52 protein-coding genes and 1 pseudogene (1 of these 53 running past the window's edge) are annotated in these 57,671 nt (G+C 61.2%); 15 read left to right on the top strand and 38 right to left on the bottom strand.

Features of this window, described 5'->3' with window-relative positions:
• Positions 1-2,030 carry the 3' portion of an antiviral reverse transcriptase Drt3b gene (drt3b, locus tag SB749_RS16975; RefSeq protein ID WP_410711326.1) on the top strand. 19 nt of this gene lie to the left of the window's left edge, so 2,030 of the gene's 2,049 nt are visible here — the last part of the coding sequence; its start codon lies beyond the left edge, outside the window; the stop codon is at positions 2,028-2,030.
• A 552-nt stretch (positions 2,031-2,582) separates the two neighbouring features.
• On the opposite strand, the gene SB749_RS16970 is transcribed toward drt3b, so the two are convergent.
• Genes SB749_RS16970 through SB749_RS16955 form a run of 4 tightly spaced genes read right to left on the bottom strand, consistent with a single transcriptional unit; the run spans position 2,583 to position 6,669 of the window.
• Positions 2,583-3,887 (bottom strand): MFS transporter, encoded by a 1,305-nt coding sequence (locus SB749_RS16970; protein ID WP_410711325.1) that lies wholly within the window; start codon positions 3,885-3,887, stop codon positions 2,583-2,585.
• 10 nt (positions 3,888-3,897) lie between these two features.
• Positions 3,898-5,046 carry a galactonate dehydratase gene (gene dgoD / locus SB749_RS16965; protein ID WP_410711324.1) on the bottom strand — a complete coding sequence of 383 codons (1,149 nt, stop codon included), beginning with the start codon at positions 5,044-5,046 and terminating at the stop codon, positions 3,898-3,900.
• Positions 5,047-5,081: 35 nt separating this feature from the next.
• Positions 5,082-5,696 (bottom strand): 2-dehydro-3-deoxy-6-phosphogalactonate aldolase, encoded by a 615-nt coding sequence (locus SB749_RS16960; RefSeq protein ID WP_410711323.1) that lies wholly within the window; start codon positions 5,694-5,696, stop codon positions 5,082-5,084.
• Positions 5,689-6,669 (bottom strand): 2-dehydro-3-deoxygalactonokinase, encoded by a 981-nt coding sequence (locus SB749_RS16955; protein WP_410711322.1) that lies wholly within the window; start codon positions 6,667-6,669, stop codon positions 5,689-5,691. Before SB749_RS16955 ends, SB749_RS16960 begins: the two co-directional genes overlap by 8 nt.
• A 76-nt stretch (positions 6,670-6,745) precedes the next feature.
• On the opposite strand from SB749_RS16955, the gene SB749_RS16950 reads away from it, so the two are divergent.
• Positions 6,746-7,522, top strand: a complete 777-nt coding sequence (locus SB749_RS16950; RefSeq protein ID WP_410711321.1) for an IclR family transcriptional regulator — start codon at positions 6,746-6,748, stop codon at positions 7,520-7,522.
• Positions 7,523-7,586: 64 nt separating this feature from the next.
• Here SB749_RS16950 and SB749_RS16945 read toward each other — a convergent pair whose 3' ends face one another.
• The 7 genes from SB749_RS16945 to SB749_RS16915 form a co-directional block, all read right to left on the bottom strand.
• Positions 7,587-8,258: a GntR family transcriptional regulator gene (locus tag SB749_RS16945; RefSeq protein WP_410711320.1), complete on the bottom strand. Its 672-nt coding sequence runs from the start codon at positions 8,256-8,258 to the stop codon at positions 7,587-7,589.
• Positions 8,259-8,330: 72 nt separating this feature from the next.
• The gene (locus SB749_RS16940; protein WP_410711319.1) at positions 8,331-10,019 is read right to left on the bottom strand and encodes an ABC transporter ATP-binding protein; all 1,689 of its coding nucleotides are present in this window, start codon (positions 10,017-10,019) and stop codon (positions 8,331-8,333) included.
• Positions 10,012-10,809: a carbon-nitrogen hydrolase family protein gene (locus SB749_RS16935; RefSeq protein ID WP_410711318.1), complete on the bottom strand. Its 798-nt coding sequence runs from the start codon at positions 10,807-10,809 to the stop codon at positions 10,012-10,014. The genes SB749_RS16940 and SB749_RS16935 overlap by 8 nt, the downstream gene beginning before the upstream one ends.
• 12 nt (positions 10,810-10,821) lie before the next feature.
• Complete coding sequence (locus SB749_RS16930) at positions 10,822-11,628, bottom strand: creatininase family protein (protein ID WP_410711317.1); 807 nt, start codon at positions 11,626-11,628, stop codon at positions 10,822-10,824.
• 42 nt (positions 11,629-11,670) lie between these two features.
• A complete protein-coding gene (locus SB749_RS16925) occupies positions 11,671-12,552 on the bottom strand; it encodes an ABC transporter permease (protein ID WP_410711316.1) in 882 nt (293 codons plus the stop codon).
• 1 nt (position 12,553) lies between these two features.
• Complete coding sequence (locus SB749_RS16920; protein ID WP_410711315.1) at positions 12,554-13,498, bottom strand: ABC transporter permease; 945 nt, start codon at positions 13,496-13,498, stop codon at positions 12,554-12,556.
• The gene (locus SB749_RS16915) at positions 13,495-15,093 is read right to left on the bottom strand and encodes an ABC transporter substrate-binding protein (RefSeq protein WP_410711314.1); all 1,599 of its coding nucleotides are present in this window, start codon (positions 15,091-15,093) and stop codon (positions 13,495-13,497) included. Before SB749_RS16915 ends, SB749_RS16920 begins: the two co-directional genes overlap by 4 nt.
• Before the next feature lie 236 nt (positions 15,094-15,329).
• Here SB749_RS16915 and SB749_RS16910 point away from each other — a divergent pair, with 236 nt between their 5' ends.
• The 3 genes from SB749_RS16910 (at position 15,330) to SB749_RS16900 (ending at position 19,128) form a co-directional block, all read left to right on the top strand.
• The gene (locus SB749_RS16910) at positions 15,330-16,421 is read left to right on the top strand and encodes a LacI family DNA-binding transcriptional regulator (RefSeq protein ID WP_410711313.1); all 1,092 of its coding nucleotides are present in this window, start codon (positions 15,330-15,332) and stop codon (positions 16,419-16,421) included.
• A gap of 256 nt (positions 16,422-16,677) precedes the next feature.
• Entirely contained in the window at positions 16,678-18,066 is a 1,389-nt protein-coding gene (locus tag SB749_RS16905) for an MFS transporter (RefSeq protein ID WP_410711312.1), read from the top strand.
• Positions 18,067-18,141: 75 nt separating this feature from the next.
• Positions 18,142-19,128 (top strand): DUF2804 domain-containing protein, encoded by a 987-nt coding sequence (locus SB749_RS16900; protein ID WP_410711311.1) that lies wholly within the window; start codon positions 18,142-18,144, stop codon positions 19,126-19,128.
• Between the two features lie 11 nt (positions 19,129-19,139).
• Here the strand turns inward: SB749_RS16900 and SB749_RS16895 are convergent, their stop codons facing one another.
• The 7 genes from SB749_RS16895 to SB749_RS16865 all read right to left on the bottom strand — a co-directional run bounded on the left by SB749_RS16895 (position 19,140) and on the right by SB749_RS16865 (position 28,802).
• Positions 19,140-20,054, bottom strand: coding sequence for a patatin family protein (locus SB749_RS16895; RefSeq protein WP_410711310.1), 915 nt, complete (start codon positions 20,052-20,054; stop codon positions 19,140-19,142).
• 51 nt (positions 20,055-20,105) lie between these two features.
• Entirely contained in the window at positions 20,106-21,341 is a 1,236-nt protein-coding gene (locus SB749_RS16890; RefSeq protein WP_410711309.1) for a M20 metallopeptidase family protein, read from the bottom strand.
• On the bottom strand, positions 21,338-22,939 hold the full coding sequence (locus SB749_RS16885) for an amidase (protein WP_410711308.1): 1,602 nt from the start codon (positions 22,937-22,939) through the stop codon (positions 21,338-21,340). Before SB749_RS16885 ends, SB749_RS16890 begins: the two co-directional genes overlap by 4 nt.
• Positions 22,936-24,228 (bottom strand): amidohydrolase family protein, encoded by a 1,293-nt coding sequence (locus tag SB749_RS16880; RefSeq protein ID WP_410711307.1) that lies wholly within the window; start codon positions 24,226-24,228, stop codon positions 22,936-22,938. The genes SB749_RS16885 and SB749_RS16880 overlap by 4 nt, the downstream gene beginning before the upstream one ends.
• Before the next feature lie 44 nt (positions 24,229-24,272).
• Positions 24,273-25,805 carry an MFS transporter gene (locus tag SB749_RS16875; protein ID WP_410711306.1) on the bottom strand — a complete coding sequence of 511 codons (1,533 nt, stop codon included), beginning with the start codon at positions 25,803-25,805 and terminating at the stop codon, positions 24,273-24,275.
• Between the two features lie 74 nt (positions 25,806-25,879).
• Complete coding sequence (locus SB749_RS16870) at positions 25,880-26,473, bottom strand: TetR/AcrR family transcriptional regulator (RefSeq protein ID WP_410711305.1); 594 nt, start codon at positions 26,471-26,473, stop codon at positions 25,880-25,882.
• A gap of 313 nt (positions 26,474-26,786) precedes the next feature.
• Positions 26,787-28,802, bottom strand: coding sequence for an ABC1 kinase family protein (locus SB749_RS16865; protein WP_410711304.1), 2,016 nt, complete (start codon positions 28,800-28,802; stop codon positions 26,787-26,789).
• Between the two features lie 152 nt (positions 28,803-28,954).
• Here SB749_RS16865 and SB749_RS16860 point away from each other — a divergent pair, with 152 nt between their 5' ends.
• Positions 28,955-29,182, top strand: a complete 228-nt coding sequence (locus SB749_RS16860) for a FitA-like ribbon-helix-helix domain-containing protein (RefSeq protein ID WP_062244193.1) — start codon at positions 28,955-28,957, stop codon at positions 29,180-29,182.
• Positions 29,179-29,604: a type II toxin-antitoxin system VapC family toxin gene (locus tag SB749_RS16855; RefSeq protein ID WP_410711303.1), complete on the top strand. Its 426-nt coding sequence runs from the start codon at positions 29,179-29,181 to the stop codon at positions 29,602-29,604. Before SB749_RS16860 ends, SB749_RS16855 begins: the two co-directional genes overlap by 4 nt.
• 102 nt (positions 29,605-29,706) lie before the next feature.
• Here SB749_RS16855 and dctP read toward each other — a convergent pair whose 3' ends face one another.
• The 4 genes from dctP to SB749_RS16835 form a co-directional block, all read right to left on the bottom strand.
• Entirely contained in the window at positions 29,707-30,984 is a 1,278-nt protein-coding gene (gene dctP / locus SB749_RS16850; protein ID WP_410711302.1) for a TRAP transporter substrate-binding protein DctP, read from the bottom strand.
• Positions 30,985-31,124: 140 nt separating this feature from the next.
• Positions 31,125-32,729 (bottom strand): TRAP transporter large permease, encoded by a 1,605-nt coding sequence (locus SB749_RS16845; protein ID WP_410711301.1) that lies wholly within the window; start codon positions 32,727-32,729, stop codon positions 31,125-31,127.
• Positions 32,729-33,265, bottom strand: a complete 537-nt coding sequence (locus SB749_RS16840) for a TRAP transporter small permease (protein WP_410711300.1) — start codon at positions 33,263-33,265, stop codon at positions 32,729-32,731. Before SB749_RS16840 ends, SB749_RS16845 begins: the two co-directional genes overlap by 1 nt.
• A complete protein-coding gene (locus SB749_RS16835; RefSeq protein ID WP_410711299.1) occupies positions 33,265-34,227 on the bottom strand; it encodes a LysR family transcriptional regulator in 963 nt (320 codons plus the stop codon). Before SB749_RS16835 ends, SB749_RS16840 begins: the two co-directional genes overlap by 1 nt.
• Before the next feature lie 110 nt (positions 34,228-34,337).
• On the opposite strand from SB749_RS16835, the gene SB749_RS16830 reads away from it, so the two are divergent.
• Positions 34,338-35,051 carry an aspartate/glutamate racemase family protein gene (locus SB749_RS16830; RefSeq protein WP_410711298.1) on the top strand — a complete coding sequence of 238 codons (714 nt, stop codon included), beginning with the start codon at positions 34,338-34,340 and terminating at the stop codon, positions 35,049-35,051.
• Positions 35,052-35,416: 365 nt separating this feature from the next.
• On the opposite strand, the gene SB749_RS16825 is transcribed toward SB749_RS16830, so the two are convergent.
• Positions 35,417-36,358: a GlxA family transcriptional regulator gene (locus SB749_RS16825; protein WP_410711297.1), complete on the bottom strand. Its 942-nt coding sequence runs from the start codon at positions 36,356-36,358 to the stop codon at positions 35,417-35,419.
• Between the two features lie 107 nt (positions 36,359-36,465).
• Here SB749_RS16825 and SB749_RS16820 point away from each other — a divergent pair, with 107 nt between their 5' ends.
• Entirely contained in the window at positions 36,466-36,777 is a 312-nt protein-coding gene (locus tag SB749_RS16820; RefSeq protein ID WP_410711296.1) for a putative quinol monooxygenase, read from the top strand.
• 629 nt (positions 36,778-37,406) lie between these two features.
• Positions 37,407-37,700, top strand: a pseudogene (locus tag SB749_RS16815) (ISL3 family transposase); the annotation flags it as partial.
• Positions 37,701-37,760: 60 nt separating this feature from the next.
• On the opposite strand, the gene SB749_RS16810 reads toward SB749_RS16815, so the two are convergent.
• The 6 genes from SB749_RS16810 to pheS form a co-directional block, all read right to left on the bottom strand.
• Positions 37,761-38,540, bottom strand: a complete 780-nt coding sequence (locus SB749_RS16810) for an aminotransferase class IV (RefSeq protein WP_410711357.1) — start codon at positions 38,538-38,540, stop codon at positions 37,761-37,763.
• Positions 38,541-38,611: 71 nt separating this feature from the next.
• Positions 38,612-41,074 carry an aminodeoxychorismate synthase component I gene (gene pabB, locus SB749_RS16805; protein ID WP_410711295.1) on the bottom strand — a complete coding sequence of 821 codons (2,463 nt, stop codon included), beginning with the start codon at positions 41,072-41,074 and terminating at the stop codon, positions 38,612-38,614.
• A gap of 109 nt (positions 41,075-41,183) precedes the next feature.
• Positions 41,184-41,897 (bottom strand): hypothetical protein, encoded by a 714-nt coding sequence (locus SB749_RS16800; RefSeq protein WP_410711294.1) that lies wholly within the window; start codon positions 41,895-41,897, stop codon positions 41,184-41,186.
• 53 nt (positions 41,898-41,950) lie between these two features.
• Positions 41,951-42,799 (bottom strand): SDR family NAD(P)-dependent oxidoreductase, encoded by an 849-nt coding sequence (locus SB749_RS16795; protein ID WP_410711293.1) that lies wholly within the window; start codon positions 42,797-42,799, stop codon positions 41,951-41,953.
• Positions 42,800-42,893: 94 nt separating this feature from the next.
• Positions 42,894-45,479, bottom strand: coding sequence for a phenylalanine--tRNA ligase subunit beta (pheT, locus tag SB749_RS16790; RefSeq protein ID WP_410711292.1), 2,586 nt, complete (start codon positions 45,477-45,479; stop codon positions 42,894-42,896).
• Position 45,480: 1 nt separating this feature from the next.
• Complete coding sequence (gene pheS / locus SB749_RS16785) at positions 45,481-46,524, bottom strand: phenylalanine--tRNA ligase subunit alpha (RefSeq protein ID WP_410711291.1); 1,044 nt, start codon at positions 46,522-46,524, stop codon at positions 45,481-45,483.
• A gap of 180 nt (positions 46,525-46,704) precedes the next feature.
• Here pheS and SB749_RS16780 point away from each other — a divergent pair, with 180 nt between their 5' ends.
• Positions 46,705-48,336: an acetolactate synthase large subunit gene (locus SB749_RS16780; protein WP_410711290.1), complete on the top strand. Its 1,632-nt coding sequence runs from the start codon at positions 46,705-46,707 to the stop codon at positions 48,334-48,336.
• 195 nt (positions 48,337-48,531) lie between these two features.
• Here SB749_RS16780 and SB749_RS16775 read toward each other — a convergent pair whose 3' ends face one another.
• The 3 genes from SB749_RS16775 to SB749_RS16765 all read right to left on the bottom strand — a co-directional run bounded on the left by SB749_RS16775 (position 48,532) and on the right by SB749_RS16765 (position 51,083).
• Entirely contained in the window at positions 48,532-49,281 is a 750-nt protein-coding gene (locus SB749_RS16775; protein WP_410711289.1) for a DUF429 domain-containing protein, read from the bottom strand.
• Between the two features lie 88 nt (positions 49,282-49,369).
• Positions 49,370-50,272, bottom strand: coding sequence for a polysaccharide deacetylase family protein (locus SB749_RS16770; protein ID WP_410711288.1), 903 nt, complete (start codon positions 50,270-50,272; stop codon positions 49,370-49,372).
• Between the two features lie 151 nt (positions 50,273-50,423).
• Positions 50,424-51,083, bottom strand: a complete 660-nt coding sequence (locus SB749_RS16765; protein ID WP_410711287.1) for a pentapeptide repeat-containing protein — start codon at positions 51,081-51,083, stop codon at positions 50,424-50,426.
• A gap of 84 nt (positions 51,084-51,167) precedes the next feature.
• On the opposite strand from SB749_RS16765, the gene SB749_RS16760 reads away from it, so the two are divergent.
• The gene (locus SB749_RS16760) at positions 51,168-51,539 is read left to right on the top strand and encodes a hypothetical protein (RefSeq protein WP_410711286.1); all 372 of its coding nucleotides are present in this window, start codon (positions 51,168-51,170) and stop codon (positions 51,537-51,539) included.
• Between the two features lie 38 nt (positions 51,540-51,577).
• Positions 51,578-51,994 (top strand): VOC family protein, encoded by a 417-nt coding sequence (locus SB749_RS16755; RefSeq protein ID WP_410711285.1) that lies wholly within the window; start codon positions 51,578-51,580, stop codon positions 51,992-51,994.
• A gap of 70 nt (positions 51,995-52,064) precedes the next feature.
• Here the strand turns inward: SB749_RS16755 and SB749_RS16750 are convergent, their stop codons facing one another.
• The 5 genes from SB749_RS16750 to infC form a co-directional block, all read right to left on the bottom strand.
• The gene (locus SB749_RS16750; RefSeq protein ID WP_410711284.1) at positions 52,065-52,352 is read right to left on the bottom strand and encodes a hypothetical protein; all 288 of its coding nucleotides are present in this window, start codon (positions 52,350-52,352) and stop codon (positions 52,065-52,067) included.
• 148 nt (positions 52,353-52,500) lie between these two features.
• Positions 52,501-53,322 (bottom strand): TrmH family RNA methyltransferase, encoded by an 822-nt coding sequence (locus SB749_RS16745; RefSeq protein ID WP_410711283.1) that lies wholly within the window; start codon positions 53,320-53,322, stop codon positions 52,501-52,503.
• Positions 53,323-53,513: 191 nt separating this feature from the next.
• The gene (gene rplT / locus SB749_RS16740; RefSeq protein WP_039206669.1) at positions 53,514-53,903 is read right to left on the bottom strand and encodes a 50S ribosomal protein L20; all 390 of its coding nucleotides are present in this window, start codon (positions 53,901-53,903) and stop codon (positions 53,514-53,516) included.
• A 128-nt stretch (positions 53,904-54,031) separates the two neighbouring features.
• Entirely contained in the window at positions 54,032-54,238 is a 207-nt protein-coding gene (rpmI, locus tag SB749_RS16735) for a 50S ribosomal protein L35 (protein ID WP_039206667.1), read from the bottom strand.
• 100 nt (positions 54,239-54,338) lie between these two features.
• A complete protein-coding gene (gene infC, locus SB749_RS16730) occupies positions 54,339-54,989 on the bottom strand; it encodes a translation initiation factor IF-3 (protein ID WP_229664191.1) in 651 nt (216 codons plus the stop codon).
• 278 nt (positions 54,990-55,267) lie between these two features.
• On the opposite strand from infC, the gene SB749_RS16725 reads away from it, so the two are divergent.
• Positions 55,268-55,639 carry a DUF1844 domain-containing protein gene (locus tag SB749_RS16725; RefSeq protein ID WP_039206663.1) on the top strand — a complete coding sequence of 124 codons (372 nt, stop codon included), beginning with the start codon at positions 55,268-55,270 and terminating at the stop codon, positions 55,637-55,639.
• A gap of 110 nt (positions 55,640-55,749) precedes the next feature.
• Here SB749_RS16725 and SB749_RS16720 read toward each other — a convergent pair whose 3' ends face one another.
• On the bottom strand, positions 55,750-56,439 hold the full coding sequence (locus tag SB749_RS16720) for a TetR/AcrR family transcriptional regulator (RefSeq protein ID WP_410711282.1): 690 nt from the start codon (positions 56,437-56,439) through the stop codon (positions 55,750-55,752).
• A gap of 135 nt (positions 56,440-56,574) precedes the next feature.
• Between SB749_RS16720 and SB749_RS16715 the strand changes: the two genes are divergently transcribed.
• Positions 56,575-57,555 carry an NAD-dependent epimerase/dehydratase family protein gene (locus tag SB749_RS16715; protein WP_410711281.1) on the top strand — a complete coding sequence of 327 codons (981 nt, stop codon included), beginning with the start codon at positions 56,575-56,577 and terminating at the stop codon, positions 57,553-57,555.
• Positions 57,556-57,671 lie beyond the last annotated feature (116 nt).

The following is a 57,671-nucleotide window of genomic DNA, read 5'->3' as shown; positions in this document are numbered from 1 at the left end:
GGCGCGATCCACTTAGGGCTCTAACCTCAGAAATGCTACCCTATGAAGTGCCACTCCCTTTCAACACGTCTATGTTGTATGCATTTTTACGCAAGATCAAATTCGCCTGGCTCGACGAGCATAAGTTCAGAGTTTCCAAGAACCGATTCGGGAAGGCCGAAAAGTACTGGCTTGAGCTCGTGTTCGACGGCATGTCATTCGGAGGAGGAGCATGCCAGGGTGGCTATATTTTCTTCGACTTAAAATCACAAAAGGGAGCCGCGTATGACCTACGTCATCCATACAAATATCGTGCCAAGCGAAATAACGGAAAGAACCGCAATTTAGCTTTGCCCCACCCGCAGTCGATGCTTGCGATGGCGTATTTCATTAGCAAGTACCGCGACTCAATCCTTTATTACACAAATAGAAGTAGCTTCTCGATTCGTTACCCGCAGAGAGTCGCTCGCCTCTACACCAAGAGAGACACTGAGTTCGCTCATCGTAGGGACAATGAGGCATACGGATTTGAACAATACGACCTGGAATACGAGCATGTCACCTCGTTCTTCTCGTACCGACGCTACAACAACATTAACCGTTTTTACTCATCTCCTGAGTTTCGGGCGTGTGAACGAAAATATCCAAGACTGGTGCGAGCTGACGTGTCTAAATGCTTCGACAGCATCTATACACATACTGTTTCGTGGGTCACGAATGGCGTTCGGGCGAGCAAAGAATTCCACAGCGAGGGCAGAGTCGATGCAACTTTTGGCGCCAAGTTTGACCGATACATGCAGTATTTGAATTACGCGGAAACCAGTGGGATCATCATTGGTCCGGAGTTCTCGCGTATTTTTGCAGAGATCATCCTGCAGGAAGTTGACGTACGGGTCGAGCGGCTGCTGCTGGCTAAAGAAGGCATGAGGGCTGGCCGTGATTACGAGATAATGCGTTACGTTGACGACTATTTCATTTTCCTCTCGGATGCTAAGAATAGCCAGCGAGTCGAGGAACTGCTGGCGAGCCAGTTGAGCGAGTTTCGGTTGCACCTCAATGATCACAAACAGCGAGAATTTGACACTCCTCTCCACTCGCATGTCTCCGTCGCAAAACTCAGAATTCGAGAGAGCCTCGAGCGTCGCACAGATTGCACCATCAATCTTGAAGCCGAAAATCCGAATGCAAATCTTTATTTCTCGAGCAGTAAGGCGATTCTCGACTATAAAGCCACGTTGATTAACACAGAGCTCGAGCCCGGAGACATTGCTAACTCGTACTTATACGAGGTTGGAAGGAGAGTGTCTGCGACAACCAAGAAGTATCGGAAGTACATGGACTTAGTCCGCGCAGAAGGCGACGCGAAGAAGCTCGCTTCCGCTCAAACTGCGTTGGTCAGCTACCTCGTTTCAAACCTGGACACAGCTATGTTTATATACGCGGGAGCGCAGTCAGTCTCTCATAGCATTAAGGTCACTCGACTCATAGTCGGTGCCTTGAAGGAATTGGAAGACAATCACCTCGGTCCCCTTCAGATTCAATCATTTAAGGACAAGGCGTTGCGGGAAATAGAGGCCCAGTTGACTGCTGTCCGAGATGAAGCTGAGTTTGGTGTGCATACTTTACTGCTTGCTGACTGTTTGATCTACCTGAACCCGAACGTCGCCGAAAGCCAACTCTTAGAGATTCTGAGCCGAAGGGGCGTTGAACCTGATGAGCTAGACGCGTTCGGAGTACTCACATTCTTGCGGAGGTATGGCGAGAGGACTGAACGTAGCCCACTCAAGACAAGCTTGCTTAAACGAGCAAGAGCACTTGTTGATCTAGGAGCATCAGACCGTAAGTTCAATGCAGCCAGGGTCATTCTGCGAATGAGCCTGGCTGCAATGCCAGGGCTGTCTGAGACGGAAGTGAAGGAAGCCACTGGTCTTTCGGGGGGAAAGGTGAAGGCTCTGATGAAGAGCAAACTGCAGCCATCGCTGTTCGCTTGGAACGCTAGCGATGACTACCATCAGCGCCTGCAACTCAAAATTGCCCAAATGGTATACTAGTCGATGCAGCCACGACGCAATAGTCTTTAAGACTCACACACTGGCGCAGGGAGCCGGGCGTCTCGAAGCTCCAAGTGTCGACCAGGCTTTTGCCTGGTCGATGCGCGTATCGTAGGAGTTTCTCGCTTAGTGGCTTGGTTAGCTGGCAAGATGCCTTCGTGTGATCTTACGGTTTCGCCTTAACTCACTTTGTGATGGCGTTGAAGCCCGACTTCTCTGCCCACAGTTATTTCCACCTTGCGATCTCGTGATCGGTTGGAATGGGTACACTCGGACCCTCCCCGGGTGCCTCGTATCTGTAGGCATATGAGTCGTCTCGTCTGCGAAATGAGAGCCTCAGCCCGTCCTGTTGAGGATTCTGCTCGTCGGCGGATAAGTTGATTCTCGATCTTTTGTCTCGTGACCGAGCAAGCAGACTAGGTGCACATTACTAGTCATGAGACGCCCGTATCGCCCCTTTATAAAGTAGGATAGTTGGCCTCGTTGGGCGTCCTCGAAACTGCTCCAAAAGCGTCTTGAAGCTGTGTCCCTCCACGTAGACATGAGCTGGTCCTATTCCGACACCCGCTTTACCGTGCCGACGAGGAACACGTACGACAGCACGCCGACGATCGTGACTGCAGCCATGTAGACGAACGCAGGAGCGAAGTCGATGTCGGTGACGAGGAAGCCGATGACGATCGGTGTCGCGATTGACGAGAGGTTGCCGATGAAGTTGAACATTCCTCCGGTCAGGCCCAGCAGTCGTTCTGGTGCCAACGCAGACACCAGTGACCAAGTGATCGACGCGAAACCGTTGCCGAAGAACGCAATCGACATGAACATGATGACCCAAGCTGACGAATCCGTGTAGTTCGCACCGAGCATGAACACGGTCATTGCCATCCCGATGATGATCGGCAACTTCCGTGCCATACCCAGAGACAGGCCCTTCTTAACCATGAGGTCCGAAACCGTTCCGGAAAGAAGCACCCCAACTAGGGCGGCGATAAATGGCAACGAGGCCATGAAGCCCGACTCGATGTAGTCCATTCCTCGGTAGTCGACGAGGTAGGTCGGGAACCAAGTAAGGAAGAACCACAAGGTCGAGGTCAGACAGAACTGGCCGAGGTAGATGCCCCACAGTCTCCGACGAGTCAGTACGACCTTGACGTCGGACCATTTGAGCTTCGGCTTTGCCTCCTTCTTCACCCCGCTCTCGACATCGACGAGTCCCCCGCCTGAGGCGATGAGGTCGATCTCGGCCTGATTGACGCCGGCCTTGTCACGCGGCTCCCGGTAGACGAACCACCAGATCGCGGCCCAGATGATGCCGACGACACCGGTGAGGATGAACACCCAGTGCCAGGTGAGCACCGTCTGCAGCCAGGAGAGCATCGGAGTGAGCAGCGCTAAGCCAATGAACTGACCGGACGTGTAGAAGGCGATGACTCGACCACGCTCACGCTCCGGGAACCATGCGGTCGCGACTTTGTTGTTGATCGGGTACGCGGGTGCTTCAAAGCCGCCGACCATGAGCCGGAGGATGATGAGCGCGATGAAGCCGCCAGACATTCCCATGAATAGAGTTGCGAGCGACCACAGCACGAGGCACGACGCATAGAGCACTCGCGGTCGGACTCGATCGACGAGCCATCCACCAGGCAGCTGGATCGCAGCGTAGGTCCAACCGAACGCCGAGAGCAGCAGCCCCTGTTGCCCCGTGGTGAGATCGAATTCCTGAGAGAGCGCCGGCATCGCGATGGACAGGTTTGCCCGGTCCATGTAGTTGATGACGACGGTGATGAAAAGGAGAACCGCGATGATGTAGCGGATTCGGGTCGGCTTGGTGACTGTGAGGCTATCGAGCTTCGTCATTGGTCTCTCCTCACCATTCCGCGAAGGAGCCGTCGGCATGACGCCAGATCGGGTTGCGCCACCGGTGGCCCTCAGCCGAGCGCTCGATGACGTACTCCTCGTTGACCTCGACGCCCAGACCGGGCCCGGTCGGTATCGTGATCATGCCGTCGTCGTAGTCGAAGACCGACGCATCGGTGACGTAGTCGAGCAGATCGTTGCTCGTGTTGTAGTGGATACCCAGGCTCTGCTCCTGGATGAAAGCGTTGTAGCTGCCGGCGTCGACCTGGAGGCATGCGGCAAGCGCGATAGGACCCAGAGGGCAATGCAATGCGAGTGCCACGTCGTAGGCTTCGGCCATCATGGCGATCTTCCGCGTCTCGGTGATGCCACCAGCGTGGGAGACATCAGGCTGGATGATGTCCACGGCACCGGAAGCGATGACTTCACGGAAGTCCCACCGAGAGAACAGCCGCTCCCCCAGAGCGATCGGCGTTGGCGTGTTCGCCATGACTTCACGCAGTGAACCGAAGTGCTCGGACAACACAGGCTCTTCAATGAAGAGAAGCCGGTACGCTTCGAGCTCTTTGATGAGAACCTTGGCCATCGGCTTATGGACTCGTCCATGGAAGTCGATGCCGATGCCGAAGTCAGCACCCGTGGCGTCTCGGACCGCTTGCACGTTCTCGAGGACCTGATCGACCTTGGTGTAGGAGTCGATGAACTGCAGCTCCTCGGTGGCGTTCATCTTCACCGCTGTGAAGCCGCGGTTCTTCGTCTCCAGGGCAGCTGCCGCCGTATCGCTGGGACGGTCACCGCCGATCCAGGAGTACGTGCGGATGCGGTCGCGAACTTTCCCACCGAGCAGCTGATGAACCGGCTGATTGAGCGCCTTGCCTTTGATGTCCCACAGCGCCTGATCGATGCCGGAGATCGCGCTCATGAGAATCGGCCCGCCACGGTAGAAGCCACCGCGGTACATGATCGTCCACAGGTCCTCGATGTTCGCAGGATCCTTGCCGATGAGCAGGTCGGAGAGCTCATCGACGGCGGCAGCGACGGTGGCGGCCTTGCCCTCGATGATCGGCTCACCCCAACCGACGATCCCCTCGTCGGTTTCGATCTTGAGGAAGAGCCACCTCGGCGGCACGGTGTACGTCGTCATCGACGTGATCTTCATTGTTCTTGCCTTTCGTTCGGTGGTCGTCGTTGATGTCAGAAGGATTGAGCCCACGCCGAGGCGATCGCCTGGGCCCGGGTGCGCACGTCGTCGGGGCGGTCGCCTCGGCGATAAAGGGAGGAGCCGAGGCCGAGGCCGGCAGCACCTGCCTTTCGCCATTCGGCCGCGTTGTCGGCTCCGACTCCCCCGACAGGGAAGAGTTCGGTGCCGCTGGGAAGAACTTCGCGCCAGGCTTTCATTCCGCTGATCCCCACCGCCGAGGATGGGAAGAGCTTGACGTTGGTGGCGCCGGCTTTGACTGCGGCGAAAGCTTCGGTCGGGGTCGCTGCACCTGGGTATGGGGTGAGCCCAAGCTCGAGTGCGGTTGTGATGACGTCGCGGTCGGTGTCGGGGGCGACGATGATGCGGGCCCCGGCCTGTTGGCACTCGTTGACCTGGTCGGCGGTGAGCACCGTGCCGGCGCCGACTTCCACCTCGTGTCCGAATCTCTCGACCAGTTTTTCGATCGAGACCAGCGGGTCGGGCGAGTTGAGTGGCACCTCAATGGCGGAGAAGCCGGCGTCGACGATGCCTTCGGCGATATCGAGGATTTCTTCAGAATGAACCCCGCGGAGGATGGCGATGAGGCCGGCGGGAACAGAGTCAGGCATGGGCGTTCTCCTTAGTCGGCACGATGCCGGAGTGTTCAGCGATGCGGAAGAGTCCGGTGGCGGCCGCGCGTGGATCCGCGACGACAGTTTCCCGACCCAGTCGGTTGAGTGCGCGTGAGTAGCGTTGGGTGAGGCTTGTCGATCCGCAGATGATGACCGGTGCGGAAGATTCGGTGTTCAGTGTCAGCTGGCTGGCCACCTCGGCCCCGATGAGCATTCCTGACAGGTAGTCGTTGACCTCATCGCCGAGCAGGCGACCGTCGAGGGCCCAGGTGCGGGCGGAGAAGAGCGACGAGGTGAGGACAGCGGGGTCATCGGCTCCGATGCTTACTCCCCAGTTGAAGGCTTCGAGGTGGAAGTCTTCGGTGGGTTCGGCCAATCGGGCGAGGATCGACGAGGTGCTCAGCAGGCCGAAGATTTCGCCGCTCATCGAGGTGGAGAAGTCGGTGACGCGAGTTCCTTCACAGGTCACCCATTTCGTGTGGGTACCGGGAAGGACCACCGTGCGCTGTTCTGTGAGTTCGGGAGTGAGCAGTCCGAGCAGCTGGGTCTCTTCACCGCGGATGACGTCGGGGGCGTTAGTCTCGCTCGCGGTCTTCTGCAGGCCGGGAACGATGCGGAGGTCGAAGGTGTCGAGTTCAACTGTCGTGAGGTGCTTGCCGAGATCTCCCAGATCGGTCGGCAGATCGAGATAGCCCGCCTCGGCGATTCCTTGGGTTGAACCGATCATGCCGCTGGCCAGGACCGGAGGTTGGCCGAATTCTGTGAGCCAGTCACCGATAGTGGATTGCGCGATGCGGGAGAAGTCGGCGCGCGGGTCGGCGGAGTCCGCGCCTACAGCCATGATTCCGTCCGGTCCGTTGCGTTCGGCGAGGATCTGTCCGCCGTTGCCCATGAGGAACGCTCGCAATGAGCTAGTACCCCAGTCGAGGCCGATCATCTGCGGGGCCTCGGGTGGTGCCAGTTTTGCCATAGAAGTCACTATGGTCACTGTGTTCATCATGTGCCACCCGTGTCCCTATATGTGGGATCGATGACATACTGGTGGAATGACCGAGAACCTTGACAGACGTTCGAGTGAACCCATCCCCCAGGGCACACAGACCCTGGCAAGAGGACTGCAGATCATCAGCGCGGTGGCGCATGGCTCGACGACGTTGAAGGCCGTGGTCGACACTACGAATCTCGGCAGGTCGAGTGCGCACCGCATGATTCAGCTGTTGGTGCAGATGGGTTATCTGCGCCATGGGTCGCCTGGGGAGTTTCGGCTCGGGCCAACTCTCATCGAGTTTGGCTTCACCGCGCTCAACCAGGACCCACTGCCGGTGGTCGCCAGGGAGAATCTCGAGGCTCTGGCCGAACGGACGCAGGACACCATTCATCTCTCGGTCGAAGATGGGGAGTCGGTGCTCTACCTGCACAAGATTCCGGGCACGCGTGGGGCGGAGATGCGATCGCGCATCGGCCACCGGATGCCCTTGACTCGGACCGGCGTCGGGAAGGCATTGCTGCTGGGACAGGAGGATCGGTGGGAGAGGCTGTTTACTGCGGAGAACCCTGAGGCAGATTCGTCGGCTGTGGAGTCATTCGTCAAACGGATGAACGGCTACACGCGCGATGGGGCTACATTCGACCTGGAGGAGAATGAACCAGGCATCCGGTGCGTGGCTGCACCAATCAGGGACGGCAGCGGGGAAATCGTCGCCGGCATTTCGCTGTCAGCGACTCGTCCGTTCATGCCGAAGGACCGGATGCAGGCGTTGGTACCGGTGATGAAGGCTTCGGCGCGGGAGATTTCGGTGAAGTTGGGGTATCGGCAGGGCTAGATGATCGTTAAACAGAGTCCCAGCTGTAATGCGCGTTACACACCCGGCTCTCGAACTCGGTCGATCAGCCTTCATCCAACGAGGCGAGGATACGCTCAGCCGGTCGAAGATGTTCAGAGAGAATCCGTTTGAACTCACCTTCGTCGAAACTGCGCCACGCATCTATCATTGCGACGTGGTGCTCGTCGTACTTCCTTATGAGGTCTGGAAATCGCATCCCGGTCTCGATACTCACTCGTTGCTGCCTCGATCTGAGAAACTCATAAGTCTCAGACAGAACCGAGTTTCCTGCAGCGCTGACGATTGAATAGTGGAACATCCAATCTGTCTGAGAAGCAGCTACTCGCAGTTCTGGGTCGAGAGGCGACTCATGTTGGGCAGCAGTAGTTCGCAACCGGTCTTCCAACGCGGATAGGGCCTCGTCAGTCACCGAAATCTTAGTCTCGCAAAGTAATTCAATACTTCGCCCCTCGATCAGTCGGCGCACTTCATAGACCTCGAGAAGCTCTTGGGCCCCGATGCCTCTGACCTGTGCTCCATGGCGAGGGGTAAGAGTGATGTACTTCTCTGCCGCGAGTTGATTGAAAGCCTCTCGCACCGGAGTCCGAGAAACACCGACAGCTTCGCATACTGTCGATTCCTCGATGTAATCATGACCGTGGTACACACCCGAAACAATGGCATTTCGAACCCAGTCGAATGCAAGCGAACGCGCCAGCGGCCTCTTTGCCTCCACCTGGTTCTCCCTTCATTCCCATCATCTCGCAGCTAGTCTTGATAGATTCTAAGCCCTAGATTGAACTCGCTGTTATCGCGAGTTCACCTCAGCAAACGCTTGCCTCCTCTTCTTCTGCGCTGCAGGGTCCGGTACCGGCGCAGACAGCACGAGTCGACGGGTGTACTCGTGCTCGGAACGGTTAAGGACATCTGACGCCCTTCCGAATTCAACCAGACGACCGGCTCTGAGTACCGCGATGCGGTCGGCGAGTTCTTCCACCACGCCAAGATCATGAGTGATGAACAGACACGAGAACCCGAGTTCATTCTGCAGTTCTTTGAAGAGATCGAGAACCGTCGCCTGTACCGAAACATCGAGTGCTGAAGTCGGCTCGTCCGCAATGAGCAGACGTGGCGAGAGGATGAGAGCCCGGGCGATGCCGATGCGTTGGCGTTGCCCGCCCGACAGCTCGTGTGGGTACCGTTCCACCCATGAGCTGGGAACCCGGACTCTTTCAAGCATTTCCTCCACCCGTCGACGAACCTCCACTGAGCTCATTTGCATGTGTAGCTTCAACGGTTTCGCGACGATTTCTCCAAGAGTCTGTCTCGGGTTCAGCGACGAAGCAGGATCTTGGAAGACCATGCTGAACTCACGTCGTTTTGGCCTGAGCTTCCGTGAGGACAATGAGGTGATATCAGTTCCGCACACCGACACGCTCCCGGAACTTGGCTTCAGCAACCCCATGGCACAACGGCCGAGTGTGGACTTTCCGGAGCCTGATTCACCGACCAATCCGACGACTTCACCTTGCATCACATCGATCGAGACATCCTCGACAGCTTTGAAGTCTTCGGCTCCCGCTCTGCCAGGGTAGGTGATCTCGACTTTGTCGAAACGCAACACACTCGATTCTGGGGACGCTTCTGCGGAGCTGCTTACGTCTGCAGATGCCTTGTGTTGAGTCTTTCCTAGGTGAGGTACTGAGTTGAGGAGGTTCTGAGTGTATTCCGCTTTCGGAGCACCAAAGAGATCCCCCACCAACGCCTCCTCCACAATTCGTCCCTCGCGCATGACAATGACGCGATCCGCGAGGTCGGCGACCACACCCATATCGTGGGTAATGAACAGAACCGATGCGTTCAACCTTGCGCCGAGATCTCGGAGCAGTTCAAGGATTTCGGCCTGCACAGTGACATCAAGCGCAGTTGTCGGCTCGTCCGCGATGAGTAGATCCGGATCGCAACTGACTGCCATAGCAATGACTATTCGTTGCAACTGACCACCGGATAATTGGTGAGGATAGTGGTGGATCCGACGTTCGGGTTCGGGAAGCTGCACCAGATGAAGAAGTTCGAGCGCTCGGCGTTGCGCGTCGTTCTTGCTCATTCGACTGTGAGCGCGAATAGCCTCGACGATCTGTTCGCCGATCGTGTACACCGGGTCCAGCGCGGTCATCGGTTCCTGAAAGATCATCGCGATCTTCTGGCCCCGCAATTGTCGCAGTTGGTCGGAACTGAGTTCGAGAAGGTTCAGCCCGTTGAATTCTATCCTGCCGTGCACCCGAGCATTGGGAGGAAGCAGACCGAGAATAGCCATCGACGACACGGACTTGCCGGAACCGGATTCGCCGACAATTGCGAGTACCTCACCGCGATTAACGGTATAAGACACGTTATCGACTGCAGCCGCACCCTTACCCGACATTTCGAAGCTGACCGAGAGGTCGTCCACCTTCAGCAGAGTTTCACGTTCCAGACGATCGTTTTCCTCAGGCATGTTGTCTCCGTGGAATCACTTCGAACCTGCGATTGTGCAACCCAGGATTGAGCGACCGAGTACGGGAGACGAGATCAATATCGATGTCCACCGTCCCGAACGAGTTCCCCGTACCCAGGTCCGTCAATTGCAGGCCCATGGGGTCGAAAGCGGCGGAACGACCAATCGATCGTTCTCCGGATTCCCCACTTCCGACGATGAAGAAGCTGTTCTCAATGGCTCTCGCTCTCAGCAGGGTCAGCCAATGTTCTTCTTTGAGAGCACCTTTCACCCATGCAGTGGGAACCGTCACCAGTAGACTTCCCTTATCTGCCAGAACTCGGAAAATCTCAGGAAAACGCAGGTCATAGCAGGTTGCCAATCCGATCCGCACACCGTCGACATCGATAGTGACCGGTTCGGCAGGGCCGGCGATCACCTTGTCCGACTCCCTGTCGGAGAAGGCGTCATAAAGATGGATCTTGTCGTAAGTGGCGACGATTTCACCCCCGGACGCTACGAAGAGTGTGTTCTTCACCTTCGTCTCATCTCCTGGAGTAAACGCACCAGCGACGATTGTCACTCCGGTCTCCGATGACGCTTTCGCCAGCGCGCTTCCGAAACTTCCGTCTGGATCTTCGACTCGTCCAACCAATGATTCGTGTTTGTCTGGAAGCCGGATCATCGCCGCCTCGGGGCAGACCAGGAGCGTCGCTCCTTCGGCCGCTGCGCGGTGAGCATCGGCGACAATATGCGCGGTGTTCTCAGCAATCGTGGGACTGGCTGCAAATTGTGAAATTGCGACCTTCATGTCATATCTCCTTCAGTTCGTCGCCGTATTACGGTCATATTCCCGGACGTACTCGGCACAGAAGCCCATCACTCTGCGAATCCATTCAGCTCCGGTAGCCTTGTCGGCAACGCTGACATCTCCGGTGACTCCGTTCTTACTGACTTCAGAGAAGTCCCAGTAGACAGTGCCCGGTACGGTATAGTCTCCGATCTTCGCGTCGGCATAGCTCAACGGTGTCCAACCCGACTCGCTGTTCAAACCGCCGGATTCCGCCTTCGACATGTCGACCTGCTCGGGGAATATCGCAAGCATCGCGGACAGCTCAGGCTCAGCACCGTGCCCATAGACCGCAGCTGCATCGTCGTAGACGTCTCGCATCAAGCCGTAGCCCAATTGCCATGGGTAGACGTGACCGATGAGTACACCAAGGTCCCTCCGACAATCAACTGCCGCCCCCGAAACTGGGCCGACGTTTCCACCGTTGTTATCGACGAGAACGATTCGTTTGAAACCCGACTGCACAAGCGATTCGATGATGTCTCGGACTACCGCTTTCAGCGTCTCGGCGCTAAGGGAAAGATTTCCCGCGAACCCGCGAAACGTCGGTGAATGGCCGTAATGCAAGGCCGGCGCCACTAAGGTGTCGACTTGACCATCAGTGAGCTCCGCAATCTTGTAGGCGGCCCATTCTGCAACTATGGAGTCTTCGTGTACCGGAAGATGCGGCCCATGCTGTTCGATGGCTCCAATCGGTACTAGTACGACTGGATTGCGATCTGCAGCTTCTGCGACCTCGGTCCAGCTCAAGCGGCCCAAGCTCTTGGAGTTGTCAATCATATGAGTTCCTTTCAATTGGTTATCGTGAGTGAGTCTTGAAGGTCAGCGAGCGAAAGCGCGCCGAGGATCGAGAACGTCCCTGAGCCCGTCACCAAGAACATTGACTGCGAGGACGATTGCGATGAGCAGCAATGATGGATAGATCAGCATCGTGGGCTGTACTTCGAGGAAGTCTCGGCCGGAAGCAATCATCGTGCCCAAGGAAGCGAGAGGCGGTTGAGCCCCCAATCCAAGGAAGCTCAGTCCCGCTTCGACCTGAATTGCGAAGCTGAGGCTCAAACTCGCTTGGACAATCACGGTTGACATCACGTTCGGCAGGACCGTCCGGGTGATGATGCTTGCAGTCGTCGTGCCGTTGACGCGTTCCGCGTCGACGTACTGCGCGGATCTGATCGCTACGGATTGCGCATAGACGACCCGAGTGAATCGGGGAACATAGAGAACGCCGATGACGATGACAACGTTGATGAGATCCGGACCGAGGATGGCGACAGCTGCGATCGCCAAGATGACGGCCGGAAAGCTGAGAAGAATGTCCGACCCTCTCATAATGATCGTCGACGTCCATCCACCGAGGAATCCTGCCAACAGACCCAGTCCGACCCCCGCCACCAGGGCGATGACGACCGCTCCGACGGCGACAAGCATTGATGTGCGCGTTGCGATAATCAACCGCGCGAGAACGTCTCGTCCGAAGTCGTCAGTGCCGAGCAGGCCGTCCTGAGACAGAGGAATGCCGACCTGCTCCCGATAGGTGATCGGATAGATCAAAGGCCCGAGGAGAACGACGAGCACGACGAGGATGAAGAAGACTCCGCTGATGCATGTGCGGGGGTTCTTAATGAGCCGGCGGACGATTCCGCGGGAGACCGGGCCGGTCTTCTCCACAAACTCTGTTGAGGCGAGGGCGAGATTATCGGCCATTTCAGAAGCTCTCCGTTCTCGGATCGAGAAGACGAATGACAATGTCAGCGACCAGGTTGACCACGATGACGAAGACCGATGCGCTGAGTACGACAGCTTGTATGACCGGATAGTCGCGGTCGGTCACCGCCTGCATGAGCATGGAGCTCATCCCTGGCCAACCAAATATGGTTTCGATGAGAACCGTCGACCCGATAAGCGTTGCCAACTCGACGCTGGTGATCGACACGACAGGCACCAGCGCATTTCTCAAGGCGTGATTGGTGATGACTTTTCGTTCGATCACGCCTTTCGCTCTGACTGTGCGTACAAAGTCCGCGCTGAGGGTCTCCAGCATCGCCGATCGAGTCATGCGCATAATCACCGCCGTCGACGTCGCTGCGAGCGCAACGACAGGAAGGATGATGAGCTGGAGGTGACCAACTGGGTCCGCGAAAAAGCCCACATATCTCTGAGGGGGCAGAATCGGCAGCCACACCGAGAACACAAGCAGCAACAACGTACCGGTGACGAATACCGGCAGCGATATGCCGAGAACCGATCCGCCGGTGATGATGTGATCTAGTGCACGGTCATTGCGAATGGCCGCAATCCGGCCGAGAACCACTCCGACAATGATGGAAACAAGAATCGCGAGGACAATGATTTCAAGTGAGTTGCCGAATCGAACGATCAGGTCTGGGGCAACGGGCCGACCGCTGATCAGCGACACTCCTAAATCACCTGTCAGAAGATTCTTCCAGTAGTTGAGGAACTGAATAGGGAACGCTTCGTCCAGGCCCATGGTCGACCGCATGGCCGCTACTTGATCATCTGTGGCGTTCTCACCGAGCACAGCCCGAGCCGCGTCACCCGGAATCAGTCGAATGAGCAGGAACACGATCGTCGCGACGATCACGAGCTGGATTACGGCGAGCCCGATTCTTCTGACTACGAAATTGGTCATCGCTCTTCCTCCAGCCAAACTCCACGCAAGCTGACCTGTGTCCATGCCCCCTTGGGCGGATGAGAGAAGCCACGCACGTATTTGTGGGAAGCTTCGCCCTGGATCCGACGGAGCGTATACGTCAGAGGCATCTCATCGAGCACTCGTTTCTCGACCTCCATGAAGAGTTCATTGGAGAGGCTCGTGTTCTTGGAACGCCTTGCTTCAGCAAGTAGGTCGTCGGTGCGCTTGTCATTGAAGTCCATGAACTTCGCCCACCGGCTGCCTGAAGCTACAACCTCGCTCAATGCAGCGGGATGCCCGAATTTCAGCGAGGTTCCCCAGGCGAAACTCGGATACTTCTTCGCTTCCACCGTCTCTTGGAAGGAGAGCCATTCTTGGCGAGTCAGCCGAGGGTTGACCACAGATTCTTGGAGAGATGGCAGCATCGCTTCAGCCGGCCTCGAAATGACTGAGTAGCTGCTTGTAGTGATGATGCTCAGATCGAGGTCATCTCGACCAGCCTTTCGAAGGAGGTGTGAAGCACGTTCAGGGTCGTATTCGACCGCGCCTTCGAGCTGTGAGGCATATGGTGCAACTTCGTCAGGAACAAGGCCACCGGTGATCGGTCGACCGTGCCCTAAGAAAGCGGTTTCTAGCGCAGCGTCACGATCAATACTGCATGCGACTGCCTGCCGCACTCGTTTGTCGTCGAACGGTGGCCTTGACGTGACGAACCCGAGAACTCCAAAGCCGAAGACGCTATCCGAATAGACCTCGAGCTGTGAATTGTTCTCTATCACATCGACGTGAGTCGAGGGGATGTAGTCGATCATGTCTACAGTCGCGGTGCGCAGTGCAGTCACTCGCGCGTAGTCGTCTTCCATCGGCGTGAACTCGATAGCGTTGAGATAAGGCAACTCGGGGACGAAGTAGTCGTCGAATCGTTCAATGACGATGCTCACGCCAGGAACCCTCTCGACAAAGGTAAAGGGACCTGTCCCCATCACCTCCAGGAGTGGATCTGCGCCCGATTCGATCCATTGTTTGGAGATCACGTTGGCGCAGGGGTCAGCTAATGCGAACGGGAACGCCCTGTCAGGTTCTCTGAGAGTGAAGACGATCGTGTCCGAGCTCGATGCATCTACTCGTTCAACGGAGCGAAACAACGGTGCGGCAGTTGACGAGGTATCAGGATCGATGATTCTACGCATGGAGAAGACCACGTCGCTCGCCGTCATCTTCGATCCATCGTGAAATCGGACATCCGTCCGGATCTTCACTCGATATGCGGTGTCCCCTGCCCAGCCATGTTCAAGAGCGAGATCCGGAACGATCTCTCCATCAGGGTCGTATTGGAGCAGTCCGTTATAGAGCATCTGCCGAATCACATCGGAAGCCGCGCCCGAGCTTACGTGCGGCTCGAAGTTCACCGGTTCCGTTGATAGGCCGTAGTGGAGGACTCCGCCTCGATTTGGCTCACCGTTTCCGGTGGAGATGTCGTTCCACGAGTCTGGATAGTTGGCGACTGCGCCGCAACCGGCAAGGGCAAATCCCATACCCGCTGTTCCCGCTGCGGTGAGCACGCTTCTTCTTGTAAGGAATTCTCTGGTCATTGAGACTCCGTCGTATGCGTCGTTGCACTGCGAATACGTCGAGTATACATGGAGCATTCTTAGCGAAACAAGACTCCTCTGAGATCTTTTGTTCTGGCGACATCACATCAGCCCAGTCAGAGCACATTCCCGCGGGCCAGACGTTCACACCGCATTGACTCTGACACGTGGTTTTCCGAAAGTCTGGCTCTGTGAAACTATGAAGATCTGGAAAGCGGACACGGAGTAGTGGTTGTATGACAGACGGACCTGGGACTAAAAAGTCCAAAGCCCGCCCCAGCATCAAAGACGTTGCTGCGCTGGCCGGAGTGTCCTGGCGAACAGTTTCTAACGTCATCAATGGGCATCGCTATCTGAGGCCTGAGACCAAAGCCAAAGTTGAAGCCGCGATAGCCGAGCTGGGGTATAAACCTCAGACTGCGGCGCGGCAGTTGCGGACAGGGCGCAGCAACCTCATCACGCTCGCAATTCCATACATCGATCACCCTTACTTCGCCAGCCTGGCACACGCCGTTGTCGAAGCGGCCAAGTCGTATGACTACACCGTGCTGATAGACGAAACTCGCGGACTGCCGGAGAAGGAAGAACAGGTAGCGCAAGGGTATAAGAACAGCCACGCGGACGGCATCATCTTCAGCCCCCTGACCCTGCCGGTCGAATCGATTCTGACCGCCCGTGACAAAACACCGCTCGTCTTGCTCGGAGAGCACACACTCGACCCTCGAATCGACCATGTCACCGCGGACAACGTCGAATCGACCCGTGAAGCCACCGAACACCTCATCTCACTCGGTCATCGCCGAATCGCATTCCTCGGATACCTCACTGAAGGCACCCTCGGCACCGGCGATCTCCGCCTCGAAGGCTACCGTCGAGCCCTCGCAGCAGCCGAGATCGACGAAGACCCGGATCTCATCATCGGCGCTGCCCCACAGTCCGATTCCACCCAAATGGTCAGCGCGGAGCGCGACTACTCGCGTGAAGAGGGATTCGCCCGCGCACAGCAGATCCTTCTACTGCGAAAGACGACGCCGATCGATGCGGTGGTCTGCGCCAACGATCTACTGGCTATCGGCCTGCTCCGAGCGTTCAGGGAAGCCGGCGTGCAGGTGCCAAACGACATTGCTGTCACGGGATGGGACAACACCCCGGAAGGCGGATACTCGGCACCGAGACTCACAACAATTGCCCCCGATATGAATGCGATCGCACAGTTCGCTGTCGAGGCGGTACATCAACGCATCCTGGGCTCGACCGAAGCTCCTGCAGGGCGCGTAGCTCCACACCGCTTGATGATCCGCGAGTCAACAGTGGGCGACCGGCCCTAACCACCCCGACCGAGCTTCTGCTCATTGTCTCCAGTCTTCGTGGCTTCACTATTGCAACGTTGCAATACGCGCGACGATCTGCTTTGATCTCTATAACAGAGCACCTTCGAAAGTCCGCAATATCGTCGAATCTGCTCAGACTTGCCTACTTGTCGTCTCAACTGATTACGCCCTCAGAGGGACCGGCAAGCAGCACCACCGCCAAATAGGCCGTAAACAGTGAGAACTGAGACGCCTGGAATGATCAAGGAAGCTCATGCCTTTGAACACCACCGCAAATCCGGTCACCCACCGGGACCCTGAGAAGCCGGGTCGCATCGAAAAGCTCGGCTATGGAATGGCAGGCGGCGCCAATAACGTCGTCTGGACCGGGATATCGACCTTCCTCGTCTACTTCTACACCGACGTCGTCGGCATCGCGGCCGGCCTGATCGGCACGATCTTCCTCTTCTCCCGCATCGTCGACGGTGCCAGCGACGTGGTCATGGGTGTCGTCCTCGACAAGACTCGGACTCGATTCGGCAAGGCTCGGCCGTGGCTGCTCTGGTTGGCGCTGCCGTTCGCAGTGGTTGCCACCGCGCTCTTCGCGGTCCCCGATGCCAACAGCACCACTCAGGTCATTTACATCATCGTCACCTACAACATCGCACTGCTTGTCTATACCGCGGTCGAGATCCCGCACGGCACCCTCGGCGCGCTCATGACCTACGACCAGCACCAACGTTCAGTGCTCAACGTGGCGAAGATGATCGGGGCTTATGTCGCCATCATCGCCATCACGAACATCACCCTGCCGATCGTCGACTTCTTCGGCGGCGGCCAGTCCGGCTGGATCTACACTTTCGTAATCTTCGGCCTCGTCGCTGCTGCCATTTACTTCTTCACCTTCTGGTCAACGAAAGAGCGTACTGACCCTGTCGGGACAAAGCAGGACAAGGACCGTCCGAGCGTCAAGGCCAGTCTGATCTCGCTCGCGCGCAACAAGTACTGGTTCATCGCAACCCTGGTCCTGCTCCTCATGTACATCTACAACGCCATCACCGCCGGCGTCGCAATCTACTACTCCGAGTACGTGCTCGGCTCACCAGCCCTGGTCGGCGTGGTCGCGACGGCTCTCACACTCGCGACCTTGGGCGGGATGCTCCTCGTCGTGCCCATCACTCGACGCTTCGGAAAGCGCAACACAGCGATCGTCGGCTGCCTGATCGCGGTCGTCGGTTCACTCATCATCTTCGCTGCTCCCGACAGCACCGCAGTCGTGGTCATCGGACAGATCGTCCGCGGGATCGGCAAGGCCGCAATCATGGGAGTCGTCTTCGCCATGCTCGCCGACACCATGGAATACGGGGAATGGAAAACGGGCATCCGCATCGAAGGTCTCATCTACAGCGGCGCCAGCATGGGGATCAAAATCGGCACCGGACTCGGCAGCGCACTCATCGGTTGGGGCTTGGCGGCCAGCGGGTATCTCGGTGGTCAGGAGACACAGTCCGCAGAAGCCGTCTCCATGATCTCGAACCTCTTCATCTGGGTCCCGACGCTCGTCAGTGTCCTCATGGCAGTCCTCCTGTACTTCTTCAAACTCGACAAACAGTATCCGCAGATCCTCGAGGAGCTGCGGGCCATGAAAGAACGACAGGTCTGACCACCTAGACCACGGCGGACCACGTTGACGACCCCATCGACTCAGCAGACCAACCCACGAAATCAAAGGAACCAAATGGAGAAAGAACTTCGCCAGCCCGTCGACATGTGCCTCAAGAACGGGACTCTCAATGAAGCTGCAGTCGGGTGGAGTCGGTTCCCGGTGCACAATGCCAATCTCAAGGGCTGGGGTCGCAGGAAGCGGTTCGATTACTGGTGCGTCGTGTCACCGGAGATGATTCTCGCATTCTCCGTCTCAGACACGGACTACAAGGCCGCTACCTCTCTGTTCTTCTTCGATAGAAAGACCCAGACTGAGACGACCGCGAGCTCGATGGACTGGTTCAGGACCAATCCGTCCTCGCGTGCACCGTGGGGCTCACAGCAGATTCGGTCCGGTGACAAAGACGTCGATATCTCGATCACCTTCGGCGATCAGATCATCGCGCTCAATGTCGTCACTGCGAACGTGAATGCTGAGGTGGAGGTCAGCGTTCCAGACGACCATCAGTCGATGGGAGTCCTTGTTCCGTGGAACAGCCGACGCTTCCAATACACTCGCAAGGACAACTGCCTGAGCGCGAGCGGGCGAGTTCGGGCCAACGGAGTCACCTACCGTCTCGATGAGTCCACGACAACAGCCACCATGGACCATGGCCGCGGCAAATGGCCGTACGACACCTTGTGGAATTGGGCTTCCGGCAGCGGTACGACAGACGGGGAAGAGATCGGGCTGCAGTTCGGTGCCAAATGGACTGCCGGAACTCCGTCGACCGAAAATGCGCTGCGGCTGGGCGGCCAGATCGAAAAGATCAGCGAAGAGCTCGAGTGGGCCTACGACTCCGGTGACTGGATGGCCCCGTGGACGATCAGGGGCGAACGAGTCGACCTCACCTTCACCCCTGAATACCATCGGCACTCCGAATTCGACAAGAAGGTCGTCAGCAGTCGCGAAGAACAGGTATTCGGCCATTTCTCCGGCACTGTCTGGTCCCTGGCGGGACGCGAGTATCGGGTGGAGAACATCTTCGGATGGGCCGAGGAGGTCCATAGGCGGTGGTGATGTTCGGCCCTCTACGCTAATTTCTGTACCCCGAGGAACTCTCGCAGCACCGGCAGCTCTCGCCGGGCCTGCGACAGTCCCATCCGATGGGCGGCAGCAAGCCGCGAGAGATCGCGAGTGCTGTTGTCGACCGGCATGCGGTCGGGGACGAAGACATGCGCCTTGCCCTCTTCTTCGAGGGCGAAGATGCGTTCTCGAGTTTCGTTGTAGCGCTTCCACCGTGTCAGCAGCGCATCAGCCAGTGCGGGGTACTTTCGGAAGATGCCTCTGTAGACGGCAGGGAATCGCTGCGGTGCCTTCTTGTACCCACGCTCCTGCGTGAGAACGATGACGAACTTCTCGAAGCCCTCTCGCTGCGCTTGGCTTAACGCGATCCCGCCGTCCTCCCCCATTGCACCGTCGAAGAAGACATGGCCGTCAAGACGCACCGGCGGCATGACGATCGGCATCGTCGATGACGCCTGCACGCGGATCATCAGCTCGTCGATATTCGGGGTGTCTTTCTTCGACCACACCGCCTCCTCGCCGGTTTCAGCATCGAACGCGATGACCCGCATGTCACCGGTGCTTGCCTCGTAGGTGTCCCAATCGAAAGGTAGTGCCTCGTCGGGGGCACCCGCTCGTTGGTAGATGTACTCGCCATGGAACATCCCTTTGCCCCGAGCGAAGTAGCGCCACCCGCCGAATTCCTCTTCCTTGGCGAACTCGACGAACGATCGACGCACTCGCCATTTGTCCTCGGAGAGGTAGTTCACTGCAGTGGACGCTCCGGCACTGATTCCAGCGACCCAGTCAAACGACAGGCCTTCGTTGAGCAAGACGACTGCTATGGCGCTGGTGAGCGAAGCCCGCATCCCACCGCCTTCGAAGATGAGTGCGGTATCGCTGATTCGCGTCGTTCCCGCCGACTGCTCCCCGTTCGTCATATCGATCATCTTAACGACTGGTAACCGACACCGATGCCGCCGCCTGCCCCTTCATCGATGTGAACGTTCCCAAGCCAGGGTGGCCAGAGCCGCCGCCTGATCGGGCAGGCAGGCATCATCGAAGAGCACCTCCGCGGAATGATTCGTCGCCGCGGTCTCCGGGTCGGCTCCTTCCGGGCTGACAAAGAAGAAGACGAACGCTCCCGGCACCTCTTCAAGGACATAGGAGAAGTCCTCGGATCCCATCACGGGATCCGGCGACTCAACCACACGGACGGGACCGAACGCCGAGATGAGCGTCTCGAGGGCGAACTGCGCCTCGGCGGCGTCGTTGACCGTCACGGGGTACTGCTCATTCCACACCACCTCGGCGGTGCATCCGTGCGCAGCTGCCACGGAATCGGCCAGCCGGGTCGCGAGTTCGGGGAACCTCTTCGTCGACTCGGCCGACAGGGTCCGCACCGATGCACCGAGCGATGCGGTCGACGGGATGACGTTCACGGCCTCACCGGCACTGAGCTGCGTCACCTCGGCGACGATCGGGTCGAAGACGCTGAACGAGCCGGTGATCATCGAATACAGGGCCTGCCCGAATTCGAGGACGGGCCGCACCGGGTCCACCGAGTCCTGCGGACGTGAACTGTGACCGCCCTTGCCGACCATCGTCACGTGCAGCGTATTGGCACCGGCCATGACCGTGCCCGGGCGGGTGACGAAGGTACCCGCCACACCGGGGGCGACGTGGATAGCGTAGGCGGCGTCGGGTTTCGCCCCGATGGTCTCGAACATGCCCTCATCGAGCATGATCTTCGCCCCGCCGAGGCCCTCCTCACCGGGCTGGAACATGAACGCGACCGTCCCGCGCAGCTCCGCCTGATGAGCGCTGAGAAGTCGGGCGGCTCCGACGAGCCCGGAAACGTGGAGGTCGTGTCCACACGCGTGCATGTTCCCGTTCGTCGACGCATAGTCCAGTCCGGTGGACTCGACGACGGGTAGGGCGTCCATATCACCGCGCAGAAGAATGGTCGGTCCCGGCTGGGCCCCGCGCAGCACTGCCACCACGGACGACAGGTCCGTGCCGAGGGTGATGTCGAGGGGCAGTCCGTCGAGGGCCTCGACGACCCTCTTCTGCGTGTAGGGCAGCGAGAGCCCGAGTTCTGGGTTGCGGTGGAGGTCGCGGCGCAGCGCGCTGAGGTCGTCGGCGAGGGCTGTAGCTTCGGCGGTGAAATCGATTGACTGTGTCATGGTGTCCTTCGGTTGGGCAGTGGGCAGGTTCGGTGTGGTCATGGTGCTCCCAACAGGGCGATGAGGTGGCCGAGCATCACTGAGTCCGCTCGTGTCAACGGTATCCCCAGGTCGGTGATCTGGGGAGGCAACTGCGGTTCCTCCCCGACAGCATCCACGCCCTCGTCCGAATCGGGAATCAGCGCAAGCGCGGTGATGAGATCGAAGTCGGGCACCTGCAGATGGTGATCCGTGTGCGTCTGATAGAGCTCGCCGAGGCTGAGGATCGAGTCCTCGCCGGCGGTTCCGTTCGCCTCGGGGCCGGTCGCGCCAGCTGCGATGTTTTCGGACCCGCTCGCCTCGGGGCCGGACCCGATCAGCTGCAGAGACAACGGCAGTCCCGCCTCGTCGAAGCCCATCGGGATCGCCAGGGCAGGATTCCCGGTGGCGGAGAACGCGGCCGTGAGGTTCCAGTCGTCTTGCGGTGTTCCTCCCCGGAACACATAGGGCGGGGCCGCCGACGGCCACGTCGGCAGGGCGAGCGCCGTGCCGTTGGGCAGCAGTTCGCTCAAGCGTCCGCGCAGCACCCCGGCGGAGTTCAGCGCCGCCTGGTAGGTGTCGTCGGTGACGAGGGCACCTGCGAGGGCGAGCCGACGGAAAGAACGACCGTAGTCATTCCACCGGGGTGCGAGCCGATCGCTGTGCACCTCGTACATCTCGCGGACCATGATCGTCAGTGTGGCCGCAATGAGTTCATCGAGGTAGGGCACGTCGACGGTCGACGTCTCGACGCCGAGTGCTTCGAGGGTACTCAGCACCTCGTCGAAGGCTGCGGCCGTATCGTGCGTGATCCTCGTCGAACCCAGCGCCTGCTCAGGCACGACCACACGGACCGTTCGGCCCCGACGTGACGAGCCGACGGTCTGTCCGCGCATGACCTCGAGGAGCAACCGGCAATCTCGGGCGCTTCTGGCGATGGGCCCGACGATGTCAAGGCTCGGAGCGGCCGGCATGATTCCGTCCATGGGCAGTGAACCCATCGCCGGGCGCATCCCCGTGACTCCGCAGAAGGCCGCCGGTATTCGGCAGCTGCCCGAAGTGTCGGTGCCCAACCCTGCGGAGATGATCCCGAGGCTCACGGCGATCGCGGTTCCGCAGCTCGACCCGCCCGGCCAGCGACTCAGGTCCCACGGGTTGCGTGGAATCGGGAAGTCGAGTGCCGGGTCGGGCCTGCCGGCAGCGTGTTCGACCATCGTCGTCGCGCCCATGATGACTCCGTCGGCGGCGCGCAGCCGAGCGACCGCCTCGGCGTCGCGGCCGCAGTGGAACTCCGGATCGAACACACGGCTCTGTGAGGTCGGGACAGCTTCGCTGACGGCGATGTTCGCCTTGATTCCCAACGGCAGCCCTGCCAGCGGACCGGCACTGTGTTCAGCACTTCGGCCGGCGGCCAGAGCGGATTCGTCGAAGCGTTCGAGGATCGCGCCGACTCGGTCGTTGACACGGTCAGCGAGGTCGAGTGACGCGGAGACCAGTTCCTCGGCCGTCGTCGCACCGGACCTGATCTGCACAATCTGCGCGGTGAGGTCGTGGACAGAGCTCATTTTGGCCGTGTCTGTGACCGCCTTGTCGGTGCTCGGGTCGGTCGCCTCTGTGCTCACTGGGCCAGTAGCGGGCGGACCGGTTCCGCGCCGAACCAGGAGTCCGTGTCTTTAACGAGGGCACCGCCCTGGACGACGGCCTTGATGTTGTCAGGCGTCGCCAAGGGGGTGATGTCGGTCAGGGGATCGAAGTCGATGACGATGAAGTCGGCGAGCTTCCCGGGCTCGAGCGTGCCGAGGTCGGCGTCGAGGCGGAGCAGTTCGGCGGCGTTCTTCGTTCCGGCGACGATCGCGTCCATCTCGGAGAGTCCGAGTTCCACGGCGTGGACCGGTTCGCGCAGGTTCTCCCCGTGTGGGCAGACTCCGGAGTCGGTACCCAGCGCCACCTTCACGCCCGCTTGCAGAGCTGCGGCTACGCGTTCGCGCGCAATGGCTGACCATTTCACCTTCTTCTCGTAGAGGTAGGCGGGGACCGCTGCGGGGTCGGGGACGCGCAGTGCGCTGCTCAAGGTCGGGACGAGGAAGGTCCCGTGTTCGAGCATGAGTTCGATGCCTTCGTCGTCGATTCCGTATCCGTGCTCGACCGAGCGCACTCCGCCCCGGATGGCGGCTTTGATGCCCTCGGCGCCCTGCGCGTGAGCGGCGACCGGCTGTCCGGCGCGTTTGGCGGTCTCGGCGACGATGAGTCGCACATGCTCTTCCGGCACCCCGATGTCGTCGGGGGTGTCGGAGGGGCTGGAGACGCCGCCGGTGGTGCAGACCTTGATGACATCAGCGCCGCTGCGAATGAGCGTCCGCACCGTCCGCCGCACATCGTCGTCGGTGTCGATGATCGGACTGATCGGCATGTGCATCGGTACCGAGCGGCCGTTGGGCATGGTGAAGTCCGTATGCCCGCCGGTCGGTGACAGTGGAGCGATCGCCAGGTGGGTGCGCGGACCCTGGACGAGGCCGGCTGCGATCGCATCTCGGTAACCGCGGTCCAGACCGCCCAGGTCACGGGCCGTGGTCACGCCCGCCATGAGTGCCTTTCGGGCGTTGAGTGCGGTGCGGAAGGTCCGTTCGGATTCGAATCGTGCGGCGTCGGCCGTCTGGTCCTCGATCGACATGCCGAAGTGCACATGGGAGTCGATGAAACCCGGGAGGATGGTCTTGCCCCCTAGCTCGACGATGACGGTGCCCTCGGGAGCGGCGGTACGGGCGGGACCCGCGTAGACCACGCGTCCGTCCCGGACTTCGAGTTCGGCCTCGGTGATCGGGGTGCCGCCGGTGCCGTCGATGAGGGTCACACCGCGCAGCAGCAGGTGGTCGTCACCGGCGATGGTGGAGGGAAGGTGGGCTATGGACATGGTGTTCCTTTCGCGTCGAGTGTGCGGATTCGGTCGGAGACGGCTCACACGGCCGAGGTCGGACGTGTGTCCTCGCCCGGACGGGTGTCCTGACCCGGGCGAGCCTCCTCGACTGGGAGCGCTGCCTCGGCGAGGTTGTCGTTCTCACCCTGATGTGCGGTCCGGTCATGGGATTCGCCCTTGTCCGGCGTCCGGATGACGGAGAGCAGGATGGGGCAGATTCCGGTGGCCCCGGCGCAGATCGCCCAAATGGTGATGTAGCCGCCGAGTCCCGAGGCTCCGGCCTCGGGGATGACGAAGATTCCCAGGACGACGGCGAACACGGCTCCAGCGAGTGCCCCGCCGAGTGTCTTCACGGAGTTGTAGACGCCCGTGGCGATTCCGGTCTCGTCAGCAGGCGATGACTCCGTTGTCGCGGCCGGCAACCCACCGAGGAGGAGCCCCGACCCGAGGCCGGCGACCGCGATTCCGATGACTACGAAGACGAGTGAGGCATGGCCGAAGATGAGGAGCAGCTGGGCGAGCGCGATCACGGCCGAACCGATCATAAGCACACCCTTGAGCGAAGTGGCGCGGGCGACAAAGGAGTAAATTGAGGCACCGACCGCTGCCAGCAGCATGTTCGCTCCGGTGGTCAGCGAGATGACTCCGGCGCTGAGGCCGAACCCGTACCCAACGAGTTCGGGTTTGCCGGCGAGGAACGTGGTCGTGATGCTCTGCGTTCCGAAGAGCACCATTCCGAAGAGGAACGATGTCACGTAAACAGGCCAGAGCCGATTCGAGGTGAGCAGGCGCATATTTAGTGCGGGTACCTTGGCTCTCAGCTCCCACCATACGAAGATGCCGATGAGGACGACGGCGACGACGAGGAGGACTGCGCCGGCGACGGGCTGCGCGGTGACGATGTTGATGCCTGCGAGCAGTGCGAGCATGAAGAGCGCGAGCAGGATGAAACCGAGCCAGTCGATCGTGGGCGAGGTGCGGACGGTCGATTCCGGGACGAGAGTAAAGACGAAGATCGCGGAGATCGCGACGATGACCACGGGTACCAGGAGCTGCGCGACAGTGGATGGCAGGACCGACGAGAACAGGCCGGCAGCCAAGGAACCGATGAGCGCGCCGATCGTCAGTGCGGAGATGAGCATGCCGATCGCGCGCCGTGCCGTCTCGCCTTTGATCTGATTGTGCACGATCGCGAGTTCGAGCGGCAGCCATACTGCGAGGGGGCCGCTGAGAACCCTGCCGAGCAGGACGAGCGGGTAACTGGGAGCGAGCGCGACCAGCACGGTTCCGATGAGGACGGCGACGATCCCGATGCGCAGCATGCGCCGGTGGCCGAAGATGTCGCCGAGTTTCGACAGGATCGGAACGCAGACTCCGGCGGTGAGAGTCTGAACGGTGATGAACCACGCAATGGAGGCGTCAGAGACGCCGAGGCTGTCGCGGATCCCGTCGAGCAGCGGGAGGTAGTAACCCTGAAGGAATCCGCTGGAGAATTCGACGAAGACGAGGAATCCGACGACAGCGAGGAGCCGTTTGCTCGACTTCGTGCCGAGCGCGGGGTCGGGGGTGGTCATAGTGTTTCCTTTCCTGTTGAGCCAGAACCGCGTGCCGACTGCGCCGTCGCACACGGAATGGTCATCGGTGACTGTCAGCTCTGACGGCCGATGAGCGAGCGCACGAGGCTGCGGTAGGTATCTTTGATGTCGTCATCGGTGCGCGCGCGGGCTTCGGGTTTGAGGGTGATGCGGAAGAGAGTGAGACCGGCGAGGGTATCGATGATGAGGTCATGATCGAGTTCGCCGCTCACCTGTCCCCGTGCCACCCCGCGGGCGAGGATCTCGCGCCCCATAGCGTGGCGCGCCTTCATGAACGATTCCGAGATGATCGGGATGACGTCCATGTTGAACATCGCGAGCAACAGGCCGTTGTTGCCTGATGGGTTCTCCGAACGACGGAAGTTCTCGCGGTTCTGCCACGCGTGTTCGACGAGGTCGTCGACAACGTCACCGGTGTCCGGCAGCTCCCCGACTTCGGTGTTGTCGAGGATGGCTGCGGCAACGAGTTCAGGTTTGCTCGGCCATCGACGGTAGATGGTGGTCTTTCCGCATCCGACTTCCGCCGCGACCTTCTCGATGCTCAGATTCACGAATCCATGCTCTTCGACATGCGAACGCACTGTGGCGAGGACCCGCTTCGTCAGATCGGTGTCGAGGGGCCTCCCCTTTTGCGTGATATCAGTCATATCCAGAGCATGGCACAGGTCACATCACTTACGCAACACAACGTATCGTTTCGTAATACGAGCCTGGAAACCCGTAAGAATGAGGTCTTTATGCAGTGTCAGCAAAGGAATCCGCCCGAACTTCGCGTGAGGGCCGAAAAGGTCAACGCGGGCAATCTCTCAGGCAGGCAGTGCGCCCTGGCCTCTCCAAAGGTTCACGAGTCGGATTCGATCGCGATTCAGCTGGGCGATCCTAAGACCATGCGTCGTGTTGTCAGTAGCGAGTACTGGTGCCTCGGCCGAATCCAGGCCCCTGTGCGTTCAGCGGCAGGTGTTAACCCAGCCCTTCCCACGTCATGCGCTGCCTGAGTGCCGGTGCGAGGACCAGCGCCGCGATGACGCTGCCGGCCAACAGCATCCAGGCGCCGAAGTACGTGAACAGTTTGAGTTCTGGCGCCAACGCCGGCCCGAAGTTGGCGGCCATGAGAATCACCCCGCCGAGGATGAGTGCAGTCGAGACGATCACCTGAATGAATTGCTCGACGGTCGAGACCAGCAGATTCTTGATCGTGGAGATGTTCAGCCCGCTCGTGCCGACGTCGAGCGTACCGTCCTGCAGATGACCGGCGATGCGAGAGATCTGCCCGGGCAGTTCGGCGATCTGCGGTGCAGTCGCTGCCGCGTAGAGCGTCATCTCGTGTCGGTCGACTCCCAGTCCCCCGACTTCCCGAAGCAATGTCTTCCCGTTGTCCGTGACCAATGCCAACAGGTTGAGCTCCGGCACGAGGCGAGTGATTGACCCTTCGAGCGTGCTGATAGCACGGAAAGCTGTCGCTACCGAAGCCGGCATCGGGAACCCGAAGTCGACGACGAAGTCGATGAGCTCCCCGAACAATGCCGCGGAGGTGGAGCCCGGAGCACCGTCTCCGTACTTCAGCATGATCTGCCCGATCTCACGCTGCAGCTCCCGGAGATTCACCTCGCTCGGCGTTCCGAGGAGCTCGAGGATTGCGGCGGTTGCCGCTTGTGAGTTCTGCGAATCGAAGGCCATGAGCAGCAAGGCGATCGCTCGGCGGTCGCGTTTGTCGATGCGTCCGACGGCACCGAAGTCAACGAGGCCGGCGCGGCCCGCGCCCGAAACGACGATGTTTCCAGGGTGAAGGTCGGCATGGAAGATGCCCTTTCCGAGCACCTGGCGGACGACCATCAGGAAGAGGTCCTGGGCGATCTCTCTGCGCGCGATTTCGGAAAGGTGGTCGACCACCTCGGCGCCGTGGGACAGAGGCGAACCCTCGACAAGGTCCATGACGATGACGAACTGGCCGGAGAGTTCCTTGTACACGTGAGGGATATGGACGACCGAGTCGGTTTTCGTCGTCGAACGCCCGGTCTCGTCGGCGAGGCGGAGGGCTTCGATGTGGGCGAGCTCGCCGCGATAGTCGAGTTCGCCTTGGAGGGAGTCGACGAAGCTGCGGGCGAGCTTGGCGATGCCGATCTTCTTCGCCCAGTCGGTGGTGCGATCGAGGCGGTCGGCCAGGGTGAGGACGATATCGCAGTCCGCGCGGACCTGTTTGCGGATCTTCGGCCGCTGCACCTTGACCGCGACCACGCGTCCTTCCCAGGTGACGGCGCGATGGACCTGGGCGACGGAGGCACCTGCGAAGGGTTTCTCATCGAACTCGGCGAACATCTCGGCGACGGGACGGCCCCATGCGGTCTCGAGTTGGTCCTTCACCTCGGCGAAGGGAACGGGCTTCACCCCGGCCTGGAGGGTGGAGAACTCCTCGACGAACTCGTGCGGGATCATGTCACCGCGGGTGGCGATGAACTGGCCGAGCTTGATGAACGTGACCCCCGAGGCGGCCAGCGCGTCACGGGTGGTGGCGGCGATCTCTCGGAGGGAGACGCGCAGGGTCGGGATTCGGGGACGGAGGTAGCGGGAGAGGCCAAATTTGATGAGGATCTTCTGGATCTGAGCAAGGCGGTTGACGCGGCGGTACCAGGTGGGGATCTTCGGTGCGTTGCGGATGAGTGAGCTCAGCGTGCCCGAGGGCATGATGAGTTCGATCGCCAGGAGGACGAACATCTGGATGACGATGAACCAGGCGAAGAGCAGCAGGAAGACCATGATGGCGGGGAAGCTCATCGACAGGTTCGGGTATTGATCGGATTCGGAGATGCCGAGGAGTTTGTACGCCTGGAGGGTGATGGGCCAGATGGAGAGGCCCATGATGAGGGAGACGATGGTGTTGCGGGCGGCTCCGGTGCCGGTGAGCATCATCCGACGGACGAGGAATCCGACGATGAGCGCGCTGAGGACGCCCAGTCCGATGGTGTAGAGGATCGTCACCCGTCAGCCCTTCCGTCGACTTTGTCCTACGCGTTCACCAGCCTAGTTGATTAGGGAGTAGGTTCGATTGAGAGTTTGCGGTGGATCGGAATAGCTCTCTTCAGATCACGCACCGACAGCGATATCATAATAGTGATATCAAAGGAGGAGCCGTGGAACAGATTCTTATTCGTAATCTGCCGGAGGGCACCAAAGCCATATTGCGCAGACGAGCAGCTGCTCATAACTCGAGCATCGAGGCAGAAGCCAGGGAAGCTCTTGCCGTTGGCATTGCGGCCGAGGAACCGACACTCGTCGACCTCATCTCGATGAGCACCGATACTCAGGTCGAGTTCGAGCCGAAGCGCCTTGGCCTGAAGGCACGTAGCGCAGAGCTATGAACTTCCTTCTTGACACGAACGTCGTCTCAGCTCTGCGAGTCCGGGGTCGAAATCCGGAAGTCGAAGAGTGGTCCAGTTCGATACCCGCACAAGCCCAGTATGTTTCTGCCTTGACCATTTCCGAGATCGAGCGTGGTGTAGCGGCGAAGGAACGCACGGACTCACAGCAAGGCAAGATTTTGCGAATGTGGTTCGAGGACATGTTGCTTCCTGGCTTCGCGGGACGCATTCTCCCCTTCGACCTGCCTGCCGCCCGTGCGCTGGGCTCGTTCCGCGTGCCCGAGTATGCCCCGCTCGACGACGCACTCATTGCTTCGATCGCCATTGCCCACCACATGACTGTCGCTACCCGCAATACTAAGCATTTCGAAGCGCTGGACGGAGTGCAATTAGTAAATCCGTGGTCGGGCTATTCCAGCTGATCCCAGCCTTGTTCGCACAACACAAAAGCCCTGTTGAACGGTGGACTATTCGCCATCCGTTCAACAGGGCCTTTTTAAGTTCGGGCCTAGCCCGCTACGGTACTACTCCGGCCGGTGCTCGGCCATGACCTTCTCGAACAGCTCGTCGCCGAGCTTGTCGTAGTTAGCGTCCTCCGGGTACCACTCATCGAGTGAGGGGAAGCCGCCCTTGTCGTCGTAGCCGAGCTCGGACACGGACTTTGCCCACTCGGTTCCAGCATCTTTCAGCGTCTTCGGCGCATCCGGAACCGAAGCCTTCTCCGCAGTCTTGTCCGACAGGGTCTTCGCGTACTTCGCCATCTGTTTCTGCACGTCATCATCGAACGGCTGCACCGAACCGTCGTTGTCCTTCGCCTGCTCGACGGCCTGAGCCTTCGCACCGATGACGACCTCCATCATCGTGCTAAACGTCGTCGACATCGAGTCGAAGATGACCTGCTGGTAAGCCACCGGCAGGTCCGAATACTTCTTTCCCGCCGTGATAGCACCGGCCGAGCGAGCAATGCCCGCGTCCGAAGCCACACCGATGTTCGGGGCCACCTCGAAGGTGCCGGCTTCGACGTTCGGTGCCAACTGGCCGAGGTCGCAGTCGACGGTTCCGCGCTGCAGGGCCTCATAGGTCTCGGGGAACGACAGCGACACCGGAGTCGCACCCAGGTCGGTCACCTGCTTGCCGGCCGCAGCTGAACCGACGCGCACCTGCTTGCCCTTCCAGTCATCCAGCGAGGTCATCGGCTTCGAGCACATCGTCGAATACCCACCCGCGGCGAGCATCGGGATCAGCGGGACGAGGTTCTTCTCCTCGAACTCCTCGAGCACTTCGGGTGTCTCCCACGCAGCTTGCACACCAGCGGCATTCGCCGCCAGGTCACTGGCCACCGGCGACGACGGCAACGTCGACATGGCCGTGCCGATCGCATCGAAGGCCGGGTACTCGGCAGGGGTGTAGGAAGGCAGAGTGAACGCGAGATCGACTCGGCCATCGGCCAGGGCGTCATCGACGTCTTCGTAGCTGGCGATCGCCTGGCCCCATACGATGTCGACGGTGATCTTCCCTCCAGAGCGTTCCTCGATGGCCTTCTTCACGTCAAGGCCGTTCGGCGCGAGGATCGACTTCTCCGACATCGCCGAAGGCTGGAACTTGATCGTCACCGGGTCAAGGTCGGCCAGAGCCTCATCGATTTCATCCTGGGAAGCGTCATAGGCGAAGCCCTCCCCCGCGGAGTCGCCCGAACCTGATCCGTCGCCGCCGACGGAACCGGCGCACCCGGCCAACAGTGCCAGCGATGCGACCGCCGCGATGACCTGAGTGGGGCGGGCTGCCGTGCGGATGCGCTTCATGGGACTCCTTTGAGCGAAGGCTGAGAATTACCTTAAATTCTATGCCTGAATAAGGTCACCCTCATCATGAGTCCGCTCACACCCTGCGGCAGCCACCCGAACGACACGGGGCACGGGTGGGTGGGCCGCCTCGGCGAGAATTATCCGGACATTCCTCCGCTCGTGCGGCTGATGAGGTCGGGCAGCCATTCGGTCATTCCGGGCACGGCGACCATGAGGATGAGGAAGATGACACCGACGGGCAGGAACCACAGCAGGGAGATGAAGATGTCGCGCAGTGTGACCGTGGCGCCGAGGTTGACCTCGGGGTTCTTCGCGATCGAGTGGACGATATAGGGGATGATGCCGACCGGCGGGGTGACCATGGCGAACTCGCCGAGGAGGACGACGAAGACTCCGAACCACAGCGGGCTCACGCCCATCGTTTCGAGGGTGGGCAGGAGGATCGGGATGGTCAGCAGCATCATCGACAGGGTGTCGAAGAACATGCCCATGACGATGTAGAGGACGATGAGGACGAGCAGGAATCCGATCCGCGACAGTCCGAGGTCCGTGATGAAGCTGGTGAGGATGGGGGCGAGTCCGGTGATGGCGAGCAGGCTCGTGAGCATGGTCGCGCCGATCATGATGAAGAAGATCGCCGAGGTGGCCGCCACCGTATCCATGGCCGAATCCGCGACCTTCCGCCACGGTTGTTCGCCCCGTTTCTCCCACACGCACAGCAGGAGTGAGCAGAGCGCGGCGGCGGCTCCTGCCTCGGTGGGGGTGAAGATGCCGGAGAACATGCCGCCGAAGAGCACGACGAGGATGATCGCGAAGCCCCAGACGCCGGTCAGGGAGGTGAGGCGGTCGCGCCAGGTGGTCGTGGGGCGGGTGGAGCTTGGTGTATCTGCTGTGTCTGTTGTGTTCTGGGCGTTCTGGCCGCGGCCGACGAGTTTCGGTGAGGCGACGCCGATGGCGAAGATGAAGGCGCCGAAGCACAACGCGAGCAGGATTCCGGGGACGGCTCCGGCCATGAGCGCGGGACCGACGGGGACAGAGGCGATGCCGGCGTAGACGACCATGAGGATCGAAGGTGGGATGAGATTGCCGGTCATGCCGGAGACCATGATCGTGCCGACGGCCATACGGCGGTCGTAGCCGGCTTTGAGCATTTCGGGAATGCCGGCACGGCCGAGGGCGTAGGTCATACCGATGGTCGAGCCGGTCACAGCCGACAGTCCTGCACCGGCGAAGGTGGTGCCTATGCCGATCCCTCCGGGCAGCCAGCTGAACCAGTGGTCGGCGACGCGGTAGACCTTGCCGGAGAGTCCGGATTGGGTGAGCAGCATGCCCATGAAGATGAACATGGGGAGCACGCTCATCGACCAGTCAGAGACGGCGCTGAATGGGGCGGTGGAGAGGATGTTCATCGTCGCCGGAATGCCGGATACGGCGTAGACGCCGATGATCGACGGCACGGACAGCGCGATCGCCACGGGCACGGAGAGGAAGAGGAGGACGAGCATCATTCCGATGCACCAGGCTCCCCCGATGGCTGCGGACGGGCTGGTGAAGAGACCGACGAGGCAGACGGCGACAAGGCCGAACCCGATCGTCAGCGCGAGTGCGCCGGGGCGTTGGCGACGAGACCCTGCGGGGAAGAGCGAGTGCCCGCTTGGGGTACTAGCGTCGGGCCCGGCATCAGGCATGGCGGCACCCGTGGTGTCGGTGGTGGTGTGTGTCGGTGGCTTCGGCTGGCTCATCAGTAGGTGCGGTTCTCCAGGTCGGGCTCGGCCGGTTCGCCGGTGACGAGGTCGAGGTCGGGCTGGCCTGTGCGGATGATGACGACGGCGTCGAGGATGAAGAGCACGGCGAGCAGCACGAAGACGATGGGCACGAGGTAGTACACGGGCCAGGTGATGATGTCCGAGACATCGGCGGTCGATCCGATCGCCGTGTTATCCAGAGCTTTCATCAGCCCGAACCAGGCGAAGGCCAGTGACACGAGTGCGCCGAGGATGGCGGCGAAGACCTTGAACACCGCGGCGGTCGCGGGCTTGGCCCGGTCGACGGCGATCGTCACGGTGATGTGTTCCTTTTGCAGCTGCGCAGCCGGAATGCCGAGCAGCGCCACGATCGGCAAATACCAATATTCGACGATCTCGTTCGTGCCGTAGATCGGGGCGTCGAAGAGAGACCGAGCCAGGGCATGGGTGACGATGTGGAGCATCATGACGATGATCGCCGTGGCCGTGGTGATGGTCAGCCATTTGTCGAGGATTCGGCTGAACGTGAGCATCAGTTCTCGCCTCCCGTCGTTGTCACTGTCATGTCGTCGGCGGTGCGAAGGGCGGTGAGCAGGTCTTCGACTTCGGCCGAGGCTGCGAGCCCGTCGGGGATCATGGCGGTGACGCGGCGGGCGCCGGCTTCGACGACGGTGATCGAGTCGATCCCAGCCACGCGTGAGTAGCGACGGGCGCTGCGCGGCAGCAGGGCGACGCCGAGGCCATTGGAGACCAAGGACTGGATGGCGCCGGGGTTGTCGGTGATGTGGCGGGTGCGGGGTTCGAAGCCGGCTCGCCGGCACAGGCGTTCGGCAGTGGATCGGCAACGCACGCAGCCCATGATCCAGGGAAGGTCGGCGACATCGGTGAGGCGGCGAACCTGTCCCGCACGGTTCCAGCGTTCGGGGACGAGCAGGTCGAGGTGGTCGGTGCCGAGGTCGACGGTGACGTGACCGGTCATCTCTGGTGGCGCTTCTTCTTCGTGGTGGAAGAGGAAGGCGATGTCGACGGCGCCGTCGTCGAGCATGGCCATGGCTTCGGGCGGTTCCGCCTCGGCGACTTCATAGGAGTGGTGCTGCGGTGTCTCGGATCCGGCGTCGGCTTCGAGGCGGCCGAGTGCTGCGGCCAGTGGTCCGATGACGAAGGAGGGGAATCCTGCCAGCCGGACATTGCGTCCGCCGAGTCCGAAGGCCTTCGCGAGGTCACCACGCAGTCCCGTCACAGAGGCGGCCACTTCGTTCGCGCGGATCCGCGCAAGTTGGCCGGCGGTGGTGAGTTTGATGCCGCGGGGCGTGCGGTCGAAGAGAGTGACGCCGAGATCTTTTTCGAGTGCGGTCATGTGTTGGGACAGGGCAGGTTGGGACCAGCCGAGCTCGCGAGCGGCGGCGCCGATGCTGCCGGCCACGGCGATGGCGCCGAAGATGAGGAGGCGTTTGGGCTCGCCGACGTCGAGCGCCTGTTCGAAGAGATTGCCCATAAGCCCAGCTTATGCCAGAGCAGAGCGAACTGGGTCTACCGGAGGCAGATGAGACGCACCACACTGGAAGTGAACGTCGTGAAATCACTGCTGAGTTGAGGAGTCGGAGTATGCGCAGGATCGGTCTGTTGGGCGGAATGAGCTGGCATTCGAGCATCGAGTACTACACGAAGATCAATGATGCCGTGGCCAAAAAGCTCGGCGGTCATCATTCCGCGCAGATCCTCCTCGACTCGTGCGACTTCGCGGACATCCGGGAGCTGCAGGAGGCCAACGATTGGGCAGGTAATGATGCATCCCTGACGGCGACGGCGCAGCGTTTAGTCGATGGCGGCGCCGAAGCTGTCGCGATTGCCACCAATCTCATGCACAAGTGCGCCCCGGCGATCGAGGCGCAGGTCGATGCACCTCTCATTCACATGGTCGATTCGATCGCGACTATGGCGAAGCGCCAGGGCTATTCGACAGTGGCTGTTCTGGGCACGCGGTGGACGATGCTCGAAGACTTCTACACCGGCCAGCTCGAAGCACAGGGCATCAAGACATTGGTTCCCGATGAGGAGACGTGCGTCGAGGTCGATCAGATCATCTGGGATGAACTCACCCAAGGGAAGTTCACCGATGCCTCCCGAGCCCGCTACGTCGAAATCATGAACGACCTCAAGACTCGTGGCGCTGACGCTGTGGCCCTGTCGTGCACCGAGATCGGCCTGCTAGTCCCACCGGAGACCGCTCCCCTACCGGCCCTCGACTCGGTCGATGCTCATGTTGCCGCAATCGTCGAGTGGATAATGGCGGACGAGCCTGTAACCATCCGGCATTGAACATCGGAGACTGCGACGATCGGAACGGTGATCGCCACGAGCCAAAACGCATCGGTCAACAACGGTGCGCCTTCAAATGGAGTGTCCGACGCTACCCCGCCGGCTGGCTTCGGCCGCCCTGACCTGACCGCCTTCGCGTCTTATCCCAATCGACTCTGATCGGGTCTGCTGATCCTCTCGACGAGAACGCAGCGACATCACAGCCACCCAACCCCGACCGTCCGGGAAGCCGGGACACGTCACATGGCCTGTGCTGCGGGCGTGTCGAGTGGGTCGTCCAGGGGCGACGCAGGAGCGTCGACGCGACGTGCTGAGAGCTGGTTCCAGTCGAGCACTAGCACACCGGCTACAGGCATGGCGATAGGTCAGGAACGGCGTCGCTCCCTACGCAGGAGGGAGCGCAGAGTCTCGGCGTTCGCGTAGCCGACCCGTAGCGCGATCGCGGCGGAGGTGAGGTCCGTGGTTGCTGAGAGGTGCCGAGCTCGTTCGATGCGAAGCCGTTGGACGAAGCCGAGCGGAGTGAGGTTGAGCGCCGCACGGACTCGTCGTTCGAGGGTGCGCCGGCTGGTGCCGAGCGACTGCGCGACGAAGGCGACGTTGAACGGTTCGTCCAGGCGGGCGCGCACGAAGCGTTCGAACTCGACGACGATCGGGTCCTCGTGCCGGAGATGTTCGTAGGCGACGAAGGCCGCCTGCGACGGGCGCTCGTCGATGATGAGGAGCTTGGCGACGTGTTGGGCCAGGTCGGGGCTGATCGATCGCACGAGTGAGAGCGCGAGGTCGATGTGAGCGAACGCGGCGCCGGCGGTGACGAGGTTCCCGTCGACCACGACCATGGTGTCGAGATCGAGGGCGACGGTCGGATAGCGCTTCAGGAACTCCGGCCCCAGGAACCAGCTGGTCGTCGCCCGCCGATGATGCATCCGTCCGGTCTCGGCGACAGCGAACACGCCGGTGCACGCCGCGGCGATCCGGGTGGTCGCCTCGTCGAGGCGTCCGAGAGAGGCGATGACCGACCGAGTATCTCGGCTCTGGAGGGCGTCGTTGGTAGCGGCGGCCGTAAGGGTTCCAAGCGCAGGGACGACGACCACGTCGAATTCTGCGGACTCCGACAGCGGGTGGTCCACCGACAGGGTCATCGATGCCGTCGTGGTCACTCGCCGTTTCGGTCCGAGGATGGCGAGTTCGATCGGGTCGATCCGCGGGTCGACATCGCCGCGGGCTCCCTCGGCCACCCGCACGATGTCGATGATCGACGCGATAGCCGAACCGAAGCAGCCGTCAATCGCGATCAGTCCAATACGCATGACGTAAACAATAGCAATACTGCCGTATACGCCACTCCCCACCGGCCCTTGCTCGTCATAAGCTGAACTCGTCACGCGAAGAATCACGACTTCAAGGAGAGTCCCTCATGTCAACACCCGCATCACTTCCGTACGCCTTCGTCGCCAAGATCGTCGCGGCCGATGGACAGCACGACGCGCTCGCCGATCTGCTCGCCGGCGCTGTCGAACTCGCCAACGAAGAAGTAGGAACGATTGTCTGGTTCGCGGTCAGGACCGACGCCGACACCTTCTGGATCTTCGATGCATTCCCCGACGAGGCCGCTCGCGACGCCCACGCCAACGGCGCCATCGTCGCAGCCCTGACGGCCAACGAGCACCTCCTCAGCGCAGCACCCGAGATCCTGGCGGCCGACGTCCTCGCGTCCAAGCTCCCGTAGGCCGCCAACGCACGAGACGATCGCGCCCCGCCGAGCCGTCGCCAGGTCGCGACGCAACGCCATGCTGCGTTGCCGAGCGGTGCGAGGCCTATCGGCACACGGACAGGATGGCGGCCGCGAGCGCTCAGCCGGCGAGGGGGGGCATCGCAGAGGAGAGCGACGTCGGTGTCGGGCAGAGCCGTGAGGCCAGCGCATCGCTCGACCACCAGAACAGAACAGCCCCTGCCCTGCGTTTCCGCAGGTCAGGGGCTTTTCGCCGGAGCCGCCTGTCGGAATCGAACCGACGACCTAATCACGTCGGCTTTGCGTCTATCGCTTGATGCGTCCACTGGGCGAACGAGCCGCTGACCTGCGCAAACGCCGAGCGTGGGGACGCCGCCATCCGGTGGTGACCGACGACGACCGACCAGTACCGACCGTTTCACCGGAGCTTGCGGCGGCGTCGAAGCCGAGCAAGCTCCATTCCTTTAGCTCACCGAGCCCTCCTCCTCGCCGGTCCCGTCGTCGAAGACGTTTCAGGGGTCTTCTCAGATGACGGTGTAGGTCGGCCGGGCGCGTCGGTCCGCAGATAGACGTCGAGGTCTCCCGACAACGGAGGTTCCTACGCCATCCATCCGAAAGACCTCGACGTGTCCGACGCTACCCCGCCGGCCGGCTTCGGCCGCCTTGACCTGACCGCCTTCGCTCGACTCGACGGCCTCTGTCTGAGCGTGACTGGACAACGACTTGAACCGGATCGTGCGGTCCTCGCGTGCCGCGTGGTGGAACCAGATCAGTGGTGCCGAGGGTGCGGCAGCGAAAGCGCTGCTCGTGACACCGTGATCCGGCGGTTGGCCCACGAGCCGCTGGTCTGGCGACCGACCGTGCTGGCAGTTGTAGTGCGCCGCTACCGCTGTGCCGACTGCGGACACGTGTGGCGCCGAACACCTGCGCGGCTCCGCACTCGGGTTCCGAAACCTGACTAACTACATCGCCCGGAGCCTTCACATGCCCGGAGCGACCCTAATCGTTTCCAACCATTCACGCCAACGGCCGAGCCGGACCGCATCCGCATGGGGCCCGACTCTATGCCCAGCCCAAATCTGATTCGTCTCTTCCCCGCGCTGCACGCTGTCGTGAAGGTCACGCCCGTCAACGAGTTCGCTCACTCGCCGAATCCCGTGGAGCGCGTTGACGAGCCATGCTTCGTGCTCGATAAGCTCCTCGGGGCGCACTCGCCGCAACTCGATCGGAACCGAGCGAGCGCGAGCCTCCTCGAGGATCACCGCCGAGGTGACTCCCGGCAGCGCTCCCAACTCCGGATCCGGTGCGCAGAGGGTCTCTTCGTCCCACCACAGCAGGCTCGTCGTTGCTCCCTCGATGACGTACCCGTCCCCATTGATGAGCAATACCTCGTCACAGCTGTACTGCTCACCGGCGTCCTCCCGCACACGCTCAAGCAATACGATGTCCGGGCCTTTCCGATTCGGAGTGATTCGCGGGTCGGAATATGGCGGGATGAGAACCTTCAACTGCTGCGTCCGAGTAGGTGCTGGTCGCAACCGGAATGCCAACTCACGTTCGGCGTCAGGAGAAACGTCGAGGACATCTACGCGCGGGAACCACTCCCCCTTCGCCGGGATCTTCTCGACCACTGCCGCCCAAAAATCGTCGGTGATCGCATCACCCATCCCCACCTGCGCAGCAGCATCACCGAACCGTGTCCGATGGAGGTCGAACGCTCGTACCCGCCCGTCTTCAACAAGCCACGAATCGGCGGCCATCAGCTTCGATGAGCTGAAGTCCGTCGTAGGCTCCTCGAAACGGTGATCCTGTTGATTCCACAGCCACACGTTCACCGCTCAACTCCACCCGAGTATTCGGCCACAGCGGTATCGGTCGGTCCGGCCTCCTCGGCGGGGATCATGGTGTGGGCGTCAACATCGCCTATCTGCTCAGTCGAATGGATATGTGTCCTCAGTTCGGACGGGTCGTTCACATGAACGACAACCTCGCCGGGGAGCTCCACTCCACCGAGCAGCCTCAGCACCGGAGCCGCCTTCACCACTGTCTCCTCGTACTCCTCCTCGGAATCCGAGAGCGCAACGATCGCTCCGCCGACCCCGTAACTCAGAGTCTCACCCTGAACGACGAGCGTGCGGATGACGACGCTGAGATCGACGGCACCGCCGAGCGAGAAATACCCGACTGCTCCGCTGTACACCCCACGCGGGCCGGCCTCGAGCTCTTCGATGGTCGTCATCGTCCGCAGCTTCGGCGCCCCAGTCATCGACCCTGGTGGGAACGCCGCCCGCACACACGCCACCGGGCTAGCATCCTCGGCCAAGCGTGAACTGACCGTCGAGACCATCTGATGCACCGTCGCATACGACTCGATCCCGAACAACTTGTCCACCTGCACCGATCCCAGCTCGGCCGTGCGCCCGAGGTCGTGCCGGACGAGATCGACGATCATGAGATTTTCCGACCGATCCTTCACCGAGGCGGCCAGCTCAGCCTTGATCGCCTCGTCTTCTGCCTGGTTCGCTCCCCTGGGCCGAGTACCCTTGATCGGCTTCGACTCCACCCGGCCGTCTGCGCCAATCCGCAGAAACCGCTCAGGTGAGGTGCTGAGAATCACCGCCTCTCGCGTGCGGATGAACGCCCCGAACGGCGTCGGATTGTCCTCACGCAGCCGCAGATACATCTCCAGTGGTGACGCATGCGGATCGACGGCGCATTCGAGCATGTTCGTCAGGCAGACTTCGTAGGTCTCGCCATCGGTGATCTTCTCTTGCACTTGATCGATGAGGTCGAGGTACTCACGCCGATTGTGCCGTGCCACGAGGTTTGGATCGCGGCGTTTCGCCGGGGTTGAGGTGTCTGCCTTCGACGAGGTGGCCCGCCGTTGGTCAGTACCACTGATTTCCTCGGCGGGGACCGATGCGATCCGTGCGCGTGTCTGGTCAAACCAGTCCTGGTTTGTTGCGTGGCCAGTTGGGTCGTCGTCACGACGCAGTGCCAGAAGGTGAATGCTATTGGTGTCATGGTCGATGACAAGTGCGCGATCAAGGAACATCATGACGGCGTCAGGCAGGTCGGATTCGTGCTGGTTCGGCGAGCCGACCTCGATCTTGAGCTCGTAGCCGAGGTAACCGACCCACCCAAGGCGGAAATCGAATGGCAGATCGTGGCTTAAGGCGCTCAAGCCGGGAAAAGTGGATTTGATGCCTTGCGCTTCTGTTCTTTCGCCGGTCACCGCAACGGTCGCGTTTGCGAGTTCGGCTTCGAGCCAGTCAAAGAATCCGGACGACTCAGTCACACTCTCTGACTCGTCACCGGCCGAACGCACTTCGACTACCCCTTCCGGCACAGAGCCAGTCGCTACTCTGCTCAGCGGACCGGACGGCGCACCCATGATCGAGAACCGGGACGAGTCATTGCCTGGTAAATTCCCGTCGAGCCAAACGGCCTCAGGTTCGTCTCCGAAGAGTTCGATGAAGAGCTGTGCGTCGGAGACCTTTTGTGGGAGCAGATCGAAGTCGAGAACGTAGTGGTGCCGAGGGGCAGGTGGACCGGTAGTCACCTGGTGTGGATCGGGTACTACGCACGTCCCCGCGGGGAAGTCGGTTTCGAAGGCCGAATCCTTGCCAACCCAATCCTCGCCAGCCGGTAGGTCATTCTTGTGATCCCGCAGGTTCCACGCCTCAGTCAAGTAGGCGAAGTTCCGAAGCAGAGTTCGTGACTCGTCGGAGGCGATCGATTCCGGGTGGAACTGGACTCCCCACTGAGGTTTAGTTCGATGCCGCAGCGCCTGGATGACTCCGTCGTCGGACCATGCGGTCGATTCTAAGCAAGAGGCCACGTCGGCAACTGCAAGCGAGTGATAACGCACCGCCGAGAACGGCGAGGGAATCCCAGCGAACAGCTCGGTACCTGTATGGCTGATCTGGGAGACCCGACCATGCCGGGGCTCTGGCGCGTGGGCCACGGTTCCCCCGTGCACATGAGCGATTCCTTGATGACCGAGGCACACGCCGAGCACGGGTATCGGCGAATGCTCGATCACTTCGGAGCAGATGCCGAAGTCGGCCGGTCGCTCCGGAGTTCCCGGTCCTGGGGAGATGAGGACATTGTCGAACTCGTCGAGCACGCTCAGCTCGAACTCGGCCCAATCATTGGTCACAAGTGTCGGAGCGCACCCGTTGACCTCGGCAAGGAGATGGAAGAGATTGAACGTGAACGAATCGGCATTGTCGATGAGCAGAGTGCGAATCACAGTGGTCTCCTCACCGAAAGCGACTGGTGTGCCGGCCACCGTATAGAGAGTGCAACCTCATTCGACAGCGGCGCGAATCGAGGCACAAGCCTGACTAATCAGCTGAGATGCGCTGTTCAAACAATCCAAACTGCCACGCACCAGTTCTCTAACCATTCGCAGAGAATGGACGGTCACGAGTAAGTTCGAAGATCGCAAGCTCGACTTGGCTACGAGTTCGACCGAAAGGAGCTCCCCAACGGTCTAGCAGAGACAAGTAAATCTCGTAACCCTTAGTCCGATCAACTCGGAATCCGACCAGCTCATCGGCGGGCACGTTCGCGACAATCCAGTCTCGTACGCGCTTATCGAGGATCGGTGCAACGCGTTCGTCATCGATCGACTCTGCCATCGAGGTGAACGACATCCATTTGGTAAAGAATGCACCGCCGAGATACTTAATATGGCCCTGGTTGTTCAAGTAGTAGAAGGCATCGACGGGTTTCTCGGAACGAGCTAGTTGCGCGCCTTCGATCAGATGGTCTCGAATCGACTCGATGATTGGAGAGTCGGAGTTCGACCGCGTACGCTCACCAGTCAAAATGCTGCGTGTCCGAAAGGGACCGTATCCTCCGGGGCCGCCCCAAATCATTACCGGCACAAAAGCGCCAAGGACTCTATCCCTGACGAGATTCTCTTGGACCACTTCGCGAATAACTCCCCGGCTAAGGACTGTGGGCAATGAGTCCACTGTCTCCCGGGCGTCAGAGACATCGTGGACGACTTTGGCCCATTTCTCTCGATTCCACTCAAAGCCGCGTTGTTTGGGCAATTCAGCAGAGAGTCGGGCTGCCAGTTCAGCTGGTGTACCTACTTCACTCATAATCAAATAACTATCACAGAGAGCCCTGGAGATCCCCGAAGTACAGACTTGATTCAGCCGAGCACGAGCCCGCGGGTCTGAGCCGACAGTCCGCCAGACGCCTCGGCGAGCAACGACTCTTCTGAATCCGCACCGGCGCGAACATACCGTCCGGTGAACGCATCCAATGTCCCCGAGGCCAAAGCCACAGCCAGATCGGTGACCTGCTCGGGTGAGGTCCAATCATCACCCTGGCGGAAATCGTGGACGGGCATCGACTTCGTCATGGCTGTCTCGACGACGCCCGGCGCCATCTCGAAGATACGCAGTCCCTTGTCATGCCCGAAGTGAACGACCGAGTCGGCGATGCGGAACAGTGCTGCCTTCGACGCCGAGTACACTGCATACGCCGGCGTGCCCTTCGCTCCCGATCCCGAGTTGAGGTCAATGATCCGACTGGGACGGCCGGTCGCCTCGGCGCCGGCCATCAGCACCGGTGCAAAGACATTAATCATGAGCGCAACCCCGGTGACGTTCGCGTCGACGACGCCCTTGAGGCTCTCCGGATCGGCATCCCACAGTGGCCCCTCGGTCGACTCGATGCGCCCGGCATTATTGATGAGCACCTGCAGACGCTTCCCCGTCGATTTCTCGAGCTCGGCCACTGAGTCACGCAGCTGGTTCACCACAGTGATGTCATCAGTGCGCAGACCGACACCGGTCACCGTTCCCCCGGTCGCCTCAGCGATCTCTTCAGCCGCAGCTTCCGCCTTCTCTGCCGACGTCGCCGTGACGATCACGTCGTAGCCGGCCTTTGCGAACGCCTCCGAGAGGTGGCGTCCGATTCCGCGGGCACCGCCGGTGATGAGGGCGATCGTCTCCGACGGAACTGCAGTGGCTGTGGGGGTGAGATTCTCGGTCATGCTCTGTGCTCCTCGTGGATAGTCATCGATTCGGATAGGGCAAGGCCCGGTCGAACCACTCTAACGGTCGACCGGGCTCTGCTACGCACTGTTCTCAGCTGCGGACTTCGGCACCGTGACGCTCGGCGGCCAACGCGGTCGCCGCCTCACGCATCGCCGAGGCCTCATCGGCCTTGAGCGTGCGATCCGGGGCGCGGAAGGTCAGGCGGAACGCCAGCGACTTCTTGCCCTCGGGCAGCTGGTCTCCGGTGTAGAGGTCGAAGGTCTCGAGCAGTTCGAGCTCCTCCCCGGCACCTTCACGCAGCGTCGCGGCCAGAGTCTGCGTCGGCAGCTCGGCATCGACGATAAGAGCGACGTCCTGACGCGACACCGGATAGGTCGACAGTGCACCGTCCCAAGCACGCAGGTCATCCTGAGCCAGCAGGGCGTCGAGGTCGATCTCGAATCCGACCGTGCGTGCCGGTAGGCCGAGGTTCTCGCACACCTTCGGGTGCAGCTCACCGGCATGGCCGAGCACCTGACCGTCGGCGAGGACAAACTTCGCCGCACGGCCCGGATGCCACGGGGCGATCTGGTCGGCCTCGACGGTGGCCTCGAGGCCATTGACCGCAGCGATCCGGCGCACGGTGTCGATGACGTCGGTGGCCTCGGCCTTGCGGCCCTTGCCCCAGACTCCGGGAAGCTCCGCATTGCCGGAGAAGATGCCCGCGTAGTGGTAGGGCTGGTGCGGCACCGATGCGTAGATCTTTTCGAGCTCGTCGTCGCTCGGGTGGTATCCGGGCAGGTGACGCGGTCCGGGACCTTCAGGCAGACCCGCCGAGGTGGACACCAGTCCCGCTTCGAACAGCGCGACGTCCTTCGCCCCGCGGCCCTGGTTGCGGACCACGAGGTCGACGAGCGTCGAGAGCAGGTTGGTGCGCATGAGCGGCAGGTCTTCGGACATCGGGTTGGCCAGGCGCACGTGCTTGCGGCGCACGTCATCGGCCTCGAGCCGCAGCTGGTCATCCCGTTTATCGTTCGTGAACGGGTACGACAGCACCTCGGTAAACCCGTCGGCGGCCAGCAGGTTCGAGATCCGGCGACGCGTCTTCTGCGCTACCGTCAGTCCGTTGCCGGCCCGAGCGGCGGGCTGAACGGACGGAATCCGGTCATAGCCGCCGGTGCGGGCGACTTCCTCGATGAGGTCGACGTCGTCGGTGATGTCCGTGCGCCAGCTGGGTACGGTCACCGACACCGTCTCCTCGTCCTTAGTCGACACAGTTGCGCCGATGCCCTCGAGCAGTGAGGTCACCTCGGCGACGGTGTAATCGACACCGACCAAGGAGGCGACACGGGCGACCTTGAGGTCGAGCACCGTCGGTTCGGGAGCCTGCCCGATCTGTGTGGTCGCTGGGCTGAGCGTTCCGCCGCCGAGTTCGACGAGTAGGTCCGCGCAGCGACGTGCGGCCACGGGACCGAGCTTCGGGTCGACGCCGCGTTCGAAGCGACGCGAGGCCTCCGAAGACAGCTTGTGGCGGCGTGAGGTGCGGGCAATAGAGATCGGGTCGAAGTGAGCGGCCTCGATGACGACGTCGGTGGTCTGGTCGTTGACCTCGACGTCGGCGCCGCCCATGACTCCGGCCAGGCCGATGATCTTCCCGCCCTTGCCAGTCTCACCGGCGCTGCGGTCGGTGATGAGCAGATCCTCGGCATCGAGCGTGCGCTCGACATCGTCGAGCGTCGTGAGCTTCTCGCCGGCGGTGGCGCGGCGGACGACGATCTCGTCGCCGAGCAGCGCGGTGTCGTAGGCGTGCAGCGGCTGACCGAGTTCGAGCATGACGTAGTTCGTCACGTCCACGGTCAGGCTGATCGGGCGCATGCCGGCCTGCTGCAGGCGACGCTGCATCCAGAACGGGGTCTTCGCCTGAGGATCAAGCCCGGTGACCTGCAGGGCAGTGAACTGGTCACAGCCGGCCACCTCGTTGATGGGGTTGTTGTCCTCAACCGACACCGGGTAGCCATCGTCGGTGGCCGCATTGGTGGGAGCCACCTCGGCGGATCCGATGTCCGTGAAGGTCTGACCCTTCATCTGCGCGTATTCGCGTCCGATGCCGCGCATCGACAGCTGGTAGCCGCGGTCGGGGGTGACGTTGACGTCGAGGGTGACCTGGTCGAGGCCGAGCAGCGCGATCGCGTCATCGCCGGGCTCACCTGTCAGACCAAGATCCGACAAAACGATGATTCCGGAGTGATCCTCGCCGAGGCCGAGCTCCTTGGCCGAGCAGATCATGCCGTCGGACTTGTGACCGTAGGTCTTGCGAGCAGCGATCTTGAAGTCACCGGGCAGGACGGCTCCGGGCAGGCAGGCGACGATGAGGTCGCCGGGCACGAAGTTGTGCGCACCGCAGATGATGCCGCGGCTCGGGCGCTCCTCGCCGGGCTGTGGGTCCTTCGGATCGTCCTGGGCCTCGTTGTGTTCGGGGCCGACGTCGACGCGGCACCAGTTGACGGTCTTGCCGTTCGAGTGCTCTTCCTTGACGAGTTCGAGCACGCGACCGACGACGAGGGGCCCGGTGATCTCGGGTCCGAAGAAGTCCTCTTCTTCGAGTCCGATGGAGGCGAATTCGGCGGCGAGGGCATGGGGATCGGTCTCGGCTGGGAGATCGACATAGTCGGCCAGCCAGTTCAGTGGGACGCGCATATCAAGCCTTCATTCCGAAACGGGCCGAGAAGCGCACATCGCCTTCGACCATGTCATGCATATCGTTGATTCCTTCGCGCAGCATCAGGGTGCGTTCGATGCCCATGCCGAAGGCGAAGCCCTGGTAGACGTCGGGGTCGATGCCGGCGGCGCGCAGCACGTTGGGGTGGACCATTCCGCAGCCGCCCCATTCGATCCAGCCGGGTCCGCCGACCTTGTTGGGGAACCAGAAGTCCATCTCCGCGCTGGGTTCGGTGAACGGGAAGAAGCTCGGGCGCAGGCGGGTCTTCGACTCGGGGCCGAACATCTCGCGGGCGAAGCCGTCAAGGGTGCCCTGCAGGTTGGCCATGGTCAGGCCCTTGTCGATGGCGACGCCTTCGATCTGGTGGAAGACCGGGGTGTGCGTGGCATCGAGCTCATCGGTGCGGAAGGTCTTGCCCGGGCACACGACGTAGAGCGGCACGCCGCGTTCGAGCAGGGAGCGTGACTGAACCGGTGAGGTGTGGGTGCGCAGGACGAGGCCGGCCTCAGGTGGGTCGACGAAGAACGTGTCCTGCATCTGGCGGGCCGGATGATCGGGCCCGAAGTTGAGCGCATCGAAGTTCAGCCATTCGGATTCGATCTCGGGGCCTTCGGCGACTTCCCAGCCGAGGCCGACGAAGTAGTCCGCGGCCTGTTCCTGGATGAGGCTCAGCGGGTGGCGAGCGCCGAGGCGACGCCGATCGGTGGGCAGGGTGACGTCGATGGCCTCTTCGATGAGCACGGCCGCATCGCGTTCGGCTTCGAGTTCGGCCAGACGTGCGTCGTGGGCCTGCTTGACCTGTCCCCTGGACTTGCCGACGATCTTGCCGGCGGCGGCCTTATCGGCCTTGTCGAGTGAGCCGATGGCTCGGTTGGCGAGCGCCAGCGGGGATTTGTCACCGGTGTGGTCGATCTTCGCCTGCTTGAGCTCGTCGAGAGTCGTCGCATCCGTGAAAGCCTTGAGTGCCGCGTCGACGGCCTGCTTCACGGCCGACTCGTCCAAGGGGTCGAGTTGGTCTGTCATCAATGTCCTTTTGTCCGTACTTGCCCGCAGCTGAGGGGACGTCGTTTCTCTTCGCCTGCCAGTCTATCGTCTCCCCAGGCAGGGCCCTGGTCGGGTCCGCTGGGTGGGTGGGCCGCCTCGGTGACGGTTGTGTGGGGTCGATCATAGGGATCGAGCCGCGTGAGGCGTAGGGTCGGGCACATGACGACACAACGTGCATCAGATGTCATGGTCAGGGCCCTGGAGAACGAGGGCGTCGAGCGGATCTTCGGCATTCCCGGTGAGGAGAACCTCGACTTCGTCGACTCCCTGCGGAATTCATCGATCGAGCTCATCCTCACCCGTCACGAGCAGGCGGCCGCGTTCATGGCCGCCACCTACGGTCGGCTGACGGGCAAGCCCGGTGTGGTGCTCACGACCTTGGGGCCGGGCGCGCTCAACCTGGCGACCGGGGCTGCGTACGCCCACCTCGGCGGGATGCCGGTCATCATGATCACCGGTCAGAAGGGCATCCGCACCGCTGAGCAGGCGGCGTTCCAAATGGTCAATACGGTGGCGACGATGGATCCCCTGACGAAGGTGAGCAAGCAGATCACCTCGGCGGCGATGATCCCGACGATGGTCAGGGAGGCGTTCCGCGCCGCTCAGGCCGAGCGTCCGGGACCGGTGCACCTCGAGCTGCCCGAGGACATCGCCGGGATGCCGGTCGACGGGTTCGAGCTCATCGAACCGCATACGAACAGTCGGCCCGTCGCCGGGGATACGGCGATTGCGAACGCCGCGAACGTCATCAGGGAGGCGAAGAACCCGCTGCTCATGCTCGGTGCGGATGCCTCCCGGGCTTCCTGCAGTGAGGAGCTGTCGCGTTTCGTTGCGGGGATGCGCATCCCCTACGTGACCACGCAGATGGGCAAGGGCTCGGTGACGGGAGCGTCGGATCTGTACATGGGCACGGCGGCCCTGACCTCCGGTGACTACGTCCACGACGCGATCGATGCGGCCGATGTCATTGTCACCATCGGTCACGATACGACGGAGAAGCCGCCGTTCACGATGGATGAGAACGGACCGACCGTCGTGCACATCGGATACCGTCCCGCCATCGTTGAGCAGGTGTATTTCCCGCAGTTCGAGGTCATCGGTGACCTGGGTCCGTCCTTGGACAAGCTCGCCGAGGTGCTCGGCGGTCCCGTGCCCACCGCCGAGGCGCTCCTGCCGATGCGTGATGAGATCCTCATCAAGATCCACGAGGGAGCCGATGAGGATCGGTTCATCCCCCAGCGGATCGTCCAGGAGGTCCGTGATGTCGTGCCGACCGATGGAATCGTGGCCCTGGACAACGGAATGTACAAGATCTGGTTCGCCCGCAACTACCGCACGACCAGGGCGAACACTCTGCTGCTCGACAATGCGCTGGCGACGATGGGCGCCGGATTGCCCTCGGCGATCGGGGCAAAGCTGACCTACCCGGAGCGTCGGGTCATGGCCGTGGTCGGCGACGGCGGGTTCATGATGAACAGCCAGGAGATGGAGACCGCCGTGCGTTTGGGTCTCGATCTCGTTGTCGTCATCCTCGAGGACAACGCCTACGGCATGATCCGGTGGAAGCAGGCCGCGGACGGATTCCCCGACTACGGTCTGACCTACGGCAACCCGGACTTCGTGAAGTACGCGGAGTCGTATGGGGCCACAGGCACCCGCGTCGAGGATGTCGACAGCATCAGCGATGCCCTGGAGAACGCGTTCGAGGTCGGTGGAGTGCACGTCGTGGTCGTGCCCGTCGACTACTCGGAGAACAAGCGCGTGCTGATCGACGAGCTGGGCAAGCGGTGAGGTACTGATTCAGCGTCGCGTCTGGCTCTGACCCGCAAGTTGGTCGATTGATACGGTCACGGCTCTTCACGATTCTGCTGGGGATCTCCACGCTGTGCGCGTGGGGATCCCTCGGCCGGATCATCAAGGCTGCCCTCCGGGACTGGCCGATCAATTCACTCCCCCGGACAGTCCCGAGGGGTAAGCGAACGAAGACTAGCCAGGCCAGTCATTTCGAGGAACCCAGATCCAACCTTCTCTTCGCGTACTCGACTTCAATTCAGTGGGAGCCGGCTCGCATCTGCCCAGATAGGCTTCCAGTGCGATGATGGCGGCAAGCACTGCGTCCAGCGCATTGTCATCGGCGAGGCAGAAGTCTTTGTGCCCATTCCACTCCAAGTTGGGAAATTTCGCGGTTAGGTCGTCGACCAACTGGTGCCGGACTTCAGAATTCTTCTGTCCTTTGTAACCACGATGTTGCAGGCCCCACACTTTCAGCGCTGCCGCAGGATAGACCTCATAGACGACACCTGACCCGTCTCGGGCGACTGAGACGCCCTCTGCCCTCAGGTGTGCCTCAATGCCGGCCCAGCGCATTGCCGCATAAGCAATCCGCTCGGTGGCTACGCTCAATGGCCAGACACCGGCGCAGCGTTGGACGGACCGGTCAGTCTCCCTCAGCGCCAGCCCCCGTCGCCATTCGCGGTCGGTGGCCACCGGCGCGGGCAGATGTCCACTGGCGTGGTCGGACACGAACTCGACGAATCTCTGTGGCCATCCAAGAGGCACGTCGATACCGGTCCGGCCCACCTGAACAATTGCGTCCCGGATTGCGTCATCATCGGCGCCAAGAAGAAGTTCGTCGATTGTCATTTGCGCGTTGAGCGATTCCCCCTCGCCAAAATTGAGTATAGCGAGGCCAGTGCGGTCCGCCTCGGCTGCGAGGTCGACTCCGGCAACCTTCATCCCGACCTTCTTTCCATGTGTATTCACGGGGCTATCGGCCCGCTCCACGGAGGTACCGACGACGGACGCCGTTTGCTGACCAGTGTTATCAGTACGCCGGTGGACGTTCAGAGGACTCGAACGGATAGCGTGCCCGGAAGTCATCAGCGATCTCGCCCATGGTCACAATCTTCACACCGTCGTGCCCGCCGATGTAGTCCAGCAGACGTTCGAGCATGAGCAGCACCTGCGGACGGCCGGATACATCCGGGTGGATCGTGATCGGGAAGATCGCATAGTCGAGTTCGCGGTAGACCCAGTCGAACTGGTCGCGCCACAAGGTCTCGATATCGCGGGGATTGACGAAGCCGTGGCTGTTCGGGCTGCTCTTCACGAACAGCATCGGCGGCAAGTCATCGACGTACCAGTTCGCAGCAATCTCGACGAGGTCGATCTCCTTGCCGTGTTTGAGCGGCTTCATCCAGGTTTCCGGCGACTGCGAATAGTCGATCGGCGTCCATTCGTCTCCGGCGATGGAGTAGTACGGCACGAAATCCTTGTGGCTTTGGCTGTGGTCGTAGTCGAACCCGAATTTCTTCAGCAGCTCAGGCGTGTATGCGCTCAGCTCCCACCATGGGGCGACATAGCCGCGTGGCTGGATGCCGGTGAGGTTCGTGATGAGCTCGACGGACTTCTCCATCACGATGTCTTCCTGACGGTTCGTCATCGCGACGGGATTCTCGTGGCTGTAGCCGTGAGCGCCGATCTCATGTCCGTCGTCGTACACCATCTTGCACTGGTCGGGGAATGTCTCGAGCGAATGGCCGGGGATGAACCAGCTTGCCTTGAGGTCGCGACGTTTGAGCATCTTCAGGAGCCGGGGAACTCCGATTTCGCCGGCGAAGATTCCTCGCTGAATGTCCGAGGGAGAGTCTTGCCCGCCGTAGGAACCGAGCCAGCCCGACACTGCATCGATGTCGATACCGAGTGAAACGAAAATCTCTTTGGCCATTTTGCGCATCCTCCGTCGATTCGAAAGTGAGAACGCGGACTCGCTGCGGGCGAATGCCGCGATGCTGTGAGTCTTTCACCGAAGAGTGATCTGCGCAATAGGTGTCTCACCTGGTCAGGGACCGTGCTTCTCCGTTTGGAGGCTCCCGTGCTCACTCCACGGTGATGCCGAGTTCCGAGGCGAAGAGTTCGGCGAAGAGCATGAGCTGGGTGTCGTCGATGGTCGCTCCGCGCAACGAGTGCACGCCGGAGATCTTGTGCGGTTCCAGTCCCCGGATATCGACGTTGCCGAGGGCGGCGCCTTCGCACTGGAAGACTCCGACGCTGCTTCCCGGAAATGCGACCCGGCTGACCTTCGCTCGGTCGAGGTCGATCTCGTCGATCTTGCAGTCGCGGAACTCGACATCGGTAAGCTTCGACCCGCGCAGGTTGAGGTAGGAGATACGGCAATTGGTGAATCGCACCTTCTCCCACACGCTGTCATAGACAACGCCGGCACCGATCCGTGTTCCAGAGATCGCTGTGTGCAGTAGGTTTCCACGGGACATAGTCCACGTGTCGGCGCGGCAGTCCGTAATCTCCGTGCCGGAGATCCTGGCCCCGGTGAGATCGACCGGCACGTCGACATCGCCGAAATTGACGTTCGACCATCGACCGTCGAGGAACGTCGCTTGGGTGGCATCCACCTCGGCGAGGTCGAGATCGGTGAATTCCATGCCCTCGAGGAATTCCTCGGGATCGATATCCCCGAGGTAACCCTGGGCAAGTTCGCCGAGGTTAATCTTCGGTGGTCGCGGCGTCTCCGTGGTCATGGGCCCACCCTAATCGCTGCCGGTGACATACCCCGTCGTTGCGAGTTCACCCGAACGAAAACACGCCTTGTTATCGTCGGGTGCATGGACTCGCGGCCACGCTCACCCAATGACCGCGATGCACCCTACGCGGTTGCGTTTGCAGCAGGCGGGGTGCTCGCTGTTGTCTACCTCGTGGTCCGTTACCTGCACGCTCAGTACATCGGCTGCGGTGAAGCCGGCTTCCAGTGTGGCGGGGCCATCAATGACCTGTTCTTCGGGTACGGAAGCTGGTTTCTTGGATTTCTTATCGTCCTTGGCTGGGTGGCCACGGCGGTGATTGCACCGTCGGTGCTGAATCAGCTCCGACCGCACACGTCATGGTGGAGACGCGGACTCATCGCCACTGGATTCTGTTTAGCCGTGACCGTTGTGATCATGGTGGTCTACAGCGGAATAGTGACGTATTCGGAATAAGGCTGAGCGATCGACGTCTCCCCCGCTAGACTGCAGGCATGAAGCCACTGACAACGATCCTGTCATTGCCCGTTGCCGATCCTCAGGCCACCGCGAACTTCTACGCCGATGGACTCGGTCTCGAAACCGGCGGTGTGGACGACGGCATCGTCGCCTTCGAACTGCCGAACCTCTCGATCTTCTTCATCACCGCAGACGAATACGGCCAGTACCTCGAGCTCTCAGGCCAGCCCGGTTCGAAGAATCCGGTTCCAGGAGCCAGCATCATCTCGTGCGCCTTCGCCACTAAAGCCGAGATCGATGAGACCCTCGATCGTGCGATCGCCGCCGGTGGATCAGCCGATCCGGGCCAAGATGTCGATGGGTCGTACATGGGCTACTTCGCTGACCCGGACGGATACATCTGGGAGCTCGCCGCCAACGAGCAGACCGCGAAGGCCGCTGCGAACGGCTGAATAGTTTTACGCACCTGTCGGACGGTCACGGAGGGCTTTCGCGCACGATGAGCGCACAGTCGTGCGCGTCTCAGCGGCCACGGGAAGCTGAGACTCCTGCCAACGCCGTTTTCGGGACATCGACGAAACCGAGTCTCTTCACCGCCGAGGTGTAGACGACATACTCTTTGATGAGTGCCACAGGCACCGTCACCGTGATCAGCAGTTGCGGTACCGACGGAGAGGCCCCCGTACCGAAATCGAGTACCCAGAAAATACACGCAACAGCCGAGAAGACGACCACTGACTCGATCGCTTCATTGAGATGATGACTCCGCAGCGTCGCCAGAGACTTCGGCGCATCGGCAGTATCAACCACGCTCGTCTCACCGCCCTGACTACTGCTGTTAATCGACTAGGTTACTTGTCGTCACAGTAGCGCAGATCGCCGCAGAATTGAACCATGCCCGCAGTTCAGCGAGCCAGTCCGGAGCACCTTCCCCAATGCACAGAAGCTGCCCAGCCCCTCACATCCGCTGGTTGCGAGCACTTTCGTAGATGCACACTCCGGCGGCGGTGCCGAGGTTGAGGCTTTCGGCCGAGCCGTAGATCGGGACGGCCACGGATGAGTCGCACAGCTCCAGATCCTCGGCGCTCATCCCCCAAGCTTCGTTGCCGAAGACCCAGGCGGTACGTGCGGTTAGGTCGAGGCCCGTCTCCCAGGGGTGGTGAAGATCGTGGGCTTCGTCGTTCGCGTCGGCGGCGAGCACCTGCAGGCCGCGGGCACGGGCCAGTTCGGTCACCTCGGAGAGTCCGACTCCGGTGACGATGGGAATGTGGAAGAGCGAACCGGCGGTCGACCGCACGACCTTGTCGTTATAGACGTCCACCGACGACGATGTCAGCACGACGGCATCGGCGCCCGCGGCATCGGCCAGGCGAATGATCGTGCCGGCATTGCCCGGATCGCGCACTTGCGACAGGACGACCACGAGCTGCGCTTCCTTGTCGAGCACGGAGGTCAGCTCCACGTCGAGCGCCCTGCACACGGCCACGACGCCTTGTGAGTTCACGGTCGATGCGAGCTCGGTGAGAACCTCGGGGGTGACGATGCTGCACTGCATGCGCCCGTGCTTGGCTGTGGAGACGAACGACGGATGTTCTTCAGCAGCCTCCTCGGTGATGAAGAGCTCAACGATGGAGCCCTTGCGCGCCAGTGCCTCCCGCACGGCCTGTGGACCTTCGACGAGGAATTGCCCCGTGGACTTGCGATCGCGACGCTTGAGCAGCTTCGCGGCGTTCTTGATCCGCTTCGACTGAGGTGAGGAGATGACGTCAGGGAGTTTCATGAAACCGTGTTCTCGATCCGTTGAATGCTGAAGTGGAAGAGCTGGGTGCTGAAGAGGCAGAAGCTGAAATGAGGACCAGGCAGGTCCTGGCAGAAAGACCGACGGCCCCGAACCTGCAGTTCGGGGCCGTCGTCGATCACCGAGGCGATCGGTCAGTCACTTATGTGACCGGAGTCTTGAGATGACGCTGCTCAGGCGGCGTCGGTCTTCGCTGCGTTGACGTCAGCAGGAAGAGCTTCCTTGGCGACCTTGACCAGGTGCGCGAAGGTGGCCGAGTCGTTCACGGCGAGCTCGGCGAGCATGCGACGGTCGACCTCGACTCCAGCGGCCTTGAGGCCCTGGATGAAACGGTTGTAGGTCATACCGTTGGCGCGGGCGCCGGCGTTGATGCGCTGGATCCAGAGACGACGGAAGTCGCCCTTGCGCTTGCGACGGTCACGGTAGCTGTAGACCAGCGAGTGGATGACCTGTTCTTTGGCCTTGCGGTACAGGCGCGAGCGCTGTCCGCGGTAGCCGCTTGCCCGGTCGAGGATGACCCGGCGCTTCTTGTGAGCGTTGACCGCTCTCTTCACACGTGCCACGTGTTACTCCTTTGAAAAGTTCGTATCTGCCGGCGGTGCCGGACTCTGGTTCAAGCTGAGACAGCCGATGTCGACTGCCCGTGGGAGATCCCGGAGACTGTCCGGGAAGGAAAGACCCGAAAGGGGTCTCACCTGCCCTTGAGCTTGCCCAGAAGCTTGCGGGCCATGGCGCGGTCGCCGCCGGTGAGTTCCTGGTCGGTGGACACGCGGCGCTTACGAGCCGAGGACTTGCCCTCGAACTTGTGCTGGTTGTTCACGCCTTCACGCATGATCTTGCCACTGCCAGTCACGCGCATGCGCTTCTTGGCGCTGCTGTTCGTCTTCTGCTTCGGCATAGTGCCGTTCTCCTTTGCAATTCGTTGCCCGCGTCAACCGCGGGCAACTACTTCACACGCACAGACCAGGACGGACCTGGAACGCGACGTACTTAATTTCTCACGCGTCCGGGCGAGCTGCGTTCTTCTCTGCAGCGACCCGATCGCGACGGGACTTCACCTCAGCGGACTTGCCCTTGGCATCTGCCGATGCCTTCCGGGCCTCCGCCTTGGCGTCAGACTTTGACTTGTGCGGGGCGATGACCATCACCATGTTGCGTCCGTCGACTCGCGGTGAGGATTCGACGGAGCCAAGATCGGACACATCTTCGGCCAAGCGGTTGAGCAGCTTGATGCCCATCTCGGGACGGGACTGCTCACGTCCGCGGAACATGATCATGACCTTGACCTTGTCGCCGCCTTCGAGGAAGCGGGTGACGTGGCCCTTCTTCGTCTCGTAATCGTGTTCGTCGATCTTGAGACGGAAGCGGATCTCCTTCAGCGCAGTGTTCGCCTGGTTCTTCCGGGCTTCTCTGGCTTTCTGGGCAGATTCATATTTGAATTTTCCGTAGTCCATGAGCTTGGCTACGGGTGGCTTCGCCTGTGGGGCTACCTCGACGAGGTCGAGGCCGGCTTCACCGGCGAGATCGAGTGCCTTGCGAATGGCAACGATACCGACCTGTTCACCATTGGGTCCGACCAACCGGACCTCGGGAACCCGAATCCGGTCATTGATGCGCGTCTCGCTGATGTGTTCACTCCTTTTGCTCAAATGTGGTCGTGACAACGAAAAAGGCTCCCGTTGACACATGCCAAGGGAGCCTGCACACACGAGCAGTACGGTAGACGTACGTTCAGTGAATACACCTCGATCTGCACCCATTCGGACTACGTCCGAAGGACAGATCTTTGGACCCGATCGCTCTTCGCGATCAAGGTGGGAGACAGACTCCGCTTCGCACCAGCTACCAGTGTACTACGCTTCATGACTCTTCGCACATCGAAGCCCTGGTGTGATCGCCGCATTGATTTATATGTCAAGCTTAAGGCATGAGTTCTGAAGAATCTGTTCCCGCCGAGGCGATCGCCGACGTTACGCGCGACATCGCCGAGGTCCCCGCTGTCGAGGTCATCACCTCCAGCGCCGTCCACCTCATGTCCGCTGCCGCCGTCAAGTGCGGCCTGGCCGAGGACACCGCCGAAGGTCGCGGCGCCGACCTCCAGGACCTCGATGAGGCCCGCAAGCTCATCACCGCACTGGCCGGCTTCGTCACCGGTGCTGCTACCGTGATCGGCGACCACCACGCCCGCCCGCTGCGCGATGGACTGCGCAGCCTGCAGCTGGCCTTCCGTGAGGCTTCGGAATACCCCGACGCCCCCGGCGAAGGTCCCGGAGAGAAGTTCACCGGCCCCGTCCGCTGACACTCCCCCGCTGACCACTCACGCAACGGCCCTCGATCATCGATCGGGGGCCGTTGTCATATCCTCATTCGCCGAGGCTGCCGTGCCCTTGCCCGCAGACGTTCACCGATTTACGCGCCGAGGCGGCTGACCACCCCGGACATGAGATCGTCTTCCAGGCGCTCGAATCCCGGCCCGAATTGGCCGAAGCGCAGACCGTTGATCAGCCCGACGATGGCGACCCAGACCGTGATGGTCTCCAAGATCACGGAGTCCTCGTAGTCGAGGCCGAGTTCGTCGAGACCTTGCCGCAGCGGCTCGAGCGTCGCGCTCAGCTCCTGAGCTTCGGCACTCTGCGCGCCCCGGGCCGCGCCAGCTCCGTTGGCCGCCTCGGTGCCGGTCGCTGACTCCGCCACCAAGGACGCCAAGGCGACCATGATGCGTGTTCCCGGCACCACAGTCTCCTCACGGGGAGCCTCATACCCGTCGATCGGAGTGCCGTAGATGAGCGCCCACCGATTCGGATACGTGCGCGACCAGTCAAGCATCGCCAGCGCGAGCACCTGCACGCTCCGCTCCCCAGCCAGAGCCTCATCGACAGCATCGGCGATCTGCGAGAAGGCGTCGCGGATGAGGATCGTCAGCAGTTCGTCCCGGCTCTTCACGTACCGATACACCGCACTGGAGACGACTCCGAGCTCACGGGCGATCGCTCGTAGCGACAGCCCGTCGACGCCCTCGTCATCGATCATGCGATTGCCGATGGCCGTGATCTGCGCTTCCGTCTCGATGCGGGCGCGCTGCCGCGGGGTTTCAGTCATGGCTTCACCTTACGATCCGAGAGCAATGATGACAACAGTGAGCAATGCTCTTGAATTGTCAACGCGTGAGGCCTACGCTGATTCGAGAGAGCACTGCTCTCGTTTATCACTCGGAGGTATCGAAAGGGATCCGTCATGAAAACAGCACTCGTCATCGGCAATGGTCAGATCGGTTCGGAGATCGCGGCTCAGCTCATCGCATCAGGCACAGTCGTCCGCATCGCCACCCGCTCCGGCAGAGGTTCATCCAGCACCTCATCCGGAGCGACCAACACCACCGCCCCGTCGGAAGCCTCGTCCACGGCTGGCACGACGACTGTCAGCGCTCCCACCCACATCAAGGCCGACGCGAGTGATCGCGCTCAGCTGGCCGAGTCCGCTACGGGAGTCGATGCGATCTTCGCCTGCGCACACGCTCCCTATGACAGTCGGAAATGGGAGCAAGTCCTCCCCCGCCTCGATGCGGCGATTCTGGACACCGCCGCGGACCTCGGCATCCCTGTCGTCTTCCCGGAGTCGGTCTACGCCTTCGCCGGACTGCGCACCCCGATCACCGAATCCTCCCCGTTCGCTCCGGTGGAGGACAAGGGACGAATCCGGCAGCGGCTCATCGAAGTCCGTGAGGCTCACACAGCGACCAGCGCGAGCGTCATCGCGGGCGATCTGCTCGGCAGGACCGCAGAGAAGTGGTCGTCGGTCGTGCGGATGTGCATCACCGAACCGATCTCTCACGGGCGCCGGGCCATGGTGCCGGCACGGACTGATGTCCCGCACGGAATCACCGTCATCGCCGATCACGCGGCTGCCATGATCCAGGCGGCTGAGGATCTCAAGAGCGTCCCCGCGGGGACGCATCAGCTGCGGATCGCACCGGCATCAAATCCGACACTGGCCGACATCGCCGACTTCACCGCTGACGTCGTGGGGAAGAAGCACAAGCGTCCGGTCTCAGTCCCGCGTTGGGCGACCCGTGCCATCGGCGCTTTCGAACGCTCCTTCTATGAGCTCAACCAGTTGGCACCGATCTGGTACGAACCCTGCGTCATTGCCTCCAGTGATTTGGCCGAAGCTGTCGGCACAACCGACTGGCGCGAGGGCGTGACACAGATGCTCTGAGGCATAACGGTCGCGACCGCCCGCTGACCGCGGAAGTTCGACAGTAGTCCGCGGAACTGCGTGGTCGTGTCCTGCTTCTGTCACCGATTGGGTTGGGGCCCAGTCATGGAAGTCTT

It is taken from the genome of Brevibacterium sp. SIMBA_078, from assembly GCF_046534565.1.
In the GTDB taxonomy this organism is placed as follows: Bacteria; Actinomycetota; Actinomycetes; order Actinomycetales; family Brevibacteriaceae; genus Brevibacterium.
The sequence above is the reverse complement of the archived record's forward strand: the minus strand, read 5'-3'. Positions and strand labels throughout refer to the sequence as shown.

Excerpts from the sequence above, each read along its gene's own strand:
- SB749_RS16970 (WP_410711325.1), bottom strand. The coding sequence starts at position 3,887 with ATGACGAAGCTCGATAGCCTCACAGTCACCAAGCCGACCCGAATCCGC.
- dgoD (WP_410711324.1), bottom strand. The coding sequence starts at position 5,046 with ATGAAGATCACGTCGATGACGACGTACACCGTGCCGCCGAGGTGGCTC.
- SB749_RS16960 (WP_410711323.1), bottom strand. The coding sequence starts at position 5,696 with ATGCCTGACTCTGTTCCCGCCGGCCTCATCGCCATCCTCCGCGGGGTT.
- SB749_RS16955 (WP_410711322.1), bottom strand. The coding sequence starts at position 6,669 with ATGGCAAAACTGGCACCACCCGAGGCCCCGCAGATGATCGGCCTCGAC.
- SB749_RS16950 (WP_410711321.1), top strand. The coding sequence starts at position 6,746 with ATGACCGAGAACCTTGACAGACGTTCGAGTGAACCCATCCCCCAGGGC.
- SB749_RS16940 (WP_410711319.1), bottom strand. The coding sequence starts at position 10,019 with ATGCCTGAGGAAAACGATCGTCTGGAACGTGAAACTCTGCTGAAGGTG.
- SB749_RS16935 (WP_410711318.1), bottom strand. The coding sequence starts at position 10,809 with ATGAAGGTCGCAATTTCACAATTTGCAGCCAGTCCCACGATTGCTGAG.
- SB749_RS16930 (WP_410711317.1), bottom strand. The coding sequence starts at position 11,628 with ATGATTGACAACTCCAAGAGCTTGGGCCGCTTGAGCTGGACCGAGGTC.
- SB749_RS16925 (WP_410711316.1), bottom strand. The coding sequence starts at position 12,552 with ATGGCCGATAATCTCGCCCTCGCCTCAACAGAGTTTGTGGAGAAGACC.
- SB749_RS16920 (WP_410711315.1), bottom strand. The coding sequence starts at position 13,498 with ATGACCAATTTCGTAGTCAGAAGAATCGGGCTCGCCGTAATCCAGCTC.
- SB749_RS16915 (WP_410711314.1), bottom strand. The coding sequence starts at position 15,093 with ATGACCAGAGAATTCCTTACAAGAAGAAGCGTGCTCACCGCAGCGGGA.
- SB749_RS16910 (WP_410711313.1), top strand. The coding sequence starts at position 15,330 with ATGACAGACGGACCTGGGACTAAAAAGTCCAAAGCCCGCCCCAGCATC.
- SB749_RS16905 (WP_410711312.1), top strand. The coding sequence starts at position 16,678 with ATGCCTTTGAACACCACCGCAAATCCGGTCACCCACCGGGACCCTGAG.
- SB749_RS16900 (WP_410711311.1), top strand. The coding sequence starts at position 18,142 with ATGGAGAAAGAACTTCGCCAGCCCGTCGACATGTGCCTCAAGAACGGG.
- SB749_RS16895 (WP_410711310.1), bottom strand. The coding sequence starts at position 20,054 with ATGACGAACGGGGAGCAGTCGGCGGGAACGACGCGAATCAGCGATACC.
- SB749_RS16890 (WP_410711309.1), bottom strand. The coding sequence starts at position 21,341 with ATGACCACACCGAACCTGCCCACTGCCCAACCGAAGGACACCATGACA.
- SB749_RS16880 (WP_410711307.1), bottom strand. The coding sequence starts at position 24,228 with ATGTCCATAGCCCACCTTCCCTCCACCATCGCCGGTGACGACCACCTG.
- SB749_RS16875 (WP_410711306.1), bottom strand. The coding sequence starts at position 25,805 with ATGACCACCCCCGACCCCGCGCTCGGCACGAAGTCGAGCAAACGGCTC.
- SB749_RS16870 (WP_410711305.1), bottom strand. The coding sequence starts at position 26,473 with ATGACTGATATCACGCAAAAGGGGAGGCCCCTCGACACCGATCTGACG.
- SB749_RS16855 (WP_410711303.1), top strand. The coding sequence starts at position 29,179 with ATGAACTTCCTTCTTGACACGAACGTCGTCTCAGCTCTGCGAGTCCGG.
- dctP (WP_410711302.1), bottom strand. The coding sequence starts at position 30,984 with ATGAAGCGCATCCGCACGGCAGCCCGCCCCACTCAGGTCATCGCGGCG.
- SB749_RS16845 (WP_410711301.1), bottom strand. The coding sequence starts at position 32,729 with ATGAGCCAGCCGAAGCCACCGACACACACCACCACCGACACCACGGGT.
- SB749_RS16840 (WP_410711300.1), bottom strand. The coding sequence starts at position 33,265 with ATGCTCACGTTCAGCCGAATCCTCGACAAATGGCTGACCATCACCACG.
- SB749_RS16835 (WP_410711299.1), bottom strand. The coding sequence starts at position 34,227 with ATGGGCAATCTCTTCGAACAGGCGCTCGACGTCGGCGAGCCCAAACGC.
- SB749_RS16830 (WP_410711298.1), top strand. The coding sequence starts at position 34,338 with ATGCGCAGGATCGGTCTGTTGGGCGGAATGAGCTGGCATTCGAGCATC.
- SB749_RS16825 (WP_410711297.1), bottom strand. The coding sequence starts at position 36,358 with ATGCGTATTGGACTGATCGCGATTGACGGCTGCTTCGGTTCGGCTATC.
- SB749_RS16820 (WP_410711296.1), top strand. The coding sequence starts at position 36,466 with ATGTCAACACCCGCATCACTTCCGTACGCCTTCGTCGCCAAGATCGTC.
- SB749_RS16810 (WP_410711357.1), bottom strand. The coding sequence starts at position 38,540 with ATGGCCGCCGATTCGTGGCTTGTTGAAGACGGGCGGGTACGAGCGTTC.
- SB749_RS16800 (WP_410711294.1), bottom strand. The coding sequence starts at position 41,897 with ATGAGTGAAGTAGGTACACCAGCTGAACTGGCAGCCCGACTCTCTGCT.
- SB749_RS16795 (WP_410711293.1), bottom strand. The coding sequence starts at position 42,799 with ATGACCGAGAATCTCACCCCCACAGCCACTGCAGTTCCGTCGGAGACG.
- pheT (WP_410711292.1), bottom strand. The coding sequence starts at position 45,479 with ATGCGCGTCCCACTGAACTGGCTGGCCGACTATGTCGATCTCCCAGCC.
- pheS (WP_410711291.1), bottom strand. The coding sequence starts at position 46,524 with ATGACAGACCAACTCGACCCCTTGGACGAGTCGGCCGTGAAGCAGGCC.
- SB749_RS16780 (WP_410711290.1), top strand. The coding sequence starts at position 46,705 with ATGACGACACAACGTGCATCAGATGTCATGGTCAGGGCCCTGGAGAAC.
- SB749_RS16775 (WP_410711289.1), bottom strand. The coding sequence starts at position 49,281 with ATGAAGGTTGCCGGAGTCGACCTCGCAGCCGAGGCGGACCGCACTGGC.
- SB749_RS16770 (WP_410711288.1), bottom strand. The coding sequence starts at position 50,272 with ATGGCCAAAGAGATTTTCGTTTCACTCGGTATCGACATCGATGCAGTG.
- SB749_RS16765 (WP_410711287.1), bottom strand. The coding sequence starts at position 51,083 with ATGACCACGGAGACGCCGCGACCACCGAAGATTAACCTCGGCGAACTT.
- SB749_RS16760 (WP_410711286.1), top strand. The coding sequence starts at position 51,168 with ATGGACTCGCGGCCACGCTCACCCAATGACCGCGATGCACCCTACGCG.
- SB749_RS16755 (WP_410711285.1), top strand. The coding sequence starts at position 51,578 with ATGAAGCCACTGACAACGATCCTGTCATTGCCCGTTGCCGATCCTCAG.
- SB749_RS16745 (WP_410711283.1), bottom strand. The coding sequence starts at position 53,322 with ATGAAACTCCCTGACGTCATCTCCTCACCTCAGTCGAAGCGGATCAAG.
- rpmI (WP_039206667.1), bottom strand. The coding sequence starts at position 54,238 with ATGCCGAAGCAGAAGACGAACAGCAGCGCCAAGAAGCGCATGCGCGTG.
- SB749_RS16725 (WP_039206663.1), top strand. The coding sequence starts at position 55,268 with ATGAGTTCTGAAGAATCTGTTCCCGCCGAGGCGATCGCCGACGTTACG.
- SB749_RS16720 (WP_410711282.1), bottom strand. The coding sequence starts at position 56,439 with ATGACTGAAACCCCGCGGCAGCGCGCCCGCATCGAGACGGAAGCGCAG.
- SB749_RS16715 (WP_410711281.1), top strand. The coding sequence starts at position 56,575 with ATGAAAACAGCACTCGTCATCGGCAATGGTCAGATCGGTTCGGAGATC.